Source organism: Streptomyces roseoverticillatus, from assembly GCF_000719265.1.
Lineage (GTDB): Bacteria > Actinomycetota > Actinomycetes > Streptomycetales > Streptomycetaceae > Streptomyces > Streptomyces roseoverticillatus.
Map to the genome: position 1 here is coordinate 1 of NZ_JOFL01000029.1, position 57,671 is coordinate 57,671.

39 protein-coding genes, 1 rRNA gene and 1 other RNA gene (1 of these 41 running past the window's edge) are annotated in these 57,671 nt (G+C 73.3%); 30 read left to right on the top strand and 11 right to left on the bottom strand.

Annotation, left to right across the window (positions count from 1 at the left end; translation table 11 throughout):
* The first annotated feature begins 60 nt into the window (after window positions 1–60).
* A 5S ribosomal RNA gene (gene rrf, locus IF61_RS0127550) occupies window positions 61–177 on the top strand.
* Window positions 178–327: 150 nt separating this feature from the next.
* On the opposite strand, the gene IF61_RS0127555 is transcribed toward rrf, so the two are convergent.
* Entirely contained in the window at window positions 328–1,581 is a 1,254-nt protein-coding gene (locus IF61_RS0127555) for a DUF7847 domain-containing protein (RefSeq protein WP_043191025.1), read from the bottom strand.
* A gap of 189 nt (window positions 1,582–1,770) precedes the next feature.
* Between IF61_RS0127555 and mtnA the strand changes: the two genes are divergently transcribed.
* The 7 genes from mtnA to IF61_RS0127590 all read left to right on the top strand — a co-directional run bounded on the left by mtnA (window position 1,771) and on the right by IF61_RS0127590 (window position 10,519).
* Window positions 1,771–2,925, top strand: coding sequence for an S-methyl-5-thioribose-1-phosphate isomerase (gene mtnA, locus IF61_RS0127560; protein WP_030369240.1), 1,155 nt, complete (start codon window positions 1,771–1,773; stop codon window positions 2,923–2,925).
* Between the two features lie 142 nt (window positions 2,926–3,067).
* Entirely contained in the window at window positions 3,068–3,745 is a 678-nt protein-coding gene (gene mtrA / locus IF61_RS0127565; protein WP_030369241.1) for a two-component system response regulator MtrA, read from the top strand.
* A 1-nt stretch (window position 3,746) separates the two neighbouring features.
* Window positions 3,747–5,801 (top strand): MtrAB system histidine kinase MtrB, encoded by a 2,055-nt coding sequence (gene mtrB / locus IF61_RS0127570; protein WP_078660549.1) that lies wholly within the window; start codon window positions 3,747–3,749, stop codon window positions 5,799–5,801.
* A complete protein-coding gene (locus tag IF61_RS0127575) occupies window positions 5,791–7,632 on the top strand; it encodes an LpqB family beta-propeller domain-containing protein (RefSeq protein WP_030369243.1) in 1,842 nt (613 codons plus the stop codon). Before mtrB ends, IF61_RS0127575 begins: the two co-directional genes overlap by 11 nt.
* A gap of 126 nt (window positions 7,633–7,758) precedes the next feature.
* Window positions 7,759–8,511, top strand: a complete 753-nt coding sequence (locus IF61_RS35540) for a ComF family protein (RefSeq protein ID WP_030369244.1) — start codon at window positions 7,759–7,761, stop codon at window positions 8,509–8,511.
* Between the two features lie 316 nt (window positions 8,512–8,827).
* On the top strand, window positions 8,828–9,517 hold the full coding sequence (gene hpf, locus IF61_RS0127585; RefSeq protein ID WP_030369245.1) for a ribosome hibernation-promoting factor, HPF/YfiA family: 690 nt from the start codon (window positions 8,828–8,830) through the stop codon (window positions 9,515–9,517).
* 258 nt (window positions 9,518–9,775) lie between these two features.
* Window positions 9,776–10,519, top strand: coding sequence for a response regulator (locus tag IF61_RS0127590; RefSeq protein WP_030369246.1), 744 nt, complete (start codon window positions 9,776–9,778; stop codon window positions 10,517–10,519).
* Window positions 10,520–10,622: 103 nt separating this feature from the next.
* Here IF61_RS0127590 and IF61_RS0127595 read toward each other — a convergent pair whose 3' ends face one another.
* A complete protein-coding gene (locus IF61_RS0127595; protein ID WP_052393114.1) occupies window positions 10,623–11,822 on the bottom strand; it encodes a winged helix-turn-helix domain-containing protein in 1,200 nt (399 codons plus the stop codon).
* A gap of 45 nt (window positions 11,823–11,867) precedes the next feature.
* A complete protein-coding gene (locus tag IF61_RS0127600; protein WP_030369248.1) occupies window positions 11,868–12,458 on the bottom strand; it encodes a GNAT family N-acetyltransferase in 591 nt (196 codons plus the stop codon).
* Between the two features lie 234 nt (window positions 12,459–12,692).
* Between IF61_RS0127600 and secA the strand changes: the two genes are divergently transcribed.
* Entirely contained in the window at window positions 12,693–15,509 is a 2,817-nt protein-coding gene (gene secA, locus IF61_RS0127605; RefSeq protein WP_030369249.1) for a preprotein translocase subunit SecA, read from the top strand.
* 90 nt (window positions 15,510–15,599) lie between these two features.
* Here secA and IF61_RS36395 read toward each other — a convergent pair whose 3' ends face one another.
* The gene (locus tag IF61_RS36395) at window positions 15,600–16,103 is read right to left on the bottom strand and encodes an Rv3235 family protein (RefSeq protein WP_043191028.1); all 504 of its coding nucleotides are present in this window, start codon (window positions 16,101–16,103) and stop codon (window positions 15,600–15,602) included.
* 299 nt (window positions 16,104–16,402) lie between these two features.
* On the opposite strand from IF61_RS36395, the gene IF61_RS0127615 reads away from it, so the two are divergent.
* The 4 genes from IF61_RS0127615 to IF61_RS36650 all read left to right on the top strand — a co-directional run bounded on the left by IF61_RS0127615 (window position 16,403) and on the right by IF61_RS36650 (window position 24,383).
* Window positions 16,403–16,909, top strand: a complete 507-nt coding sequence (locus IF61_RS0127615) for a DUF6912 family protein (protein ID WP_030369251.1) — start codon at window positions 16,403–16,405, stop codon at window positions 16,907–16,909.
* Between the two features lie 64 nt (window positions 16,910–16,973).
* Window positions 16,974–17,645, top strand: coding sequence for an HAD family hydrolase (locus IF61_RS0127620; RefSeq protein WP_030369252.1), 672 nt, complete (start codon window positions 16,974–16,976; stop codon window positions 17,643–17,645).
* Between the two features lie 347 nt (window positions 17,646–17,992).
* Window positions 17,993–22,981, top strand: coding sequence for an NAD-glutamate dehydrogenase (locus tag IF61_RS0127625; RefSeq protein ID WP_030369253.1), 4,989 nt, complete (start codon window positions 17,993–17,995; stop codon window positions 22,979–22,981).
* Window positions 22,982–23,111: 130 nt separating this feature from the next.
* Window positions 23,112–24,383, top strand: coding sequence for a DUF2079 domain-containing protein (locus IF61_RS36650; RefSeq protein WP_052393110.1), 1,272 nt, complete (start codon window positions 23,112–23,114; stop codon window positions 24,381–24,383).
* Here the strand turns inward: IF61_RS36650 and IF61_RS0127635 are convergent.
* Window positions 24,311–24,907: a GtrA family protein gene (locus IF61_RS0127635; protein ID WP_030369255.1), complete on the bottom strand. Its 597-nt coding sequence runs from the start codon at window positions 24,905–24,907 to the stop codon at window positions 24,311–24,313. The two genes, IF61_RS36650 and IF61_RS0127635, sit on opposite strands and share 73 nt — an antisense overlap.
* A 147-nt stretch (window positions 24,908–25,054) precedes the next feature.
* On the opposite strand from IF61_RS0127635, the gene manB reads away from it, so the two are divergent.
* The 6 genes from manB (at window position 25,055) to IF61_RS0127665 (ending at window position 33,810) form a co-directional block, all read left to right on the top strand.
* Window positions 25,055–26,134 carry a mannose-1-phosphate guanylyltransferase gene (manB, locus tag IF61_RS0127640; protein WP_030369256.1) on the top strand — a complete coding sequence of 360 codons (1,080 nt, stop codon included), beginning with the start codon at window positions 25,055–25,057 and terminating at the stop codon, window positions 26,132–26,134.
* A 91-nt stretch (window positions 26,135–26,225) separates the two neighbouring features.
* Entirely contained in the window at window positions 26,226–27,035 is an 810-nt protein-coding gene (locus tag IF61_RS0127645) for a polyprenol monophosphomannose synthase (protein ID WP_043191032.1), read from the top strand.
* Between the two features lie 100 nt (window positions 27,036–27,135).
* On the top strand, window positions 27,136–28,548 hold the full coding sequence (locus IF61_RS0127650; protein WP_107043150.1) for a hypothetical protein: 1,413 nt from the start codon (window positions 27,136–27,138) through the stop codon (window positions 28,546–28,548).
* Window positions 28,545–29,816, top strand: coding sequence for a glycosyltransferase family 87 protein (locus IF61_RS0127655; RefSeq protein ID WP_052393111.1), 1,272 nt, complete (start codon window positions 28,545–28,547; stop codon window positions 29,814–29,816). The genes IF61_RS0127650 and IF61_RS0127655 overlap by 4 nt, the downstream gene beginning before the upstream one ends.
* A 2-nt stretch (window positions 29,817–29,818) precedes the next feature.
* Window positions 29,819–32,668 carry a bifunctional glycosyltransferase/CDP-glycerol:glycerophosphate glycerophosphotransferase gene (locus IF61_RS0127660; protein ID WP_030369260.1) on the top strand — a complete coding sequence of 950 codons (2,850 nt, stop codon included), beginning with the start codon at window positions 29,819–29,821 and terminating at the stop codon, window positions 32,666–32,668.
* Window positions 32,665–33,810: a glycosyltransferase gene (locus tag IF61_RS0127665; protein ID WP_030369261.1), complete on the top strand. Its 1,146-nt coding sequence runs from the start codon at window positions 32,665–32,667 to the stop codon at window positions 33,808–33,810. Before IF61_RS0127660 ends, IF61_RS0127665 begins: the two co-directional genes overlap by 4 nt.
* Window positions 33,811–34,120: 310 nt before the next feature.
* On the opposite strand, the gene IF61_RS0127670 is transcribed toward IF61_RS0127665, so the two are convergent.
* Window positions 34,121–35,737, bottom strand: coding sequence for a glycosyltransferase family 2 protein (locus tag IF61_RS0127670; RefSeq protein ID WP_245684646.1), 1,617 nt, complete (start codon window positions 35,735–35,737; stop codon window positions 34,121–34,123).
* A 101-nt stretch (window positions 35,738–35,838) separates the two neighbouring features.
* Between IF61_RS0127670 and IF61_RS0127675 the strand changes: the two genes are divergently transcribed.
* On the top strand, window positions 35,839–37,416 hold the full coding sequence (locus IF61_RS0127675; protein WP_157848697.1) for a glycosyltransferase family 39 protein: 1,578 nt from the start codon (window positions 35,839–35,841) through the stop codon (window positions 37,414–37,416).
* A gap of 176 nt (window positions 37,417–37,592) precedes the next feature.
* Here the strand turns inward: IF61_RS0127675 and IF61_RS0127680 are convergent, their stop codons facing one another.
* The 4 genes from IF61_RS0127680 to IF61_RS0127695 all read right to left on the bottom strand — a co-directional run bounded on the left by IF61_RS0127680 (window position 37,593) and on the right by IF61_RS0127695 (window position 45,854).
* Window positions 37,593–38,474 (bottom strand): carbohydrate ABC transporter permease, encoded by an 882-nt coding sequence (locus IF61_RS0127680; protein WP_030369264.1) that lies wholly within the window; start codon window positions 38,472–38,474, stop codon window positions 37,593–37,595.
* A gap of 136 nt (window positions 38,475–38,610) precedes the next feature.
* Window positions 38,611–39,960, bottom strand: a complete 1,350-nt coding sequence (locus IF61_RS0127685) for a carbohydrate ABC transporter permease (RefSeq protein ID WP_030369265.1) — start codon at window positions 39,958–39,960, stop codon at window positions 38,611–38,613.
* A gap of 15 nt (window positions 39,961–39,975) precedes the next feature.
* On the bottom strand, window positions 39,976–41,355 hold the full coding sequence (locus tag IF61_RS0127690; RefSeq protein ID WP_030369266.1) for an ABC transporter substrate-binding protein: 1,380 nt from the start codon (window positions 41,353–41,355) through the stop codon (window positions 39,976–39,978).
* Window positions 41,356–41,555: 200 nt separating this feature from the next.
* Complete coding sequence (locus IF61_RS0127695) at window positions 41,556–45,854, bottom strand: FtsK/SpoIIIE domain-containing protein (protein ID WP_030369267.1); 4,299 nt, start codon at window positions 45,852–45,854, stop codon at window positions 41,556–41,558.
* A 607-nt stretch (window positions 45,855–46,461) separates the two neighbouring features.
* On the opposite strand from IF61_RS0127695, the gene IF61_RS0127700 reads away from it, so the two are divergent.
* The 4 genes from IF61_RS0127700 to IF61_RS34720 all read left to right on the top strand — a co-directional run bounded on the left by IF61_RS0127700 (window position 46,462) and on the right by IF61_RS34720 (window position 52,805).
* On the top strand, window positions 46,462–48,309 hold the full coding sequence (locus tag IF61_RS0127700) for a serine/threonine-protein kinase (protein ID WP_030369268.1): 1,848 nt from the start codon (window positions 46,462–46,464) through the stop codon (window positions 48,307–48,309).
* Between the two features lie 112 nt (window positions 48,310–48,421).
* On the top strand, window positions 48,422–49,690 hold the full coding sequence (locus IF61_RS0127705) for a serine/threonine-protein kinase (protein ID WP_030369269.1): 1,269 nt from the start codon (window positions 48,422–48,424) through the stop codon (window positions 49,688–49,690).
* 537 nt (window positions 49,691–50,227) lie between these two features.
* The gene (gene prfB, locus IF61_RS0127710) at window positions 50,228–51,334 is read left to right on the top strand and encodes a peptide chain release factor 2 (protein WP_030369270.1); all 1,107 of its coding nucleotides are present in this window, start codon (window positions 50,228–50,230) and stop codon (window positions 51,332–51,334) included.
* Between the two features lie 241 nt (window positions 51,335–51,575).
* Entirely contained in the window at window positions 51,576–52,805 is a 1,230-nt protein-coding gene (locus IF61_RS34720; RefSeq protein WP_078660554.1) for a hypothetical protein, read from the top strand.
* A 152-nt stretch (window positions 52,806–52,957) separates the two neighbouring features.
* Here IF61_RS34720 and IF61_RS0127720 read toward each other — a convergent pair whose 3' ends face one another.
* Window positions 52,958–53,152 (bottom strand): hypothetical protein, encoded by a 195-nt coding sequence (locus tag IF61_RS0127720; RefSeq protein ID WP_030369272.1) that lies wholly within the window; start codon window positions 53,150–53,152, stop codon window positions 52,958–52,960.
* Window positions 53,153–53,408: 256 nt separating this feature from the next.
* Here IF61_RS0127720 and ftsE point away from each other — a divergent pair, with 256 nt between their 5' ends.
* The 6 genes from ftsE to IF61_RS0127745 all read left to right on the top strand — a co-directional run.
* A complete protein-coding gene (gene ftsE, locus IF61_RS0127725) occupies window positions 53,409–54,098 on the top strand; it encodes a cell division ATP-binding protein FtsE (RefSeq protein WP_030369273.1) in 690 nt (229 codons plus the stop codon).
* Window positions 54,099–54,114: 16 nt separating this feature from the next.
* Window positions 54,115–55,029, top strand: a complete 915-nt coding sequence (gene ftsX / locus IF61_RS0127730) for a permease-like cell division protein FtsX (RefSeq protein WP_030369274.1) — start codon at window positions 54,115–54,117, stop codon at window positions 55,027–55,029.
* A 67-nt stretch (window positions 55,030–55,096) separates the two neighbouring features.
* The gene (locus IF61_RS0127735) at window positions 55,097–56,356 is read left to right on the top strand and encodes a S41 family peptidase (protein WP_052393112.1); all 1,260 of its coding nucleotides are present in this window, start codon (window positions 55,097–55,099) and stop codon (window positions 56,354–56,356) included.
* Window positions 56,357–56,374: 18 nt separating this feature from the next.
* Window positions 56,375–56,878, top strand: a complete 504-nt coding sequence (gene smpB / locus IF61_RS0127740) for an SsrA-binding protein SmpB (RefSeq protein WP_030369276.1) — start codon at window positions 56,375–56,377, stop codon at window positions 56,876–56,878.
* A gap of 97 nt (window positions 56,879–56,975) precedes the next feature.
* Window positions 56,976–57,345: a transfer-messenger RNA gene (gene ssrA / locus IF61_RS34725) on the top strand.
* Between the two features lie 134 nt (window positions 57,346–57,479).
* Window positions 57,480–57,671: the beginning of a hypothetical protein gene (locus IF61_RS0127745; RefSeq protein ID WP_157848698.1), read on the top strand. The gene runs 1,026 nt beyond the window's last position; 192 of the gene's 1,218 nt are visible here — the first part of the coding sequence; it begins with the start codon at window positions 57,480–57,482; its stop codon lies beyond the right edge, outside the window.

The window sequence follows — 57,671 nt, forward strand, 5'->3', positions numbered from 1 at the left end:
TAGTTCTGAAGTAACGAACACGCCCCCTGCGGGGTGCGGCGGTTCATATCTTCATAGTGTTTCGGTGGTCATAGCGTTAGGGAAACGCCCGGTTACATTTCGAACCCGGAAGCTAAGCCTTTCAGCGCCGATGGTACTGCATGGGGGACCGTGTGGGAGAGTAGGACGCCGCCGAACAATTATTCAGCCTCAGGCCTGGGATATTTATCCCGGGCCTGAGGCTTTTTTGCGTTCCTGCAACGACGATTAATTTCCGCGGCGCGTTCGGCTGCTTCCCTTCCCCGGGAAGCAGCCGAACGCCCGAACAGCCGTACAGAACAAACGCTCTTACTTGCCCTCGCTCGCCGACCGCGCGAGCTCGACATCAAGAGACTCACGCCGAATGCGCTGGTCCATGTACAGCAGGGCTGTCATGCCGGCAGACACCGGCAGCGTAAGAGCCGAGCTGACCACCGCCGCAATACCGACCTCGATCAGCGACGCCCAATCGGTCGCATCGGCCACTGACTGCCCGCCGCCGCCGTGGATGAAGACGTCGAAGACGAGAACAATGGCCTGCGCCATCAAACCGACCAGCGCCGTGATCAGGATCGAGATGAGCTGGATGCCGAAGACGCGCCACCACGACCCGCGCACCAGCTTCGCCGACCGCTGCATCGCTGCCGCGACACCCTGCTTCTCCAGCATCAGCGCCGGCGCGGCGAGGCTGTACCGGATCCACAGCCAGGTGGCCACGACCATCGCCGCCAGCCCGCCCAGGGCCGTCAGCGACATTCCCGCCTGCTCCGCCCCCGCTGCCGCCACGAGGAGCCCCCAGACGATACCGGCAGCGAACACACCGATCAGCAGCATCGGCACCAGGACCATCAGGCCTGCCATCCGGCCCAGCTGCGGCCTTGCGCTCCGCCACGCCTCCCGGGCGGTGACCGGGCGGCCCAGCACTGCGCGGCTGACGATCACCGTCAGGAGGGCCGCCGCCGTGATGGAACCGATCAGGCTGAGCAGCCAGGCCACGCCGATCCCGCCCAAGCCGTTGCCTATGGCCCCGACCAGCTCCTGAGGGGTCTCCGGAGTTGCTCCGCCGAGCGGGTCGAGCTCGGGCGTCCCCTGGTCCCACAGCCGGTCGACCATCGTCGCCACGACCTGCGTGCCGACCGCGACCGTCAGCGAAATACCGAGGACAGCGCGCCAGTGGATGCGCATCGTGCGGACCGCGCCCTCCACGATCTCGCCGGCCTGCAGCGGGCGCAGCGGGATCACACCGGGCTGCGGCGCCTGCGGCCGTCCCCACTGCGGGCGCCCCGGCTGCTGCCGGCCCGCCTGTGGCCCCGGCTGCCCCGGCACTCCGCCCGCGCCCCCGTGGCCCGGTCCCGGGCCCGTCTGCGCGCGGGCTCTCTCGCCCGTGCCCCGGCGCTGCCGCGGCGGGCCCTGGGCGGAGGTCGACCAGTCACCCGGCGGCGGCTGTTCCTGTGCCCACTGTGCGGGGCGCCCCTCCTGAGCGGCCTCGGCGGCCTCGGCGGCCTTGTCGGTCTCTTCGGACGGGGAGGATCCGGGCGAGGTCCGGCCCGGAGAGTCAGTCATGTGCGTCTCGCTCCTTCTCGGTGCCCGCCCGTCCGCCGGTGCGGCGGCGAGCGGCTGCCAGTAATCGTGTCACGGGGTCTTCAACGTCCCGCGGGGCGCGGAGGCGCCCGGTGGGGCCCGTCAGCTCGTACGGGGGAGGAATCCGCAGGCAACCTTTCCCTGCCCGGGCGTCCGGGCCAGACTGGACAGATGGCTGATCAGTTCGCGGCATCCATGGCGTCCGTCGAGCCCGGCTCCGTTCCCTCGCTGAGATGGGAGGAGCGGCCGGAGGGGCCCGTGCTCGTGGTCCTGGACCAGCGGAGGCTTCCCGCGGAGGAGGTCGAGCTGGTGTGCACGGACGTACCGGCGCTGGTCGACGCGATCCGTACGCTCGCCGTGCGCGGAGCGCCGCTGCTGGGGATCGCCGGAGCGTACGGGGTGGCGCTGGCGGCCGTACGCGGCTTCGACGTCGCGGAATCCGCCGACCTGCTCGCCCACGCGCGCCCCACGGCCGTGAACCTCGCCTACGGGGTGCAGCGCGCCCGGGCGGCGTACGAGAAGGCCCTCGGCGAGCGGCTGGGCTCCGGGCATGCCGCCGCGGCCGGCCTTGCCGAGGCCCGCGCTCTGCACCGTGAGGACGCCGAGGCCAGCGCGCGGATGGCGGAGCACGGACTGGCCCTGCTGGCGGAGCTCGTGCCCGGCGGCGGCTTCCGGGTGCTCACGCACTGCAACACCGGGGCGCTGGTCTCCGGCGGCGAGGGCACGGCCTTCGCTGTCGCGGGGGCGGCGCACCGCGCGGGGCGGCTGAGACGCCTGTGGGTGGACGAGACGCGTCCGCTGCTGCAGGGGGCGCGGCTCACCGCGTACGAGGCGGCTCGCGCCGGTATGGCGTACACGCTGCTCACCGACAACGCGGCGGGGTCGCTGTTCGCCTCGGGGGAGGTGGACGCGGTGCTGATCGGTGCGGACCGGATAGCCGCCGACGGCTCCGTGGCGAACAAGGTGGGCAGCTATCCGCTGGCGGTGCTGGCCCGCTACCACCACGTGCCGTTCGTGGTCGTGGCCCCCGTGAGCACTGTGGACCTTTCGACGCCCGCGGGCTCGGAGATCGAGGTGGAGCAGCGCGCGGGGCACGAGGTGACGGAGTTTACGGTCGTGCCTCCGGGGGCAGGCGCGGAGCCGGGCACGGGCGTGCCGGTGGCCCCGCTGGGTGCGCAAGCGTACAACCCCGCGTTCGATGTCACACCGCCGGAGCTGGTGACCGCGATCGTCACGGAGAACGGCGTGGTGTCGCCGGTGACCCGGTCCGGCCTGGCGGAGCTCTGTGCCGGGCCGCAGCAGGTATCCGGGAGTGAGCCGGGCTGATCCGCACGTGTACTGTCCACCCCTGGCGACGAATGCGATCGGGGTCTCAGGTCAACGGGACACACCGGAGTGTGTCAGTCGCGCCAGGTGAGCTCCGTCACCCGGCTCTATGGACCGGATGCGAAAATGGGATGATGTCGATATGAAGGGACGCGTCCTTGTCGTCGACGACGACACCGCACTGGCCGAGATGCTCGGCATTGTGCTGCGTGGTGAGGGTTTCGAGCCGTCGTTCGTTGCGGACGGCGACAAGGCACTTGCTGCTTTTCGTGAGGTAAAGCCCGATCTCGTGCTGCTCGACCTGATGCTGCCCGGCCGGGACGGCATTGAGGTGTGCCGGCTCATCCGCGCCGAGTCCGGTGTGCCGATCGTGATGCTGACCGCGAAGAGCGACACGGTCGACGTGGTCGTCGGCCTGGAGTCGGGGGCGGATGACTACATCGTCAAGCCGTTCAAGCCGAAGGAGCTGGTGGCGCGGATCCGCGCCCGCCTGCGCCGGTCGGAGGAGCCCGCACCGGAGCAGCTGGGGATAGGTGACCTGGTCATCGACGTGGCCGGGCACTCGGTCAAGCGCGACGGTCACTCGATCGCGCTGACGCCGCTCGAGTTCGACCTGCTGGTCGCGCTCGCCCGCAAGCCGTGGCAGGTCTTCACCCGCGAGGTGCTCCTGGAGCAGGTCTGGGGCTACCGTCACGCGGCCGACACCCGCCTCGTCAACGTGCACGTGCAGCGGCTGCGCTCCAAGGTCGAGAAGGACCCGGAGCGGCCGGAGATCGTGGTGACCGTCCGTGGTGTGGGTTACAAGGCCGGGCCGAGCTGACATGTCGGGCAACGGTGCCGCCCCGGAGCGGGGCGTGGGGCGGCCCGTCGAGACGGCGGGCGGCATATCCCTCTTCCGGCGGTTGTGGCGGGCCGGGCAGATGCTGTCCGACGGCGCGGCCGCGGGGCCGGTCCACCCGCTGCTGAGGCTGTACGTGCGCTGGGTGCGGCGGCCGCTGCTGCCCGCGATGCGGCTGTGGCGGCGCAACATCCAGCTGCGCGTGGTCGCCACGACGCTGCTGATGTCGGTGGGCGTGGTGCTGCTGCTCGGCGTGGTCGTCATCGGGCAGGTCCGCAACGGCCTGCTGGAGGCCAAGCGGCACGCGTCGCTGAGCCAGGCCGAGGGCGGTTTCAAGGCCGCGCGGGACGCCGCCGACGCCGCGGGCGACACCCGCGGGCAGGACGCCCAGTCGGGCAGCCGCAGCGGCACCGATCCCGGTGCCTGGCTGACGGCGCAGGTGCAGCAGCTGTCCAGCGGCGGGCAGGGCGTCTACCACGTGGTGGCGCTCAGCTCCGGGGGCGGCGACCTCGCGTACGGCGATCCGGGCTACGGCGACGTGTCGTCCGCCGGCGCGCGCGGCCCGCGTGCCTCCGGTGACATCGACCCCGAGGCCAGCATCCCCGCCGACCTGCGGAAACAGCTGGACACCAAGACCGGGGCGCTGTGGAAGTCCGCGTCGGTCAAGCACAACTCCTCCGACGAGGGCGAGCCCGCGCTGGTCGTCGGCAAGCGCATGTACGACCCCAACGGCAAGGCGTACCAGCTGTACTACCTCTTCCCGTACACCCAGGAGGAGAAGTCGCTGGGCCTGGTCAGGGGCACGCTCGCGACCGCCGGGGTGTTCGTGGTCGTGCTGCTCGGGGCCATCGCCTGGCTCGTGGTGCGGCAGATCGTCACTCCCGTGCGGATGGCCGCCAGCATCTCCGAGCGGCTCGCGGCGGGCGTGCTGCAGGAACGTATGAAGGTCACGGGCGAGGACGACATCGCCCGTCTCGGTGAAGCCTTCAACAAGATGGCGCAGAACCTCCAGGTCAAGATCCAGCAGCTGGAGCAGCTGTCGCGGATGCAGCGCCGGTTCGTCTCGGACGTCTCGCACGAGCTGCGGACGCCGCTGACGACCGTCCGCATGGCCGCCGAGGTCATCCACGAGGCCCGTGAGGACTTCGACCCGGTCACCGCGCGCTCGGCGGAGCTGTTGTACGGGCAGGTCGACCGTTTCGAGTCGCTGCTGGCCGACCTGCTGGAGATCAGCCGTTTCGACGCGGGCGCCGCGGCCCTGGAGGCCGAGCCGGTCGACCTGCGGGACGTCGTGAACCGGGTGATCGAGGGTGCTTTGCCGCTTGCCGACCGCAAGGGCAGCCGGCTGCTGGTCCGGGGCGCGGAGCAGCCCGTGACGGCGGAGGCCGACTCGCGGCGCGTGGAGCGCGTGCTGCGCAACCTCGTGGTCAACGCCGTGGAGCACGGCGAGGGCCGGGACGTGATCGTCCGGCTGGCGACGGCCGGCGGCGCGGTCGCGGTCGCCGTACGGGACTACGGCGTGGGGCTCAAGCCCGGCGAGGCGACGCGCGTGTTCAACCGCTTCTGGCGTGCCGACCCCGCGCGCGCCCGCACCACCGGCGGTACGGGCCTGGGCCTGTCGATCGCCGTCGAGGACGCGCGCCTGCACGGCGGCTGGCTGCAGGCGTGGGGCGAGCCGGGCGGCGGCTCGCAGTTCCGGCTGACCCTGCCCGCCGCCGCGGGCGACACGCTGCGCGGATCGCCGATCCCGCTGGAGCCGGAGGACTCGCGGCGCAACCGCGGGCTGAACGACGCCGGGGTGCCGCTGGCCGTCACCGGCCGGTCCGGAGGCGTGCCGCCGCAGGGCAGCGGCCTGACGCCCGTACCGCCGCAGGCGAAGAACGTGCCCGCCGTGGACCCGGCGGCGCTGCCGGGCAGCGGCGCCCGCGTGGTTGCCCGGGCGGGCGGGCAGGGCCATGCGCAGGACGGTGGCAAGCCCGCGGCCGGTGCCGCGGAGGAACGTGCGGGAGAACGCGAAGGGCGGGCGCGTGGGCGCTGAACGCAATCGGCGCCGGCGGGCGCTCGGCTCGCGCCGGCGGACCGCCGGGTTCGGCGCGCTCGTCGTCAGCGGCGCGCTGCTGGCCGGGTGCGCCTCGATGCCCGACAGCGGTGAGGTGCGGCCGGTCGACTCGTCGCAGCGCGCCGATGCGGACTCGCAGGTGCGGGTCTACGGCGTGGCGCCGCACAAGGGCGAGCGCCCGCAGGAGCTGGTGACGGGCTTCCTGGAGGCCATCACCAGCGACGACCCGGACTACGGCACGGCCCGCATGTACCTGGCCAAGAGCAAGCAGCGGGAGTGGGACCCGGCCGGTGGTGACACGGTGGTGCTCGCGGAACCCCCGCAGGTGCACGTGGAGCGCGCCGACGACCGGGATCAGGACTACGTCGTCACCCTGATCGGCAAGCAGGTCGCCAGGATCGACCCCAAGCACGCCTACAAGCCGGAAGAGGCCACGTACAAGGAGCGGATCCACGTCGCGCGCGAGCGCGGCGAGTGGCGCATCGACGCGCTGCCGTCCGGGCTGGTGCTCGGCGTCGCCGACTTCCAGCGCATCTACCGCTCCGTCAACAAGTACTACTTCGCGGAGCTGGGCACGTCCGCCCCGGGCAAGGGCCGGGAGATCCTCGTCGCCGACCCCGTCTACCTCCGCAAGCGCATAGACCCCGTGACCTCCACGGTCAACGCCGTGCTGGACGGGCCGACCAACTGGCTGGACCCGGTGGCCGCGACGGCCTTCCCGACCGGCACCAAGGTCGTGGACCAGCGGCTCTCCGTGGACGACTCCAACGCCCTGAAGATCCGCCTCAACGGGAAGGCCGCGGGCACCAACCAGGAGCAGTGCCGGCGCATGGCCGCGCAGCTCCTCTACACCGTGCAGGACCAGTCGGCGAAGGTCTCCCAGGTGGTGCTGCAGCGGGAGAACGGCTCGCAGCTGTGCTCGCTGGCCCGGGAGGACGCGCGCAAGTACGCCCCCGACCAGGTCGCCGGCCGCGGCGCCGACCAGCAGTACTTCGTGGACGCGCAGCACCGGATGGTGAGCCTGGCCGACGGCGACGAGGAACCGCGCCGGGTGCCGGGGCCCTTCGGGTCCGACAACGCCCTGCAACTGCGCTCGGTCGCCGTGGACCGGAAGGAGCAGCGCGCCGCGGGCGTGGCGAACAACGGCCAGGCGCTGTACGTCACGGGCATGGAGGCCGGCGCGTCGCTGGGCGATCCGCGGGTGACCGCGCGCGGCGGCGTGAAGTCGGGTCTGACGGCTCCCAGTTGGGACGGCCTCGGTGATCTGTGGGTCGCCGACCAGGACCCGGACCGGCCGCGGCTGCTGCGGCTGCCGGGCGGCACGGGCAGCCCGGAGGAGGTCCAGGTGCCGCGGCTCGACGGGCGCATCACCGGGCTGCGGGTCGCGGCCGACGGGGTGCGGGTCGCGCTGCTGGTGACCAAGGGCGACCGTACGAGCCTGAAGCTGGGCCGGGTCGAGCGGCGCGTGAGCGCCGGGCGGCTGAGCCTGTCGGTGCAGGAACTGCGCTCCGTGGCGCCGCGGTTGGAGCAGGTCGACGCGGTGTCGTGGGCGGGCGGGAGCCGGCTGCTGGTCGCGGGGAACGAGCAGGGCGGGCTGCAGCAGCTGCAGTACGTCGACACGGACGGCTCGCTGTCGAACGCCTCCGCGCTGCCCGGGATCACGGGAGTGCGCGGCGTCGCGGCGTCGGAGAGTGCGGCCAAGGCGCCGGCGCTGGTGGCGGAGCGGGACGGCGGGATCGTCCGGCTGCTGCCGGACAGCAACTGGAAGCTGGTGACCAAGGAAGGCTCCGCGCCGGTCTATCCGGGGTAGCGGGCGGCCCGCGCCGGGGCGGCGCGGGCGCGGGCCGCCGGGGTGCGCCAGGGGTGTTCCGCGGGGCCGCGCCGAGAGTTTTCCACAGGGGTGGCGGGGTGCCGTCGCCGGCGGGACAGTGGATCTGTGCGCGGGTGGTGGCAGGAGATCGCCGGGCTGGTGCTTCCGGGCGAGTGCGCGGGGTGCGGGCGGCCGCGGTCCGTGCTGTGCGAGGTGTGCCGGGCGGCGCTCGGCGGGGGCGGCGCGTGGCGCGTCAGGCCGGATCCTGAGCCGGCCGGGCTGCCACCGGTCCACGCCGCCGCGCGGTACGAGGGCCCGGTGCGGTCGGCGCTGCTCGCACACAAGGAACGTGGGGCGCTGGGGCTGGCGGGGCCGCTGGGGGCCGCCCTGGCGGATGCGGTGCGCTCCGCGGCCAGTGGCCCGGGCGGTGGCCGGCGGGGCGGGGGAGGGGCCCTGGAGACCGGTGAAAGGCCCTTGCTGCTCGTTCCCGTCCCCTCCGCCCGCCGTGCCGTCGCCGCCCGGGGTCACGACGCCGGCCGGCGGCTCGCTCTCGGCGCCGCGCGGGCGCTTCGTGCGGGCGGGCTTCCGGTCGCCGTGGCGGCCGTGCTGCGGCAGTGCAGGATCGTCGCCGATCAGGCCGGGCTCGGCGCCCGGCAGCGCAGAGCGAATGTCGCCGGTGCACTAGGGGTACGTATGGGAACAGAGAGGCTGTTGATGCGCGAAGGGTCGGTGGTGCTGGTAGACGACCTGATGACCACCGGGGCCTCGCTGACCGAGGCGGCCCGTGCCGTCTCGCTCGCGGGCGGGCGCGTGCTGGGCGCCGCCGTCGTGGCCGCGTCCGGAGTTCCCCCGCTCTCGGCCGAAAAGAACCGGAACTGAAGGGCAATGTCATTCGTTGCTGATGGTAACGGCAGGGAAACACCTGAATGGAGGTACGCCCCGGTAGGGGCTACCGACAGGCGTCCGAGCGAGATATGTTCGGTTGTGAGGAATGGCAGGGGCTATGCCTCGCATTTCCGAATGGCGCGCTTTGCGCGCTTTCGCGGAAGCTTGAAGTCGATGGGGTGCAGACCTTGCCGATGGGGGAGGAGGAGGTGAAAACCGCCAAGTCGGTGGCTCCGGGTATCCCCGGAGTCTGATGCAAGAGGGATGCGCTCCGCACCTTCGGCGGGGCGATCCGGGAACGGAGTTCTGCGTGGACATCGTCGTCAAAGGCCGCAAGACCGAGGTGCCCGAGCGCTTCCGCAAGCACGTGGCCGAGAAGCTGAAGCTGGACAAGATCCAGAAGCTCGACGGCAAGGTGATCAGCCTCGACGTCGAGGTGTCCAAGGAGCCCAACCCCAGGCAGGCCGACCGCTCCGACCGGGTGGAGATCACGGTGCGTTCCCGTGGCCCGGTGATCCGCGCGGAGGCCGCAGCAACCGATCCGTACGTCGCACTGGACCTGGCCACCAGCAAGCTCGAAGCACGACTTCGCAAGGAGAACGACAAGCGCCACACCCGGCGGGGCAACGGCCGCATTCCCGCGAGCGATGTCGCATCGACCGTCATCGGCGCCGCCGAGCTCACCGACAGCGGTGAACTCGCCGCCGAGCAGGCGTCGGACGGAGTGCCGGTCACCCGCATGGGATCCCTGGAGATCCGGGGAGAAGGCCCCGTGGTGGTCCGCGAGAAGACCCACTCCGCAGCGCCCATGAGCCTCGACCAGGCGCTCTACGAAATGGAGCTGGTCGGGCACGACTTCTACCTGTTCGTCGACTCCGACACCAAGCAACCGAGTGTCGTCTACCGGCGGCACGCCTACGACTACGGCGTCATCCACCTCAATTCCGACCCGCTCTTCGAAGGAGAGCCCGGTGGTGCGGGCGGGGAGCTGGGCGGCTGAATCGGGAGGCCCCGGCCTCCCGCGTCCCACGCCGTAGTCCACCCGAAGCCAGGTGCCCTCGGAGCGCGCCCCCGCGCTCCCGGGGCACCGGCGTGCGACGGCAGGTACCCGGGGAACGCGCTGCCCGGCGTCCCGGCATGAAATCATGACCCCGGCAGCCAACCACCGGCACCGGGGAACCGGTTGGGCGGCACAGCACGCAGCACAGTGCAACCGCGAGGGGCTCTGGGCCTTCAGGGGTCTTCAGGGGGAGGAACAATGGCGGACAGGTTCGGGCCCGTACTCGAGCCCGGCGAGGACGACGACGAAGGCTCCTGCACGGACAGGGGCGTGGCGCGCGAGGAGCCCATCCGGGTCCTGGTCGTGGACGACCACGCGCTCTTCCGCCGGGGTCTGGAGATCGTCCTGGCCCAGGAGGAGGACATCCAGGTCGTCGGTGAGGCCGGGGACGGCGCGGAGGCCGTGGACAAGGCCGCGGATCTGCTGCCCGACATCGTGCTGATGGACGTCCGCATGCCCAAGCGCGGTGGCATCGAGGCCTGCACCTCCATCAAGGAGGTGGCCCCCAGCGCGAAGATCATCATGCTGACGATCAGCGATGAGGAGGCCGATCTCTACGACGCCATCAAGGCCGGGGCCACCGGCTATCTCCTCAAGGAGATCTCCACCGACGAGGTCGCGACGGCGATCCGGGCGGTGGCGGACGGGCAGTCGCAGATCAGCCCCTCGATGGCCTCCAAGCTCCTCACCGAGTTCAAGTCGATGATCCAGCGCACGGACGAGCGGCGGCTGGTGCCGGCGCCCCGGCTGACCGACCGTGAGCTGGAGGTCCTCAAGCTGGTGGCCACGGGGATGAACAACCGCGACATCGCCAAGGAGTTGTTCATCTCCGAGAACACCGTCAAGAACCACGTGCGGAACATCCTGGAGAAGCTGCAGCTGCACTCCAGGATGGAGGCGGTGGTGTACGCGATGCGGGAGAAGATCCTGGAGATCCGCTAGCCGCGGCCGCGGTCAGAAGCAGCGGCCGCAGCCGTAGCGGCAGCCGGAAGCAGCGGGCGGCCGCAGCCGTAGCGGTAGCCGGAGGCCGGTGGGGCCGGTCGGGTCAGGCCAGGGCCTTCACCAGCTCCGCCGCCAGCTTCGCGTCGTCGCAGCGCTCGATGCGTACGGCGTGGCAGCCCACCCACTCCGCCGCCTCCTGCAGGGCCCGGGCCATGGGCTCCACGGCCTTGGGCCCGTCGAGGGAGACCTGCCGGGCCACCAGGGTGCTGCCGTCGCGCGCCGGGTCCACGCGGCCCAGCAGCCGGCCTCCGGCCAGCAGGGGCATCGCGAAGTAGCCATGTATGCGTTTGGTCTTCGGCACGTACGCCTCCAGGCGGTGGGTGAAGCCGAAGATCCGCTCGGTGCGGGGGCGGTCCCACACCAGCGAGTCGAAGGGCGACAGCAGCGTCGTGCGGTGCCGGCCGCGCGGCGGCGTCGCCAGGGCCGCCGGGTCGGCCCAGGCGGGCTTGGACCAGCCCTCCACCTCGACCGGCACCAGGCCGGTCTCCTCGATGACGGCGTCCACCTGCTCGCCCTTGAGGCGGTGGTAGTCGGCGAGGTCAGCCCTCGTCGCCACGCCCATCGCGGCACCGGCCTGCGCTACCAGGCGCCGGGTGCACGCGGCGTCGTCCAGGTCGTCGTGGAAGAGGCCGTCCGGGACGGCGCGCTCGGCCAGGTCGTACACGCGCTTCCAGCCGCGCCGGCGGGTGCAGACCACCTCGCCGGTGTCCAGCAGCCACTCCACCGCGATCTTCGTCTCGGACCAGTCGTACCACTCGCCGCCGTTCTTGGCGCCGCCCAGCTCCGTGGCCGTCAGCGGGCCCTCGGCCTTCAGCCGGTCGCGGACGGCGGCGCACGAGCGCTCGGCGTCCTCCATCACGTGCCAGCGGTGGCCGCGGGCCTGGAAGGCCCGGCGCCGGAAGGCGAACAGCGGCCACTCCTCGACGGGCAGGATGCACGCGGCGTGCGACCAGTACTCGAAGGCGTGGTCCCCCGACCAGTAGGCCGCCTCGACCGTGCCCCGCCCGACGGCGCCCAGCCGTGCGTACGGCACCAGCTCGTGCGAGCGGGCGAGCACCGAGATCGTGTCCAGCTGGACGGCCCCCAGCCGGCGCAGCACGCCGCGCGTCCCCGCCCGCCGGTCCGGGGCGCCGAGCAGGCCCTGGGCGCGCAGGGCCAGCCGGCGGGCGTCATCGGCCGACAGGTGGTGCTCCGGCGTGCGGGCGCCGGGCTTACGGGCCTTGGCGGAGGCGGCAGTTGTCATGCCGATCACCTTAGGCGGGGGCACTGACAACGCCTCCGGAGCCGGTCAGCCGCGCCCGGGAAAGGGCAGGTAGGGGGCGGCGGAGGGCAGTCCGAGGTCGGAGGGGAGCAGGGAGCCGACCCACGCGTCGCGGCGCGTGCCCGCGTGAGCGATCTTCGATCGCAGGGTGCCCTCCATCGTGAAGCCGGCCTTGAGGGCCACGGCGCGGGAGCCCTCGTTGCCGGCCTCCGCGTACCACTCCAGGCGTTCGACGCCGAGGCGCCCGAAGGCCCACCGGGCCGCCTCGCGGGCGGCTTCGGCGGTGTACCCGCGGCCGCGCTGCTCCTTGGCGGTCCAGTAGCCGAGCTCGGCCTGGTGTTCGCGGGAGGGCTGCGGGAGCCGCGCCAGGCTCATGGAGCCCGTCAGCCGGCCCTCCTCACGGGTGAATACGCCCCACGTGTAGACGGTGTCGTCGCGCCATCCGGCCGGGCAGGTCTCGCCGATGAAGGCCCGGGCGTCCTTAGGGGTGTAGGGAGAGGGCACGCTCGTGTACCGCGGGATGTCCGGGTCCTGGCAGGCGGCGTGCAGCGCGGCCGCGTCCGAGGTGGTGAAGGGGCGCAGCAGCAGGCGCTCGGTGGTGAGGCTCGTGGGCTCCATGGGCGGAGTGTAGGAACCCGGGCGGGGCACCTCCGGGACGGTTCGCTCGTTCCATGGACGGGTGACACCGCGGGTGACACCCGGCCCGGGTGATGACGGACCTCCCGGCGCGGCGGGGTCCTCGCTTACGATGGCCGTTGCGGCGGGGACTGTCCCGTCGTGCCCGCGTACCCGCCCCCTGCCCACGGCGGGGGAGAACCGGTGCCAGGCCCGACCGGCAAGGAGCTAGCCTACGTGTCCGTCTTCGGCAAGATCATGCGTGCAGGAGAAGGCAAGATCCTGCGCAAGCTGCACCGCATCGCGGACCAGGTCAATTCCATCGAAGAGGACTTCCTCAACCTCTCCGACGCCGAGCTGCGCGCCCTGACCGACGAGTACAAGCAGCGCTATGCCGACGGTGAGAGCCTGGACGACCTGCTCCCCGAGGCGTTCGCGACCGTCCGCGAGGCGGCCAAGCGCGTCCTCGGCCAGCGTCACTACGACGTCCAGCTCATGGGCGGTGCCGCCCTGCACCTGGGGTACGTGGCCGAGATGAAGACCGGTGAGGGCAAGACCCTCGTCGGCACCCTCCCGGCGTATCTGAACGCCCTCTCGGGCGAGGGCGTCCACCTGATCACCGTCAACGACTACCTGGCCGAGCGCGACTCCGAGCTGATGGGCCGGGTGCACAAGTTCCTGGGCCTGACCGTCGGCTGCATCCTGGCGAACATGACGCCGGCGCAGCGCCGCGAGCAGTACGGCTGCGACATCACGTACGGCACGAACAACGAGTTCGGCTTCGACTACCTGCGCGACAACATGGCGTGGTCGCAGGACGAGCTGGTCCAGCGCGGGCACAACTTCGCCGTGGTCGACGAGGTCGACTCGATCCTCGTCGACGAGGCTCGTACGCCGCTCATCATCTCGGGCCCGGCCGACCAGGCCACCAAGTGGTACGGCGACTTCGCCAAGCTGGTCACCCGCCTGACGAAGGGCGAGCCGGCCAACCCGCAGAAGGGCGTCGAGGAGACCGGCGACTACGAGGTCGACGAGAAGAAGCGCACGGTCGCCATCCACGAGGCCGGCGTGAGCAAGGTCGAGGACTGGCTGGGCATCGACAACCTCTACGAGTCGGTCAACACCCCCCTCGTCGGCTATCTGAACAACGCCATCAAGGCGAAGGAACTGTTCAAGAAGGACAAGGACTACGTCGTCATGGACGGCGAAGTCATGATCGTCGACGAGCACACGGGCCGTATCCTCGCCGGCCGCCGGTACAACGAGGGCATGCACCAGGCCATCGAGGCGAAGGAGGGGGTGGACATCAAGGACGAGAACCAGACGCTCGCCACGATCACCCTCCAGAACTTCTTCCGCCTCTACAACAAGCTGTCCGGCATGACCGGTACGGCCATGACCGAGGCCGCCGAGTTCCACCAGATCTACAAGCTCGGCGTGGTGCCGATCCCGACCAACCGGCCGATGGTCCGCAAGGACCAGTCCGACCTCATCTACCGCACCGAGGTCGCCAAGTTCGACGCCGTGGTCAAGGACATCGCCGAGAAGCACGAGAAGGGGCAGCCGATCCTGGTCGGCACCACTTCCGTGGAGAAGTCCGAGTACCTCTCGCAGCAGCTCGCCAAGCGCGGCATCCAGCACGAGGTCCTCAACGCCAAGCACCACGAGCGCGAGGCCTCGATCGTCGCGCAGGCCGGCCGCAAGGGCGCCGTCACCGTCGCCACGAACATGGCCGGCCGCGGTACGGACATCAAGCTGGGCGGAAACCCGGACGACCTCGCCGAGGCGGAGCTGCGCCAGAGGGGTCTCGACCCGGTGGAGCACGTCGAGGAGTGGGCGGCCGCGCTGCCCGGCGCCCTGGAGCGGGCCGAGGCCGCGGTCAAGGCCGAGTTCGAGGAGGTCAAGGACCTCGGCGGCCTGTACGTGCTCGGCACGGAGCGCCACGAGTCGCGCCGCATCGACAACCAGCTCCGCGGCCGTTCCGGCCGTCAGGGCGACCCGGGCGAGTCCCGCTTCTACCTGTCGCTGGGCGACGACCTGATGCGTCTGTTCAAGGCCCAGATGGTCGAGCGCGTGATGGCCATGGCCAACGTTCCCGACGACGTGCCGATCGAGAACAAGATGGTCACCCGGGCCATCGCCTCGGCGCAGTCGCAGGTCGAGCAGCAGAACTTCGAGACGCGTAAGAACGTCCTGAAGTACGACGAGGTGCTCAACCGCCAGCGCGAGGTCATCTACGGCGAGCGCCGCCGCGTCCTGGAGGGCGAGGATCTGCAGGAGCAGATCCAGCACTTCATGAACGACACCATCGACGACTACATCCGCCAGGAGACCGTCGAGGGCTTCGCCGAGGAGTGGGACCTGGAGCGGCTGTGGGGCGCCTTCAAGCAGCTCTACCCCGTGAAGGTCACCATCGACGAGCTGGAGGAGGCGGCGGGCGACCGCGCGGGCATCACGGCCGAGTTCATCGCCGAGTCCATCAAGGACGACATCAACGAGCAGTACGCGGCGCGCGAGGAACAGCTGGGCTCCGACATCATGCGCGAGCTGGAGCGGCGCGTGGTCCTGTCGGTGCTCGACCGCAAGTGGCGCGAGCACCTCTACGAGATGGACTACCTCCAGGAGGGCATCGGCCTGCGGGCCATGGCCCAGAAGGACCCGCTGGTGGAGTACCAGCGCGAGGGCTTCGACATGTTCCAGGCCATGATGGAGGGCATCAAGGAGGAGTCCGTCGGCTACCTGTTCAACCTGGAGGTCCAGGTCGACCAGCAGCTGGAGGAGGTGCCGGTCGAGGAGACCGCGCCGTCCCTGGACAAGGTGCAGGACACCATCCCCGCCGCCCGTCCCGAGATCCGCGCGAAGGGCCTCGCGCAGCCGCAGCGGCCGGACCGGCTGCACTTCTCCGCGCCGACGGTGGACGGTGCGGGCGGCACGATCGAGACGGACTACGCGAGCGACGACACGGGCGAGTTCCGCTCCGCCGCGGACGGCATGACCCGCGCCGAGCGCCGCAAGGCGCAGAAGAACAGCGGTGGGCGGCGCCGTAAGAAGTAAACCCGTTGTAGGGAGTAAACCCGTTCGCGGGTAGCGGGGCGGGGCGGGCCTCCCGGGTGATCCGGGGGTCCCGCCCCGCCTCGCCGCATGTCAGCGGTGGGTGCCGCCGAGTTCGACGGCCGAGCAGCGCCACCGCTGGTCGGTGCAGTGCTCCAGGCGGAAGGCGAGGGCGAGCAGCCGGTCCCCCGCCGCGATCCTGGCGAAGGCCTCGATGACGCCGGGGGAGGGCCGGAACTCGTCGCAGTGCCGGACGGCGGGGCTGCGGCCCGGCGGGGCGGGTCGCAGGGGCGCGTAGGGGGCCAGGACGGCCAGCTGGTCGTACGCGGCGCCCAGGGTGTGGCCGAGCATCCAGTGGACGGGTCGCTGGCCGCTGAGGGTGAGCAGGAGCCGTTCGGCGAACCAGTAGCGGGGGAGGCGCTCGCGCTCGCGGCGGCGCGCGGCGGCGGGGGCCGCGTGGGGCCGCCGGGCGTCGGTGCGCCGCGGGGGCGCGGTTCCCGCGCCGGGCCTGGTCGTGCGGGCGGCCGTCCTGCCGCCGGTGGGCCTGGTGCCTGCCGTCCTGCTGCCGGTGGTCCTGCTGCCGGTGGTCCTGTTCATGCTGATCGCCCCCTGTGCCGCCCGGCCCGGTGGATTACCGGGCAGTAGCTTTCGGTGGTGATCTTCTATCGAGGGACCGGAAGGCCATCAAGGACGGCGGACCGCGCCGTCCGGCCCATCGGCGTTTCACCTATTCGGGGGACCGGCGGGGAGTGCGGGGCGGCCGGGCGGCACGCGTCGTGACGCGAGGCGCCGCAGAGCCGCCCGCAGGCGCCTCACCTGCACTTCGAAGGGGGACCCTCGCCCGTATGCTGATCCCGCAGTCGAAAAGTCCCCGGAATCGAAGGAAAGCGGCGGTCATGCGCGTCTACGTCCCCTTGACCCTCCCCGGTCTCGCCGAGGCGCACAAGGCGGGAGCGCTGGGCCCGGCCCCGCTGGACGCCTATGCCGTCACCCCCGCCCTGCGCGAGTGGTACCGCTCCGACGACGCCGAGGAGCTGGAGTACGCGGCCCTGGGCCGCGCCGCCGAGGGGTCGCTGCGCATGCTCGCCGCCGACCCGGAGGCGCCGCGCCGCCGCGTGGTCGTCGCCGTCGACGTGCCCGAGGGCGCCGTGGCCACCGGCCCCGAGCGCGGGCCGGACCAGGCCGCGTACGGCGAGGTGCGGCTCTCCGCGGCCGTGCCGCTGTCGAAGGCCGCCGCCGTGCACGTCGACGCCGGCGACGCCGAGGAGGACGTCGCGGCGGCCGCCGCCGCGCTGGGCGCCGCGGACCGCGGCGACGACGACGCGCGGTTCACCGTCGACGGGGCCGAGGACCACGACCTGATGTGGTTCGGCGTGCAGGAGATCCCCAACCTGCTCCAGTAGCCGGCAAGCTGCAGGTCAGGGATTTGCCGGAGGCTTTGTCACAGGGGCCCCGTACAGTTTTCGCATGGGGAAGCACGAGGCGCGTGGGGCTCATATCGTCTGGGACTGGAACGGCACGCTGTTCCACGACATCGACGCGGTCATGGCGGCGACGAACGCCGCCTTCGCCGAGACAGGCCTGGAGCCGATCACCCTGGAGCAGTACCGCGAGCTGTACTGCGTGCCCATCCCGCGCTTCTACGAGCGGTTGATGGGCCGGCTGCCCACCGACGCCGAGTGGGAGCACATGGACCGGGTCTTCCAGCGGCACTACCACGATCACCACCTGCGCTGCGGCCTCGCGGAGGGCGCGGAGACGCTGCTGGAGCGCTGGCAGGACGGCGGCGGCACCCAGTCGATCATGTCGATGTACGGGCACGAGGACCTGCTGCCGCTCGTGCGCACCTTCGGCATCGAGCGCAGGTTCGTCCGGGTCGACGGCCGCACGGGCCCCTCGGGCGGCAGCAAGGCCGAGCACATGGCGCGCCACCTCGCCGGTCTGGAGGGCATACCCGCCGTGCGCACGGTCGTCATCGGCGACGCGCTCGACGACGCGGTGGCGGCGGCCCACGTGGGGGCGCACGCCGTGCTGTACACCGGAGGTTCACACGACCGGGCGGGTCTCGTCGGGGCCGGTGTGCCCGTCGTGGACACGCTGATGGAGGCCGTCGCCGAGGCGGAGCGCCTCGTCGGCTGACCGCGCTGTGCAGAGTGTCAAAGTTCGGGCCCGGGTTTTGTACACAAACGGCTCATGACGGCTCCCCCGGGAAGAGCGATAGCCTTACCAGGTGATCAGCGCGATATCCAGCAGGGGCGACGGCGCCCCTGTCCTGCGCCCGGAGTGCCACGGCACCCGGGGAGCCGCTGTTCGCTCGGGCGGGGCGCGTCCCGTGAAGATGGCCACTCCTTCCATGAAGTTGGCCACGAACGCCCCTGTCACCCCTCATTCCGGCATACCGTCGAAGACGACCGGAGACCCCGCGTCGCGACGTGATGCCTTCACCACCTATGTCACGCAACGGCGCGCGACAGGAGCCAGAGGACATGCAGACCAAGCTGGACGAAGCCAAGGCAGAGCTGCTGGAGAGGGCGGCCCGCGTCGCTGAGAACAGCCCGGCCGGGGGGCAGCAACCGAATGGGCCGAAGAGCGAGGCGGGGCTCGACCCGGAGACCCTGACCGCGTACCTCCAGCGCTACTACCTGCACACCGCGCCGGAGGACCTGGCCGGTCGCGACCCGGTCGACGTCTTCGGCGCGGCCGTCTCCCACTACCGCCTCGCCGAGAACCGCCCGCAGGGCACGGCCAACGTCCGGGTGCACACCCCGACGGTCGAGGAGAACGGCTGGACGTGCAGCCACTCCGTCGTCGAGGTCGTCACCGACGACATGCCCTTCCTGGTCGACTCGGTCACCAATGAGCTCTCCCGCCAGGGCCGCGGCATCCACGTCGTGATCCACCCGCAGATGGTCGTGCGGCGTGACGTCACCGGCCGCCTGCTCGAGGTCCTCGGCTCCAGCTGCGACGCCCACGGCGCCGGCAAGGACGCCGTCCTGCCGCACGACGCCGTCACCGAGTCCTGGATCCACGTCGAGATCGACCGCGAGACCGACCGCGGCGACCTCAAGCAGATCGCCGCCGACCTGGTGCGCGTCCTCTCCGACGTCCGCGAGGCCGTCGAGGACTGGTCCAAGATGCGCGACGCCGCCCTGCGCATCGCCGACGCCCTGCCCGAGGAGCCCGCCCCGGCGGACGTCCCCGGCTCGGAGACCACCGAGGCCCGCGAGCTGCTGCGCTGGCTGGCCGCCGACCACTTCACCTTCCTCGGCTACCGCGAGTACGAGCTGACGAAGATCTCCACCGACGGCGGCGAGGAGGACGTGCTCAGCGCCGTCCCCGGCACCGGCCTCGGCATCCTGCGCTCCGACCCCTCGCACCACGACGAGGACCACCACGGCCCGCACTCGCACCTCCCGCGCCCGGCGTCCCCGTCGTTCAACCGGCTGCCCGCCGACGCCCGCGCCAAGGCCCGCGAGCACAGGCGGCTGGTCCTCACCAAGGCCAACAGCCGCGCCACGGTCCACCGGCCCTCCTACCTCGACTACGTGGGCGTCAAGAAGTTCGACGCCGACGGCAACGTCACCGGCGAGCGCCGCTTCCTCGGCCTGTTCTCCTCGGCCGCGTACACCGAGTCCGTGCGCCGCGTGCCGGTGATCCGCCGCAAGGTCCAGCAGGTCCTCGCCGACGCCGGCTTCACGCCCGACAGCCACGACGGCCGCGACCTGCTCCAGATCCTGGAGACCTACCCGCGCGACGAGCTCTTCCAGATCTCCGCCGACCAGCTGCGCTCCATCGCCACCAGCGTGCTCTACCTGCAGGAGCGCCGCCGGCTGCGGCTGTACCTGCGCCAGGAGGAGTACGGGCGCTACTACTCGGCGCTGGTCTACCTCCCGCGCGACCGCTACACCACCGGCGTGCGGCTGCGCCTGATCGACATCCTCAAGGAGGAGCTCGGCGGCACCAGCGTCGACTTCACCGCCTGGAACACCGAGTCGGTCCTCTCCCGGCTGCACTTCGTCATCCGCGTCGCACCGGGCGCCACCCTGCCCGACCTCACCGACGCCGACGCCGACCGCATCGAGGCACGCCTCGTCGAGGCCGCCCGCTCCTGGGCGGACGGCTTCGCCGAGACGCTGACCGCCGAGGTCGGCGAGGAGCGCGCCGCCGAGCTGCTGCGCCGCTACGGCCAGGCCTTCCCCGAGGGCTACAAGGCCGACCACAACCCCCGCGCCGCCGTCGCCGACCTCGGTCACCTGGAGAAGCTGACCACCGCCGGCGGCGACCGCGACTTCGAGCTCAGCCTCTACGAGCCGGTCGGCGCGGCCCCCGGCGAGCGCCGCTTCAAGATCTACCGCACGGGCGAGCCGGTCTCCCTCTCCGCCGTCCTGCCGGTGCTCCAGCGCCTCGGCGTCGAGGTCGTCGACGAGCGCCCGTACGAGCTGCGCTGCTCGGACCGCACCACCGCCTGGATCTACGACTTCGGGCTGCGCATGCCCGAGCGGATCGAGGGCGACGACGCCCGCGCCCGCTTCCAGGAGGCCTTCGCGGCCGTGTGGACCGGCGCCGCGGAGAACGACAACTTCAACAACCTGGTGCTGCGGGCCGGTCTCGACTGGCGGCAGGCCATGGTGCTCCGCGCCTACGCCAAGTACTTGCGGCAGGCCGCCTGGCCGTTCAGCCAGGCGTACATGGAGGACACCCTCAGCAACAACGTCCACACCACCCGCCTGCTGGTCAACCTCTTCGAGGCCCGGATGTCGCCCGCGCTCCAGCGCGCCGGCAACGAGCTCATCGACGGCCTGATGGAGGAGCTGGACGGCGCCCTGGACCAGGTCGCGAGCCTGGACGAGGACCGCATCCTGCGGGCCTTCCTCACGGTCATCAAGGCCACGCTGCGCACCAACCACTTCCAGCGCGACGCGGACGGCCGGCCGCGCCCGTACCTGTCCGTCAAGCTCGACCCGCAGGCCATCCCCGAGCTGCCGGCGCCCCGCCCGGCCTTCGAGATCTGGGTGTACTCGCCGCGCGTCGAGGGCGTGCACCTGCGCTTCGGCAAGGTCGCCCGAGGCGGCCTGCGCTGGTCCGACCGCCGCGAGGACTTCCGCACGGAGATCCTCGGCCTGGTCAAGGCCCAGATGGTGAAGAACACCGTCATCGTGCCGGTGGGCGCCAAGGGCGGCTTCGTCGGCAAGCGCCTGCCCGACCCGTCCGTGGACCGTGACGCGTGGCTGGCCGAGGGCATCGCCTCGTACAAGACGTTCATCTCCGGTCTCCTCGACATCACCGACAACATGGTCGGCGGCGAGGTCGTGCCCCCGAAGGACGTCGTCCGCCACGACGAGGACGACACCTACCTCGTCGTCGCCGCCGACAAGGGCACCGCGACGTTCTCGGACATCGCCAACGAGGTCGCCCAGTCCTACGGCTTCTGGCTCGGCGACGCCTTCGCCTCCGGCGGCTCGGCCGGCTACGACCACAAGGGCATGGGCATCACCGCCCGCGGTGCCTGGGAGTCGGTCAAGCGCCACTTCGGCGAGCTGGGCCACAACACCCAGACCGAGGACTTCACGGTCGTCGGCGTCGGCGACATGTCCGGTGACGTCTTCGGCAACGGCATGCTGCTCTCCGAGCACATCCGCCTGGTCGCCGCCTTCGACCACCGGCACATCTTCCTCGACCCCACGCCGGACGCGGCCGTCTCGTACGCCGAGCGCCGCCGCCTGTTCGAGCTGCCCCGCTCGTCCTGGGCCGACTACAACAAGGAGCTGCTGTCCGCGGGCGGCGGCATCCACCCGCGCAGCGCCAAGTCGATCCCGGTCAACGCGCACGTGCGGGCGGCCCTCGGCATCGAGGCGGGCGTCACCAAGATGACCCCCGCCGAGCTGATGAAGGCCATCCTGCGCTCGCCGGTCGACCTGCTGTGGAACGGCGGCATCGGCACGTACGTGAAGGCCTCCACCGAGTCCCACGCGGACGTCGGCGACAAGGCCAACGACGCGATCCGCGTCGACGGCCAGGACCTGCGCGTCAAGGTCGTCGGCGAGGGCGGCAACCTGGGCCTGACCCAGCTCGGCCGGATCGAGTTCGCCTCGGCCGGCGGCCGGATCAACACCGACGCGATCGACAACAGCGCCGGTGTGGACACCTCCGACCACGAGGTGAACATCAAGATCCTGCTCAACGCGCTCGTCATCGACGGCGACATGACCGTCAAGCAGCGCAACAAGCTCCTCGCCGAGATGACCGACGAGGTCGGCGAGCTCGTCCTGCGCAACAACTACGCGCAGAACGTGGCCCTGGCCAACGCCGTGGCGCAGGCCCCCAGCCTGCTCCACGCCCACCAGCGGATCATGCGCCGGCTCGGCCGGGACGGTCACCTGGACCGGGCCCTGGAGTTCCTGCCCACCGACCGGCAGATCCGTGAGCGGCTCTCCGCGGGCCGCGGCCTGACCCAGCCGGAGCTGGCCGTCCTCCTCGCCTACATCAAGATCACCGCGGCCGAGGAGCTGCTCGCCACCGGGCTGCCCGACGACCCGTACCTGGAGCGGCTGCTGCACGCGTACTTCCCGCAGCCGCTGACCACCGGCTACCTCGAGCAGGTCGACGGGCACGCGCTGCGCCGGGAGATCATCACGACCGTCCTGGTCAACGACACGGTCAACAGCGGCGGCTCCACCTTCCTGCACCGTCTGCGGGAGGAGACCGGCGCCTCGCTGGAGGAGATCGTCCGGGCGCAGGCCGCCGCCCGCGCCATCTTCGAGCTGGGTTCCGTGTGGGACGCCGTCGAGGGCCTGGACAACGTGGTCGCGGCCGACGTGCAGACGCAGATCAGGCTGCACTCGCGGCGCCTGGTCGAGCGCGGCACCCGCTGGCTGCTCAACAACCGGCCGCAGCCGCTGGAGCTGGCCGGGACGATCGAGTTCTTCCACGACGGTGTGGCCAAGGTCTGGGACGAGCTGCCCAAGCTGCTCAAGGGCGCCGACGTGGAGTGGTGGCAGTCCATCCACGACGAGCTGGTGGCGGCCGGGGTGCCGGACGAGCTGGCCGTGCGCGTGGCGGGCTTCTCCTCCGTCTTCCCGGCGCTGGACGTCGTCGCGGTCGCCGACCGCGCCGGCAAGGATCCGCTGGACGTGGCCGAGGTCTACTACGACCTCGCCGACCGGCTGCACATCACCCAGCTGATGGACCGGATCATCGAGCTGCCGCGGGCCGACCGCTGGCAGTCCATGGCCCGCGCCTCCATCCGCGAGGACCTCTACGCGGCGCACGCCGCGCTCACCGCGGACATCCTCTCGGTGGGCAACGGCTCCTCGACGCCGGAGCAGCGCTTCGCCTCCTGGGAGGAGAAGAACGCGGCGATCCTCGGCCGGGCGCGCACCACGCTCGACGAGATCCGCGGGTCGGACGCCTTCGACCTGGCGAACCTGTCGGTCGCCATGCGGACGATGCGCACGCTGCTGCGGACGCACTCCTGACGGCGCGCGGGTACTGCGCCGGTGGGAAATCAGCGGGGGAAATGACGCACCGCTGACGCCGGAGTGAACAAGGGACGGCCCCGGGGACAAATCCCCCGGGGCCGTCCTTTTGGCGTGCTATGAGGGACGGATGAAGGCCGTTTCCCGGTTGACGTCCGGCCCCTCGGGCCCCGCGTCCCCCTCCTCAGCAGCCCTTTCCGCCTCCGCTCCGGCCGTCGCCGGGAGGCCCGCCGCCAAGGCCCCCGACCGGCCGGGCCCACCGGCGTACGCCCGGTACCAGGCCGCCCGGGCGGTGGCCCTCTACCTGGTGGTGGCGGCCGTCGGCTTCACGGTCATGCTGCTGGTCAGCCGGCACTTCGGGCGGGCGCCGGAGGCGGTGCTGCGCCGCTGGGACAGCGGCCACTACCTGCACATCGCGCAGCACGGCTATCCCGGGGAGATCCCGTACGGCCCGGACGGCGAGCCCAAGTTCAGCAGGCTGGCGTTCTTCCCGCTGGTGCCCGCGCTGATCCGGGCGGTGCGCCTGGTGACGGGGCTGCCCGTGGTCTGGGCCGGGGTGGTGGTGTCGTGGACGGCGGCGTCCGTGGCGGCGGCGGGGGTGTTCCGGCTGGTGCGGGCGGTCGGCGGGCGGCCGGGCGCCGGGTACGCGTGCGTGGCGCTGTGGGCGTGCTCGCCGTACGCGTTCGCGCTGTGGGTGCCCTACTCGGAGGCCGTCTTCAGCGCGGCGCTGATCTGGACGCTGTCGGCCGTGCTGGAGCGCCGCTGGCTGCCCGCGGCGGCGCTGTGCGCCCTGGCGGGGGCGGTGCGGCCGTCCGCGTCGGTGGTGGTGGGCACGGTGGGGCTGGCGGCCGGGTGGGAGCTGGTGCAGCAGCGGGGCTCCCGGCGCGCCTGGCGCGCCTGGGTGGCCCTGCTGACGGCCCCGCTGGGGATAGTCGCGAGCTGGCTGTTCCTGGGGAGCAAGGTGGGGCGCGTCGACGGCTGGTTCGAGGCCGAGCGCGCCTGGGGGCAGTCGTTCGACTTCGGTGCGGGGACGGCGCACGTGCTGAAGGACATGCTGCTGTACCGGCACGCCGGGCGGGTGGCCGACCTGCGGACCGCCGCGGTGATCGCGGTGCTGGTGCTGGGCGCGGTCGGGGTGTGGGCGCTGGCCAGGGACCGGCGGGTGCCGTGGCCGCTGGTGGCGACGGTCGCGCTGGCGTGGGTGCTGATAGTGGGAACGCCTGGTTCGCCGCTGTCCAAGCCACGCTTCATGCTGCCGTTCCTGCCGGTTCTGCTGCTGTTGGCGGCGAGGCCGCTCGCGCGTGCTCCGCTTGGGGTGCGGGTGTGTCTCTACGGTGGAGGTGCGGTGGTCTCGGGGTGGTACGCGGCGGGGTTGCTCGTGCTGTTCGAGGGCTCGCCGTGATCCGTGGGGCCGCCGGTGTCGTCCGTGGAGCCTGTGTCGCCCGTGTGGCCTGTGTCGCCCGTGGTGCCGGTGCCGCCTGCGTGGCCGGTGCCGGCCGGGAGCAGCGCCCTGAACACCCACGCCCGGTAGGACCAGAAGCGGAAGAGCGTGGCGGCGCCGATGCCCAGGAACTTGAAGAGGTTGTTCTGGAACGGGGTGTTCCAGCCGAAGGTGTACGTGGCCGCGTAGAGCACCCCGTTCTCGATGACCAGCCCGACGGCGCTGAACGCGGCGAAGAGGGCGACCTGGCGGCTGCGCCGGCTCCTGTCGCGGTCGCGGTAGGCGAAGTGGCGCAGCCCCAGGTAGTTGAAGGCGATGGCGACCACGGTGGCGATCACGCTGCAGCGCACGACGGGCAGCCCGGTGACCGTGCGGCAGAGGTTGAAGACCGCGAGGTTGACGACGATGCCGAGGCCGCCCACGGTGCCGAACTTGGCGAACTCCCGGCCGAGGGCCGCGAGCCCCGGTACCGCCGCTGGTCGCAAGGATCGCAGGGGTCGCAAGGGCCTCTCCCATTACGGTCGTCCCGGTATGGCCGCCACGCAAAGCAGACATTTGTCGCAGAGGACTGATTGTAGTGTAAATTGCCGCAAAAACTGACACAGTGCGATGACGACGGCGAGGACAGTGGCATGACAGAGGCGGTACTGCTCGTCGGCGGCAAGGGGACCCGGCTCCGGCCGCTCACCCTCAACACGCCGAAGCCGATGGTCCCGGCCGCCGGCGTGCCCTTCATCGCCCATCAGCTCGCCCGCGCCCGGGCCGCCGGCGTCCGCCACGTCGTCCTGGCCACCTCCTACCTCGCCGAGGTCTTCGAGCCCTACTTCGGCGACGGCTCCGCCCACGGCCTGCGCCTGACCTACGTCACCGAGAAGGAGCCGCTCGGCACCGGCGGCGCCATCCGCAGCGCGGCGGACGCCCTCACCACCGGCCCGGCCGGCCCCGTCCTCGTCTTCAACGGCGACATCCTCACCGGACTCGACATCAGAGGCCTGCTGCACCGCCACGAACGGGCGCGGGCCGACGTCACCCTGCACCTGACCAGGGTGGCCGACCCGAGGGCCTTCGGGCTCGTCCCCACGGACGCCGACGGGCGCGTCCTGGCCTTCACCGAGAAGCCCGGCCGCCCCGAGGAGATCGTCACCGACCAGATCAACGCGGGCGCCTACGTCTTCCGGCGCGACGTCATCGACACCATCCCCACCGGCCGCCAGGTCTCCGTCGAACGCGAGACCTTCCCCGGCCTGCTGGCCTCCGGCGCGCTGCTGCACGGCGTGGTCGACGCCTCGTACTGGCTCGATCTCGGCCGCCCCGCCTCCTTCGTGCAGGCGTCGGCCGACCTCGTCCGGGGCGTCGTCCGCTCGCCCGCCGTCCCCGGGGAGCCGGGTGAGCACCTGCTGCTGCCCGGCGCCCACGCCGCGCCCGGTGCCCGGCTGTCCGGCGGCACGGTCGTCGGCGCCGGCGCGTACGTCGCGGCGGGCGCCGAGGTCGACGGGTCCGTCGTCCTGGACGGCGCCCGCATCGAGGCCGGCGCCCGGATCCGCGCGAGCATGATCGGCCAGGGCGCCCGGGTCGGCCCGCGCACCGCCCTCGACGGCGTGGTGATCGGCGACCACGCGGAGGTCGGCGCCGACAACGAACTGCGCGACGGCGCCCGCATCTGGTGCGGCACGGTCATTCCCGACGCGGCCATCCGCTTCTCCGCCGCCTGACGCTCCCCTTTCCGCCTCTCCCGCTTGATGTTCCTCCCGCCTGATGTCCCTGGCGTCTTCCCCGCCACCCGACGAACCCGAGGACCAGCCCATGAGCGCACCCCGTACCCCCGCCCCGGCGCCCCCGCTGCCCGCGGAGTGGGGCCGCACCGCGACGACCGTCGTCATGCCCACGTACAACGAGGCGGCGAACCTCGCCACCATGGCCGAGGCGCTCATGGCCCTGCCCCTGGAGGGCCTGCGGCTGCTGGTCGTCGACGACAACAGCCCCGACGGCACCGGCGCGATCGCCGAACAACTGGCCGAGAAGTACAACGAGCCCGGACGCACCCGCATGGGCGTCCTGCACCGCACCACCAAGGACGGCCTCGGCCGTGCCTACGCCGCGGGCATGGCCCGGGCCGTCTCCGAGGGCGCCGCCTACGTCGTGCAGATGGACGCCGACGGCAGCCATCCCGCGGAGAAGGTCCCCGAACTGCTCGGGGTCGCCCTCGCGACCGGCGCGGACGTCGTCGTCGGCAGCCGGTACGTGCCCGGCGGCTCCCTCTCGGACGCCTGGAAAGTCCACCGCAAGCTGCTCTCCCGCTGGGCCAACGCCTACGCCAGCACCGTCCTGGGCACCCGCGTCCGGGACATCACCGGCGGCTTCAACCTGTGGTCCGCCGCCGCCATCAACGCCATCGATCTGGAGACCGTCGACAGCGCCGGCTACAGCTTCCAGGTGGAGATGAAGTACCGGGCGCTGAAGGCCGGGTACACCGTCATGGAGGTGCCGATCCACTTCGAGGACCGCACCGCCGGGGAGTCGAAGATGAACCTGGCCGTCCAGCTCGAATCGGTGGTCATGCCGTGGCGGCTGCGCACGAGGCCGGCCCGTGCTGCCGGTCGCCGCGCCCGCTGAACCGGCGGCCCCGCCCGGGGCCGCCCCGCAAGGCCGCCCGGCGGGCCTCCACCGGCCCGTCCCGGCCTGCGTCCTGCTGACGGCCGTCCTCCTGCTGCTCATGACCGTACGGCTGCCCTGGGCCGGGGACCTCGGGATGCACGCGGCCGTCCTCGAACGGCTGCGCGCCGATCTGCTCCACCCCGGCAACCCCCTGGTCGACGCCGCCACCCCGAGCCCGTACTACTCGCCCTGGGCGGTCCTGCTCGCGCTCACCGGATCGGCGACCGGCTGGGGGACCTTCACCGTGCTGCGCCTGGGCGCGCTCGCCGCCCTCGTGCTGCTCGGCACGGGCGTCCACGCCTTCGTCCGGACGTTCACCCGCAGCAGGGCGGCGGTGTCGCTGGCGGTGCTCTGCCTGCTCCTGCTGTACGGAGTGAGGCTTTTCGCGTGGAGCGGCGTCCTGGGCCTCACGTCGATGTCCCTCACTCTCGCCTACCCGAGCACGTTCGCCTTCGGACTGGCCTTCCATCTGTGGGCGCTGCTGCGGCGCGCCCTGGCCGCCGGCCGGGGGACCGCGGCCTTCCTGGGGCTCGGGCTGCTGCTCGCCGGGATCCTGCTCGTCCATCAGTTCACCGGCGCCGTCGCCGCGCTGGGCTGCGCCGCGATGCTCCTGGGCGCCCGGCCGTGGCCGGCGCGCGCGGTGCGGCTGCGGGTGGCCGCGGCGGGCGCCCTGGCCGCGGCCGTGCCCGCCTGCTGGCCGTACTACGCGTTCTACTCCCTGCTCGGCACGGGCAGCGGCCTGGACGACATCCACCGGCCGCTCTACGACCACCTCGCGACGAAGTTCTGCCTGACCGCGCTCGGCGCGGCCGCCCTGGTGCTGCGCGCGCGGCGCGACCGCCGCGACCCACTGGTGATCTTCTTCGTGCTGGGGCTCGCCGTCTTCGCCGCCGGAGGGCTGAGCGGGCATCAGGCGTGGGGCAGGATCCTGCCCGCCGTCCTCGTCCCGGCCCAGCTCGCGCTCGCCCTGGAGACGGCGGGCGGCGGGCGCCGGGCGCGGGCGGCCCTCGCCCCGCTGACCGCCGTCGCCCTCCTGGCCGGAGCCTGGACGCAGGCCGGGGTGCTCGGCTACGTCCTGCGGCCCCAGGCCGTCCCGCCCGTCCTGCGCCACATCCACACCGTCGCGCTCTGGCCACGGTTCACCTGGGCGGCGCGCGAAGTGCCCGCCGGGCAGACGGTGATGACCGACAACTACTACGCGCTGCGCATGCTCCCCGCGTACGGGCCGTACACCGTCGCCCCCGCCTATCCCGACGTCTTCCTCTCCGACGCGGCCCGCCGCCGCGCCGAGACCCGCCGCTTCTTCGCCCGGGACACCTCCCGGGCCGAGCGGCTCGGCATCCTCAAGGAGTACCGCGTGCGCTGGGTGCTGCAGCAGAACGGCGGCCCGGGCCTGGACCGGGACGATCCCGCCGTGCGCCGGACCGTCCGCGGCCCGGCCGGGTTCACCCTCTCGGAGGTTGCTCCGTGAGCGCCGGGCCGGGCGGGGGCGCCGACCTCTTCGGTCGCTGGCTGCGCGGGCGGGCGCCGTGGCCGGTGCTGCTCGCCGCGCTGCTGGTCCTCGCGCTGGACGTCGTGCGCGTGGTGCGGGGCCCCCGGACGCCGGGGATAGACAACGCCGTGGTGGTGCGGGCGGCGCATGCCCTGCTCGACGGGGGCTCGCCGTACGCGGACAAGCGCTTCCTCTACCTGCCGGGCGCCGTGTTCGCGGCGCTCCCGCAGACGCTGGTCGCCGGGGACGTACTGGCCACGGCGGTACCCGTGGCCGCCGCGCTGTTCGTCCTCGCCGGGGTGGTGCTCGCCCTGCGGGTCTTCGGGGTGCGGCCCGACAGCAGGCTCGCGGCGGGCGTCACCGCCGCGCTCGGCGTCTTCGAGCCCTTCCACGGCGTCGTCTACCTCGGCAACTGGACGGTCCTGTCGGCCGTCGCCTTCCCCGCCGCCCTCCTGCTCGCGCGCGACGGGCGCTGGTGCGCGGCCGGGGGAGTGGTGGGCGCGGCGCTGGCGCTGAAGCCGATGCTCGTGCCGCTGCTGCTGCTGTTCGTGCTGGCCCGGCGGTGGCGGGCGCTGGCCTGGGCCGTGGGCGTCCCCGCCGCGGTGTCCCTGGCGTCGGCGCTCGCGATGCCCCGCCCCGGGCTGTTCTTCACCCGGACGCTGCCGTTCCTGATGCGGGGCCAGGACGCGTACGCCCGTCCGTTCGACGCCGCCTGGCCGTCGGTGCTGCCACGCCTCGGGGTGCCGGAGCCGCTCGCGCTCGCCCTCGCGGCCGGCGCGGCGGTGGCGGTGCTGCTGTGCGCGCGGTGCCGGTGGCGGGCCGGCGGCGATCCGGCCCTGCGGCTGGTGGAGTGCGCGTCGCTGCTGATGCTCGCGGCGTTCCTGGTCTCGCGCCCCTCGTTCCAGCACTACATGCTCGTCGTCCTCCCCTCGCTCGCCGCGTCGCTGGTGGTGCGCGCCGCGGCGGCACGCTCGGTGTGGCTGTGGCTGCCCTTGCTCCCCGAGGCCGCCGGGGTGTCCTGGCCGTACCTGGACACGGCCCGGAGGCATGCCTTCCGCGATGTCGTCCTGATCGCCGGGGTGACCGCGGCCCTCGCCCTGCACGCCTGGCGCACCCGCTCGGCCCCCTCGCGGGAGGTGACTGTCAGTGCCCGCGCCTACGCTTTGGGTAATCGCGAATCCGTCCGTGCGGATGGCGGGCCGCCCGACCGTGCCCGCGATGCGCCGGACCGCACCGAGACGAGGTGACCGTGACCGCCGCACATCCCGCCCCCGGCCCTGATGTCAGTGTCGTCGTGATCGTCCACAACGACGCCGAACGCCTGCCGCGTGCCGTGCGGTCGGTCCTCGCCCAGTCCCTGCGCAACCTCGAAGTGATCATCGTCGACGACTGCTCGACGGACGGCACCTTCGCCGCCGCCGAGCGGCTGACCACCACCGACCCGCGGGTCCGGCTCATCCGGCTGCCCGTCAACAGCGGCGGCTGCGGCGCCCCGCGCAACGCCGGCATCGACGCTGCCCGCGCCCCCCGCCTCATGTTCCTCGACAGCGACGACGAACTGCCCTACCACGCCTGCAAGTCCCTGCTCCTCACCGCCGAGGAGACCGGCGCCGACCTCGTCACCGGCGAGGTCACCCGGCTCTTCGAGGAGTCCGGCACCACCGGCCTGTGGTACCCGGAGCTGTTCGAGGACGTCCGCGTCGTCCACGGCATCCGCTCCGCCCCCGAGTTCTTCCTCGACCACCTCTCCACCAACAAGCTCTACCGCGCGGACTTCCTCGCCCGCCACGCCCTCCGCTTCCCCGAGGACATGCACTACGAGGACCAGCTCTTCACCGCCCGCGCCCTCACCCTCGCCCGCACCTTCGCCGTCGTCCCCTGGCCCGTCTACACCTGGCGCCTCGCCGCCGACCCCGCCACCCTCTCCATCTCCTCCAGCCGCCACAAGCTGCGCAACGCCGTCGACCGCATCAAGGCCGCCCGGCTCATCGACGCCTTCCTGGAGGAGTCCGGCAACGCCGCCCTGCGGCCCGCCAAGGACGAGAAGTTCCTCCGCCACGACTTCCGCCTCTACCTCGGCGACCTGCCCTTCCGCGACCCCGAGTGGATCGCCGGCTTCGCCGCCGCCGTCACCCCCTACCTCGCGGAGATCGCCCCCGAGGCGCTCGCCGCCATGCCCCGCGAACAGCAGATCTGCCAGTTCCTGCTGTGCGCCGGGCGGCACGAGGAGGCCGCCGAGTGCGCCCGCACACTCGACCGACCCCGGCTCGCCCCCCGCCACGTCGTCCGCGAGGCCGGCCGCACGTACTGGGGCCCCGCCCTGCCGCGCGACGCCGAGGAGGCCGCCGGACTCGACATCACCTCCTGGCGCCTGGACGACCAGCCCTTCGCCGCCGGCCCCCTGCGCCACGAAGTGGCGGACATCGCCGCCGACGGCCCCCTGCTGCGGATCCGGCTGCACACCTACGACCCCGCCCTCCTGCTCACCGCACCGGGCCCGGTCACGGCCGAGCTGCGCATCGCCACCACCGGAGAGCCGCTCGCCGTGCCCTTCGCCTACGAGCCGGCCGCGCCCGGCGAGGACGGACGCCCCGCCCGCCGCACCGCCGAGGCCGTCCTCGACCCCCGCCGCATCCCCCTCGGCCCCAGGGGCTTCCGCGGGCGCCGCCACCCCGTCGTCGTCCTCGAACGCCTCGGCCTGACCCGCTCCGACCCGCTCCTGGCCCCCGCCGCCCTCACCTCGCTGCGGGCGAGGATCCCCCAGCGCGGACCCCTCGCCGCCCACACCGTGCGCCTGGCCTGCGAAGGACACGGCGCCGGCCGGCTGGAGCTGTCCTGGGAACGCGCCGGCGCCCTCGGCCGCGCCGAAGCCGCCGCCGGGCGGGCCGAGCCCGTCCGCCGCGGCCTCCAGCGGCTCACCCGCCGCGTCACCGGCCCCCGCCTCAAGGCCCTCACCTACCACGAACTGCAGAAGCTGCCCGTGGACGACGGCCTCGTCGTCTTCGAGGCCCTGGAAGGCCGCGGCTACGCCGACAGCCCCCGCGCCATCCACGAGGAGCTGCAGCGGCGCGGCCTGCCGCTGCGCGCCGTCTGGTCGTACGCCGGCAACCGCTCCTCCTACCCCGAAGGGGTGCCGCTCGTGCGCCGCGGCAGCTGGGAGTACGTCCACGCCCTCGCCCGCGCCCGCTACTGGGTCGACTCCCACGGCTTCCCCACGCTCTACGGGAAGCGGCCCGCCACCCGTTATCTGCAGACCTGGCACGGCCAGGCGTTCAAGCACATGGGCTTCGACGTGCCCGAGCTGCGGCTGGCGGGCGCCGAGCGGCAGCAGCGGCACCGCGAGACGATCGCCCGCTGGGACGCCCTCATCGCCCCCAGCGAGGAGTTCGAGCGCACCTTCGTCCGCGCCAACGCGTACGAGGGCGAGCTCCTGCGCACCGGCCTGCCCCGCAACGACGACCTCGTCCGCCGGGACGACCCCGCCCGCCGCGAGCGCGCAGCCGCCACCCGCGAGCGCCTGCAGATCCCCGACGGCCGCCGCGTCCTGCTGTACGCCCCCACGTTCCGCGACGGGGCGCGCGGCAGCGGCGACTCCGTCCGCGCCGACCTCGCCGAGCTCGTCCGCTTCCTCGGCGAGGACTGGACGATCGTCGTCCGCCCGCACTACTACGAGCGGTACACCGTCCCCCGCGAGCTCGGCCACGCGGTCCGCGACGGCCGGGAGTTCCCCGACCTCAACGACCTGCTGCTCGCCTCCGACGCCCTCCTCACGGACTACTCGTCCCTGATGTTCGACTACGCCAACCTCGGCCGGCCCATCCTGTTCTTCACCGACGACTACGAGCACTACCGCGCCACCGCCCGCGGCACGTACTACGACCTGACCGACATCGCCCCCGGCCCGATGCTCACCACGACCGGCGAGCTGATCGCCGCCCTGCGCGACCTGAAGGCCGTCCAGGAGGAGTGGGCCGGGGCCTACGCTCGCTTCCGGGAGCGCTTCAACCCCTACGAGACGGGGCGGTCGAGCGAGGCCGTGGTGGACCTCTTCTTCGGCGGCGCCGCCGGCCGGGCCGGTGCGGAAGGCGGTCCACGGTGAAGCGGCGCAACCTCTTCCTCGTCGGGATCGACGTCGACTCCATGGGCGGCTCGCAGCGCGTCCTGCACACCCTCGCCCAGGGCTTCGCGGAGCGCGGCCACCGCGTCGAGCTCATCGGCATCCGCCCCAGCCCCGAGCCCCACACCTACCTCGCCGCCCCCGTCTACCGGCACCTCACCCTCTACCGCACCCCCGCCCCGCCCGCCTGGCGGGCCGCCTCCTTCGCCGAGCGGCTGAGCCCCGCGCGGCTGAGGTCGGTGCGCGCCGAGCGGCAGGAGCGGGAGCGGGCCCGGCAGCGGCTGGCCCGCCGGTTCGGGGCCGTCCGCGACGGCCTGATCGTCATCGGCTCGCCCTGGGCGGCGGCTTGGCTGGAGCCCGTCGAGCGGTCCCACCTGCGGGGCATCGGGCAGTACCACGAGTCCTTCCACCAGGCGCGCACCTCCGAGAACCTCCAGCTGATCCTGCGTCACTACCCGGCTTTGGAGAAGGCGCTGTTCCTCAGCGAGCCGGACGCCGCCGAGTTCCGGCGGCGGCGCCTGCCCAACGCGGGCGTCCTGCCCAACCCGCTGCCCTTCGCTCCCGCGGAGCAGGCCGCCGCCCTGGACACCCGGCGCGTCGGTGCGGTCGGCCGGCTGGAAGCCGTCAAACGCCTCGACCGGCTGCTCGACGCCTTCGCCGAAGCGGGGGCCGGGCGGCCCGGGTGGGAGCTGCACCTCTTCGGCGACGGACCGCTGGAGCCGGAGCTGCGCGCCCGGGCCGAGCGGCTGGGCGTCGCCGGCCGCGTCCGCTTCCGCGGCAGCGTGCGGGACATGGCCGCGGCCTACGCCGAACTGTCCGTCGTCGCCCTCACCAGCGAGCGCGAGGGCCGCCCCATGGCTCTCGCCGAGGCGTCCGCGGCCGGGGTGCCTTGTGTGAGCTTCGACCTGTCGGGCGGCGTGCGCGAGCTTGTCCGCCACGGACGGACAGGCACGCTCGTGCCTCCCGGCGAGGTCGGGGCCTTTGCCGCGGCGCTCGGTGAGCTCATGGAGGACGGGGCGCTCCGTGAGCGGTACGGGGCCGCTGCGCGGGAGCATGTTGCGCCGTTGCGGTTGCCTGCGGTGCTGGATCGGTGGGAGGCGCTGTTCGAGGAGATCGATCGCTGACGGGGCGGCTGCGGCTGCGCCTGCGGCTCGGCGAAGCGAGATGAGGAGGGGGAGCGTGAGCATGGAGTGCGGCTGCGGGTTGTCCGTGGCTGAGCGCGCAGTTCCCCGCGCCCCTGTCGGGGCGCCGAGCGGTCTGCCGCGCATGCGGTCGGGCGGCTGCGGGCCGTGTGCGGCTGAGCGCGCAGTTCCTCGCGCCTTTGACGGGGCGTCCGGGGCTCTGCAGGGAGCGTGGTCCGGCGGCTGCGGGTCGTGTGTGGCCGAGCTCGCAGTTCCCCGCGCCCCTTTCGGTGTCGGGGCGCGGTGTCAGGGGTTATCCGCGTCTCGCCACCGCCCACGCCCCCCGTGCGCCCGACGCCAATCGGAGGGCCAGCGAGCCGTTCACCGTGGCGTAGGGGCGGGCCAGCAGCAGGCCGTGGCGCAGGCTCGGCAGGGCCGCGCGGTGCAGGCCGCGTCCCACGGCCCGCACGGTCGTGCGGAATGCCCCGCCCGCGCACTGCACTCGTACGCGCACGTCCCACGTCTGCGACGGAGCGGCGCCGTCGCGCCGGTCCCGTCCTGCGAGCACGGACAGCGGCAGGACGACGCGCGCGGTCCACGCCGCGCCCTCGTCCGTCAGCGGCACGGCCCGCCGCAGCACGGGCCCGCCGTCCCGGTGCCGGAGTTCGACCTCCGCGGCCTCCGGCCGGATCGTGGCGAGGCGCCCGTAGAGGTCGTGGACGCGCAGGCGCAGCCGGGCGCGGGCGCGGGCCGTGAGGCGCAGTTCGGCGTCCACGGTCACCGGAAGGTGGTGCGGTGGCACGGCCCCCGGCCCGAGGACGCCGTCCAGGGCCGCCCGGGGCAGGTCCGCGGACCAGACGGGCGCGGCGGCCGCGTCCTGCGCGTAGGGCGGCAGGAGCCGGGCGGGCCGGGCGGCGAGCTGGGCCAGCCGCTCCAGGTCGCGCGGGGCCTCCGCGGTCAGGACGACGCGGGCGATCCAGCGGGCCGGCGGCCGGGCCGCGCTCAGCTCGGCCTCGTCGAAGCCGGCGAGGTAGCCGCGGGTGACGCGCCACCAGGCGTGCCGGTAGCCCGCGCTGCGGGCGGGCAGTTCGCGGACGTACATCCGCAGGTCGTGGTCGAGGAACTTCACCCGTGCGGCGCGGGCCAGCGGCTTGCTGCCCGCGTCGAGGAAGACCTCGACGCTGCTCCGGTGCGCGGCCACGCGCGCCTGCCAGTTGGCGATGCGCTCGCGGTCCAGGGAGATCGAGGGCGCGGCGGCGTCGCGCCGCACGTGCCAGATGTAGACGGTGTCGGGCACCGTCGCCACGCGCGGCGCGGCCGCCATCACCCGGGCGGCGAAGACGAAGTCCTCGTAGATGAAGCGCCCTTCGGGGAAGGCGATGCCGTGCTCGGTGAGGAAGTCCCGCGCGTAGAGCTTGTTGACGCACAGGGTGTCGCGCAGGAGCGCCGGCCGGGCCTCGGGGCCGGAGTACACGGCGGGCCGCCGGTAGAGGGCGGGCTGCCAGCCGGTGTCGCGCCGCCGGGGGAGTTCGCGGCGCACGCACAGGCCGGCCGCCACGGGGGCGCGGTGGCGCAGGGCCGCGCCGAGGAGGGCGTCGACAGCACCCTCGGGCAGTGTGTCGTCGCTGTCGAGGAACATCACGTACGGCGCGGTGGCGGCCCGTACGCCGTCGTTGCGGGGGGTCCCGCAGCCGCCGCTGTTGGCCGCCCGGTGGACGACCCGCAGGCGCGGGTCGGTGTCGGCCAGCTCGTCGAGGATCGCTGCGGTGCCGTCCGTGGAGGCGTCGTCGACGGCGATGACCTCGGCGACGGCGGGTCCCTGGGCGAGCGCGGAGCGGACGGCGTCGCGGATGTGGGCGGCGTCGTTGAATCCGATGACGATGACGCCGACCTGCGCGGCGGGCAGGGTTCCGCTCCCGTTCACTGTCACGAAAGACAGTTTTACCGATGAATGCGTATAAAGCGGTGCATTGGGAAGTCCGGGTGTGGCCGGGTGTCCGGGTCCGTCAGGGCCGGGGAGGGGACGGAGCGATGGGGCTGACAGAGCTGGAGCCGCCCGGGGCCGCCGTGCCGGAGACCGCGGCGCAGCCCCCTCCGGTCCGCGCCCGCCCCACGCGCGGCGCCGTCCTCGCCGTGGCCGTCCCCGCCGCCGTCATGCTCGTCCTCGGGCTGTGGGGGCTGGACCGGGGGACGATGTGGCGGGACGAGAGCGCCACGTTCCAGGTGGCGCGCCGGTCCCTGCCGGAGATGTGGCACGTGCTGGGCACGATCGACGCCGTGCACGGCCTGTACTACCTGCTGATGCACGCCGTCCTCGCCGTGCGCCCCGACGAAATAGCGCTGCGGCTGCCGTCCGTCGCCGCGTCCGCCGCCACCGCCGCGCTCGTCGGCGCCCTGGGCTGCCGGCTCGCCCGGCCCCGCGTCGGCCTGTGGGCCGGGCTCCTCTACGCCGCCACCCCGTTCGCCGGCCACTACGCGCAGGAGGGCCGCTCGTACGCCCTCGTCGCGGCGGGCGCCGCGCTCGGCACCTGGCTGCTGGTCCGCGCCGCCGAGCACGGCTCGTACGGGCGGTGGGCCGGCTACGGCGCGGTGATGGCCGGCACGGCGCTCCTGCACGAGTTCGCGGTCCTGCTCCTCGCGGCGCACGCCGTGACCCTGCTGCTCTCCCGGGCGCCGTGGCGGACCTGGCGGCGCTGGGGGTGCGCCGCGGGGGCCGCCTGCCTGCTGCTGATACCGCTGGTCGTCGTCTCCCGCGGGCAGAGCGCGCAGGTCTCCTGGATCCGCACCCCGGGGCTCCCCGAGGCCGAGGCGCTGGTGAAGGCGTTCGCCGGTCCGGAGCAACCCGTGCTGGGCGTGGTGCTCGTCCTGGCGGTGGTCGCCGTCCTCGCCCCGGCGCTCGGCCGACGGTGGGCGGCGCAATCGCCCCCGCCTCGCCGCGGCGCCCTCGGCCTCACCGCGGTCGCCCTGCCGTGGGCGCTCGTCCCGCCCGTCCTGCTCTACACCGCTGCCCGGTACCAGCCGCTGTTCCTCGACCGCTATCTGCTGTTCTGCCTGGCCGGGGTGCCCCTGCTCGCCGCGGCCGGCGCGGAGCGGATCCTGGGCCTCGTGCCGTGGCGGCGGACGGTGACGGCGCTCGGTGCCGCGGCCGTGCTGGCCGCCTTCGCCGTGCAGCTGCCGCTGCACGAGCGCGAGCGCCTGCCCACCAGCCGCGGTGACGAGCTGGCCCCGGTCGCCTCGGCGGCCGGCCGGCTGGCGAGACCGGGGGACGCGGTGCTGTTCCTGCCGCAGTACGAGCGGCGCGTGGCCCTCGCCTATCCCCGCGACTTCACCGGCCTGCACGACCTCACCCTCAAGAGGTCACCGGCCGCGTCCGGCACGCTCTTCGGCGAGGAGGTCACCACCGCCGCGCTGCGCGACCGGCTGGCCCGGCTGCCGTCGGGGAGCCGGGTGTGGGTCGTGGGGGACACCAACACCGTCGGCACCCGGTGGTTCCGGGCCCAGCGGGCCGAGTCCGCGAAGGCCGGCGCCTTGGAGGCGTTCTGCCGGGAGGAGAGGGAGGCGGCGGTGTTCGTCCGCGGCGGATCGGTCTCGCTGTACGTCCGGCGTTAGACATGGCCGGCGGACCGGCGGTCCGCCGGCCGCGGAGGCCCGGCATTCCGCCGGACCCCTTGCCGGGGGTCACCGCAGCGCGGCCGCCCGGCGGTGCCGGGCCGCCCGCGCCGTCACCCCGCTGAAGAACCGCGGGGCGCAAGCGCGGGACTTCCCCCGCCCCGCGCAGCGGACCGTCACTTCACCGCCCCCGCCATCACCCCGCTCACGAACTGCCGCTGGAAGGCGAAGAACACCGCGAGCGGCACGGCCATCGACAGGAACGCGCCCGAGGCGAGGATGTCGATGTTGTCGCCGAACTGCCGCACCTGCTGCTGCAGGGCGACCGTGACCGGCGGGTGCCCGCTGTCCGCGAAGATCAGCGCGATCAGCATGTCGTTCCACACCCACAGAAACTGGAAGATCCCCAGCGAGGCGATGGCCGGCCCGCCCAGCGGCAGCACCACCCGCAGGAACAGCCGCAGTTCGCCCGCGCCGTCCAGCCGGGCGGCCTCCAGCAGCTCGCGGGGGATCTCCGCGAAGAAGTTCCGCAGCAGGAAGACCGCGAAGGGCAGGCCGAAGGCCGTGTGGAAGAGCACCACGCCGGGCGTGCTCTCGAAGATGCCGAGGGTGTTGAAGAGCTTCGCCACCGGGATCAGCGCCACCTGCACCGGCACCACCAGCAGCCCCACCACGGCCATGAACCACCAGTCGCGGCCCGGGAAGTCGAGCCAGGCGAACGCGTAGCCGGCGAGGGCGCCGACGAGGATCACCAGCACCGTCGCCGGCACGGTGATGAGGGCCGTGGTGCCGAGGGACTCCATCACCGTGTCGTTGTGGAAGAGCTTGCTGTAGCTGTCGGTGGTCAGCTGCGCCGGGTGGGCGAAGACCTGCCACCAGCCCGACGCCGCGATGTCCCGCTTGTCCCGCAGCGACGACAGCAGCAGCCCCACCGTCGGCGTCAGCCAGAACAGCCCGACGGCGACGAGGAAGAGCCGCACCGCCCCGCCGCCCAGCCGCGCGGCGATCCGCGCGGGAAGCGACTGCCTGGCCCGTACGGCCGTGTCCAGCGTGGTCATCCCTGCCGCCCCCTCGTGGTCATCGGCGCCGCCCCCTCGGGATCACTGCTGCGGCCCCTGTCGTCGCGGCCCTCGGGATCACCGCTCGCAGCCGCCCCCGCCGCAGCCGCAGCCGTCCCCGCCGCGGCCGCCCCCGTCATCGCCGCCGCTCCCTTCGGATCCGCCGGAGGTTGACGTACATCACCGGCAGGACGAGCACCAGCAGGAAGACCGCGATCGCGCTGCCCACACCCTGGTTGACGTCCGTGCCGAAGGATGACTGGTACAGCTGCAGGGCCAGCACGTTCGCCTTGTCCAGACTCGCCCCCGGCGCGATGATGTAGACGAGGTCGAAGATCTTCAGCACGTTGATCATCAGCGTGATCAGCACGACGGCGAGCACCGGCGCCAGCAGCGGCACCGTCACCCTGCGGAAGACCTGCCACTCGTTCGCACCGTCGACCCGCGCCGCCTCCAGCAGCTCCCGCGGCACGCTCGCGAGCCCCGCCGCGATCAGCACCATCGCGAAGCCCGCCCACATCCAGATGTACGCGGCGATGATGGCCGGGGTGACGAGCGAGGGGCCCAGCCAGTCGATGCCGTTGTAGGGCGCGGCGAAGTTCGAGGCGGGCAGGCGCAGCTGGGCGCCGTCCGCCGCGCCGGGCAGGGTGAAGGTGCCGTCGGCGGCCGAGGTGGCCGAGGCGACGGTCCGGCCGTCCTTGACCGCCTCCACCGTCACGCCCTCCAGGGCCTGCTCGCCCTGGTCGATCTTCCCCGGAGTGCCGGCGCCGCCGCGCGTGAAGTCCCGCCACACCGTGCCGGTGACCTTCCCGGCGACGTCCCGCGCGGGAATGGCGTCCTTGGCGCCCTTCATGTCCGCGGGCTTGGCGCCCACCAGCGGCAGGGCGGTCGCGCTGCCGGCCCTCACCACCGCCCTGGTCGTGAAAGCGCCGTGGCTCTCCGTCAGCGGCTCGCCGCCCCTGGGGTGCGCGCCGGGGAAGGGTGCGGGTGGCGAGAACGTGTCGTGGACGCCCACCCACACCGCGTTCGCCACGCCGCGGTCGGGGTTCTGCTCGTACACCAGCCGGAAGATGATGCCCGAGGCCAGCATCGAGATCGCCATCGGCATGAAGACGACGAGCTTGAACGCCGTGCCCCAGCGCACCCGTTCGGTGAGCACCGCGAAGACCAGGCCGAGGGCGGTGGCCACCGACGGCGCCACGACCACCCAGATGACGTTGTTCTTCAGCGCCGTACGGATCCGGGCGTCCGTGAACACCTCGTGGTAGTTGTCCACGCCCACGAACCCGTTGCCGCTCGCGTCGAAGAGGCTGCGCCACACGGAGTAGCCGATGGGGTAGAGGACGAGCGCGCCGAGCAGCGCCAGCGCGGGCAGCAGGAAGAGGGCGGCCACCCACAGGCGGGTGCCCTGCATGCTCTTGGACTTCTTCGCGGTGGGGCGGGGCGGCCCGGAGGCCGCAGCGCCGCCCGCGGTCGCGGTCGACATCGTGCGGTCCTCCCGTCAGCTCTTGAACGCCTTGGCCGCGTCGGACTCCAGCTTCTGCTGGGTGCCCGCCACGTCACCGGGGTTCTTCAGGAAATCCTGGAGGTGCTTCCACTCGCCCTGGCCCGGCTTGCCGCCGAAGGAGGCGGGCGCCAGGTCCGACATGTCGAAGCGGAAGCCGTCGCCCGCCGCCACCACGGCCCCGGCGATGGACCGGAGCACCTCGTCGGGGTAGGCGGCGAGGTCCAGGTTCTTGTTCGCGGACAGGAATCCGCCCTGCCCGGCCCACACCCGGGCCGCGTCGGGCGAGGCGAGGAAGGCCAGCAGGGCCTGCGCCGCCGGGCCGTCCTTCAGCGCCACCCCCACGTCGCCGCCGGTCACCACCGGCGCCTTCGCCCCCACCGCGGGGAAGGGGAAGACCTTGGCCTCCTTGCCGATCCGCGCCCCCGCCCCGATGACGTTGGCCGCCGCGAAGTCGCCCTCGAAGACCATGGCGGCCTTCGGCTCCTCCCCTCCGGTGAACGTCTGAGTGACCGAGGTGGGGAACTGCGTCTGCAGCGCGCCCCCGTTGCCGTCCGCCAGCAGGCCCTTCCCGCCGAAGAGCCGCCCGAGCGCCGTCAGGGCGTCCTTCACGGACGGGTCCGTCCACGGGATCCGGTGCTGCGCCAGCTGGTCGTACTTCTCGGGGCCCGCCTGGGAGAGGTAGACGTTCTCGAACCAGTCCGTGAGCGTCCAGCCGTCCGCCCCGCCCACCGAGACCGCCGGGATGCCGTAGTCGGTGATCAGCTGCGCGGTGCTCAGGAACTCCGGCCAGGTCTTCGGCTCCTTCGCCCCGGCCCCCTCGAAGACCCCGGTGTTGTACCAGACCAGGGACTTGTTGCTGACCTTGAAGTAGACGCCGTAGCGCTTGCCCTCGTACGAGCCGAGGTCCTGCCAGCCCTTGGTGAAGTTCTTGTCCAGCTCGGCCGCCGCCTCGGTGCCCAGCGGCTTGAGCCAGCCCTTCTGCGCGAACTCCCGCAATGCTCCCGGCTGCTGCAGCATCGCCACGTCCGGGGGGTCGCCGCCCGCGATCTTCGAGCCGACGAACGCGGACATGTCGTCCCCGCTGGGCACGTAGGCCACCTCGGCGCCCGTCCGCCGCGAGAACTCCTCCAGGACCTTCGTGAAGCCCTTCTGCTCGGCGCCCGTCCAGACCGCCGTCACCTTCAGCTTCTGCCCGTCGAGCTTCGGGAGCCGCACCGTCTGCCGGATCGTGTCCGACCCGCCCTTGCCGCCGCCCGGCGGGCCGCCGTCGTCCCCGCCGTCACCGCATCCCGCGGCCGATAAGGCCAGGGCCCCGGCCGCGAGGAGCGCCAGAGCGCTGCGCGCCCCGCGCACCGAACGAAGCGAAGTCCGCATTGCCGCCCCTCCCGTACGAGCTCCCCGCCGGCGGCCGCCGCACGTCGGCCCCCGCATCCGCGCCCGCCTCCCGTGCGACAGTCCTACGCCCGCCCGGGAGCCGCCGCAATACCGCCATCGGGCACAATTCACCGATCGTGACCGGGCTGTGATGCGCCGTCACCTGCGCGGGACGCGGAGCCTGCGGGCCGCGGACCGCGTCAGAGCAGCGGTGGCGCGGCCTCCGCCCCCGCCGACTGCGCGGCGCGCTGCAGGGCGCTCGCGAGCAGCGCCAGGTCCGTCGGACCGTTGCCCAGCTCGCGCACCGGGCGCCGGGTCGGCGGATCGCCCATGCGCTGCCAGTCAATGGCCACGACCGTCGGGCGCAGCGTCGCCGTCCGCGGGATGCGGCCCGTCACCCGGCCCGCCTGGAACGGCGTCGTCGCGTCGTCGTCCGGCCGCATCAGCCGGCCGCGGCCCGGAGCCGGCTCGCCCGCGCCGCTCCCGTCGCCCGGCGTGCCGTCCGCCGACGGCGGGGCGATCTCCAGCGTCGCGCGCAGCCCGGCCCGCTCGACCGCCGCCGTGTCGGCCGTACGGTCCGGACGGCCGGACGCCGCCACCAGGTGCACGCCGAGCCGCTCGCCGTCGCGGGCCACGGCCTCCAGCGCCCGGACCACCGAACCCGCCGACGGCCGGCCCGTACTGCCCAGCGCCGGGGCCACCAGCGCGTCGAAGTCGTCCACCAGGACCACCAGGCGCGGCAGCGCCGTCCGGGCCGTGAGCGACGGACCGTCCTTCTGCGTCCGCAGCTTGAGCGTCCCCGTCGGTACGGACTCCAGGTCGCCCGAGCCGTCCGCCGCCCGCCGCGGCGCGACCACCTGCGCGGCGGACGCGGCCGCACGCTGGGTGTGCCACGCCGTGAAGTCCAGCCTGCCCAGCAGCTCCGCGCGCCGCTTCAGCTCCGAGGTGAGCGCCTGGGCGAACTCCCGCATCCGCACCGGGTCCGCGGCCGCCAGATACGTCGACACGTGCGGCAGGTCCGTGCACAGCCGCAGCCCCTCGCCGCGCTCCGCGCCCGCCCCGTCCACCAGCACCAGCGAGAGCCGGTCGGGCCGGTCCGCCGCCGCCAGCGACGCGGCGAGCGAGCGCAGCAGCTCCGTCTTGCCGCTGCCCGCGCAGCCCTCCACCAGCAGGTGCGGGCCGTCCGCCGCCAGGTCCACGGCCAGCGGCCCGTGCGGGCCCGCGCCCAGCACCGCCACCGCCCGGCCGCCCGGGCGCGAACCGCGGTCCGTGGCCGCCGCCCAGCGGGCCGTCAGCGACGCCGGAGTGGCCCTGGCCAGACCCAGCTCGTCCAGCAGGCGCGCACTGCGCGGCAGCGCCGCCGCCACGCGCGCGGCCGCCCCGCCCGCCACACCGTCGGCCATCCGCAGCGGCGCCAGCGCCCGCGCGAACCGCTCGGCCCACGCGCGCGACACCGCGTCCACGGCCGCGATCACAGCAGGCCCGGACGGCGCCTCGGCCTCGGCCCGGGCGTCGTGCTGCGCCGCGGCGTGCTGCACCGGTGCGCGGTGGATCACCTGCACCACCGTGGCCACATCACCGCTCAGCAGCGCCACCGCGCCGCAGTACGGGAACGCCGGAGCCGCCGCACGGGCCGTCGCCAGCGTCGACACCACCGGCGACGCCGGCGTGGTCGCCGGCGCGTCCGCCAGGCACACGAGGTGGATGCCCGCCGCGGGGCCGCCCACCGTCAGCCGGGACACCGTCTCCCGCAACTCCGCCGAACCGGGATCGCCGTCCACGATCACCACCGTGTACGGACCGGAGTGGCGCTCCGCCGCTGCCGCCACCGCCGCCGGGGCCGCCGCCGCCCAGTGCGGGCCCAGCGGGCCCTCGTCCAGCCGCCGCACCAGCTCCGCCGTGCGCGCCGCGGCCTGCTCGCGGTCGTACGCGACCAGCAGCCGGCAGTCCTGCCCGCGCACCGGACGCAGCTGCGGCAGCCAGCCCAGCCACGACCACTCCGCCAGGCGCTCCTCGATCGGGCGCGCCCGGTCCGCACTGATCAGCACGAACTCCAGGGACGCCGGGGCGTGCAGCGCCGCCAGCTGCGCCAGCACGGAGCGCGCCAGGGCCGACAGCCGCCCCCGCGGGCCCGCGAGCCCCAGCGAACCGGCCTCGCGCAGCGCGACCGTCACCGGCACCGACGGCAGCAGCGCGCCGCTCCCGGGCGCATGCCGGTCCGCCGTGCCCAGCCGTACGGTCAGCAGGTCCGGGTGGCCCGGGCCGCGCTCCCACAGCCGGGGGCCGGGGCCGAGCGCGGTGAGCAGCGTCTCCGCGGGGTCGGGCCAGCGCTCGCGCAGCGCGGCGGCCTCGGCGCGGGCCTGCTCCTCGGCGCCCGCGTCGTCCTGCGGGCCGCCCCACGCGTCACCGTCGGCGCCCCGGCCGCCCCGCCCCCCGGTGAGCCGCCGGGCCCACGCGCCTATGCCCCGGCCCCGGGTCCGCTTGCCGTTTTCGCCGGTGGGAGGCTCGGGAGTGCCGGACTGTCCGGTTCCGGCGGTGCCGAGGGGGCTGTTGCCGTAGCCGTCCTGGCCGGCGACGCCCGGCTGCCCGCTTCGGCCGGGCCGGCCGGCGTCGCCGGACAGTCTGGAGTGAGAGGTATCGCCGGGTCTGCCGGTGGGACCGCTTCCGTTTCCGTACGGGGTGCCGGTACGGTCTCCGCCCTGCGGCGGCAGGTGCCCGCCCTGGGCGTGGTGGCTCGCCTCGGCGGCGTCGCCCGGCTGGGCGGGCGGGCCGGCGTGGCCGGTGCCGCCGGGACGCCCGGGGTGTCCGTACTGGCTGTCCGGGCCGGCGTCGCCCGGTACGCCCGGGTACGCGCGCTGCCCGAAGCCGCCGGCGTACGGATCGGCGCTGCTGTCCTGTGCGGGCCCGTGGCCGTGTCCGGCCCGGCCGCTGCCGAAGCCGCTGGGCTGCGTCGCCGTGCCGGCCCCGTTCTCGGGCCCGTACGGATCGGCGCTGCTGTCCTGTGCGGGTCCGTGGTTCTGTCCGGCCCGGCCGCCGCGGAAGCCGCCGGGCCGCCCCGCCGCGTCGGCCCCGTTCCCCGGCCCGTACGGGTCCGCGCCGCTGTTCCGTGCGGGCCCGTTGTTCTGTCCGGGCAGGCTCCCGCCGAAGCCGGGCGCGCCGGGCTGACCCGTACGCCCTGCCGCACCGGCTCCGCCGCCCGCACCGTGCGCGTCCTGGCCGTCGCCCTGGGCCGGTCCGTGGCCGTGTCCGGGCAGGGTCCTGCTGAAGCCGCCGGGCTGCCCCGCCGCGGCGGCCCCGTTCCCCGGCCCGTACGGACCGGCGCCGTAGTCCTGTCCGGACCGGTCGCCGCCGAACCCGCCTGCCTGACCCGTACGGCCCGCTGCGCCCGCCCCGTACGGGTCCGCGCCGGTGTCCGGGGCCTGTCCGTGGTTCACGGGTCCGCCGAAGCCGGCGGCCTGGTCCGCACGGCCCGCCGGTCCCATTCCGTTTGCTGTCCCGCGCGGGGGCGTGGCCCCGTCCTGGGGCGGCGTTCCGGCCGGGCCCGGCTGGGCCGGTACGCGGACCGACAGGGCGCCGGGGCCCGCGTCCCGCAGGGGGAAGCCGCGGCCGCCGTGCGTCACCGTGTCCCCGGAGCCGGAGCCGGAGCCGGAGCCGGAGCCGGAGCGGGCTGTTCCGCCGCCCGTTCCGCCGAAGCCCGTGCCGGCCGTCGGGCCCGCCGAGCCCGTCACACCCGCCGGCGCGCCCAGCCACGCGCCGCGCACCGGCGGGGCGACCGCGCCCGCCGGGGACGCCCCGGGGACGCTGCCGCCCACGCGCAGGTGGCCCTCGCCGTCGGGCGCGGCCGGCAGGACGCGCGGGGAGGAGTCGTCCGCGGCGTGCAGGCTCAGCACCGACTCGCCCACGCGCAGCAGCTCCCCGGCGGGAAGCCGCACCGGCTCCGCGCCGACCGGCTCGCCCGCGAGCACGGTCCCGTTCGTGGAGCCCAGGTCCCGCAGGGTGATCGTGCCGTCGTCGTGGAGGACGACCGCGCAGTGCAGCCGGGAGACGTCGGGGTCGTCCAGCGGGATGTCCGCCGTCGCGGAGCGCCCCACGTGCACCTCGCCGCCGTGCAGCAGGTGCACGCCGCCCGCGTCCGGACCGGAGACGACGTGGAGCCGCGCGGCGGCCTCCGGCACGCCGGACATGAGCACGCCGGCGTGCCGCTCGGGGTCGGCCGGGGCGGACAGGGACAGGACGGCGCCGTCGATCAGCGGGGGCTCGCCCAGCGCGCTGCGCTGCGGGTCGAGCCGCTCGGCCCCGGCGTAGACGACGACGGCCCCGGTGCCGAGGTCGCAGCCGGCCGCCGCCGCGGCGGCGGCGAGGCCGCTGGTCACCCCGGCCAGGGCCGTCCCCGCGGGGGCGGTCACCAGCACGTCGCAGGCGCAGGTCGCCGCGGGCACGGCGGGCGCAGTGGAGTGGTGGCCGCTGAGCGGCCCGAGGACGGTCAGCCTGATCTGCATCGCCGTCAACGGTCCCTTCTGCCCCGGTGCACGTACAGGTCACCACGGCGCGCGGAACGTACCGGAAGCACCGGCCCCGCCCCTCCGCATCGTGCTGCGAGCATCCTCGCACCTGCCGGGGACGACGCGCCCGGCGACGGCCAATTCGTGATCTTGAACGACCGCGGGAGGGTGGGAAGAAAGCGGAAGGTGATCGAATCGTGCCGAGGTCACCTCATGATCCGTTCGACATCGATCCGTAACGGGTCCGCTTTCGAACAGGTCGTACAGATTTTCTTTCGCCTCGGGACTCGCTCGGAACGCGCCCGGGACACGCTCGGGACACGCTCGGGAATGGTCCGCGGACCGGCCGCGGACCGGTCCCGTACCGGCTCCGCATCAGCCGCGGAGCCCCCGCCGCGGGCTTCCGCGGACGCCGCGTGCGCATCCCTCGCGCGCCTTCCGCGCGCCGCGCGGCAACCAACGGCCCGCGACCCGCGTCTTCCTTCCAGCCCCGCGGATTCGGCAAACCGGAGGTCCGTAGGACGGCACTACAGTGGGCGGAAGGCCGGGCACGAAAGAGGCCATCGCAAAGAATGACGACGATGACGACCAGGGAGCGCATGACGTGCGGCCGGTAGGCAGCAAGTACCTGCTTGAAGAGGTGCTCGGGCGCGGCGCGACCGGCACCGTCTGGCGAGCGCGCCAGCGGGAGGCCGCGGGCGCCGAGGCGGCCGTGTCCGGCCGGCCCGGCGAGACCGTCGCGATCAAGGTGCTCAAGGAGGAGCTGGCCAGCGACGCGGACGTCGTGATGCGCTTCCTGCGCGAGCGCTCCGTCCTCCTCCGGCTCACGCACCCCAACATCGTGCGCACCCGCGACCTCGTCGTCGAAGGCGACCTGCTCGCCCTGGTCATGGACCTCGTCGACGGCCCGGACCTGCACCACTACCTGCGCGACAACGGCCCCTTCACGCCGGTCGCCGCCGCCCTCCTCACCGCCCAGATCGCCGACGCGCTCGCCGTCAGCCACGCCGACGGCATCGTCCACCGGGACCTCAAGCCCGCCAACGTGCTCCTGCGGAGCGACGGCGGCCAGATGCACCCGATGCTCACCGACTTCGGCATCGCGCGCCTCGCGGACTCCCCGGGCCTGACCCGTACCCACGAGTTCGTCGGCACGCCCGCCTACGTCGCGCCCGAGTCCGCCGAGGGCCGCCCGCAGACCTCCGCCGTCGACATCTACGGCGCCGGCATCCTGCTCTACGAGCTGGTCACCGGCCGCCCGCCGTTCGCCGGTGCGACCGCCCTCGAAGTGCTCCACCAGCACCTCAGCTCCGAGCCGCGCCGCCCCACCACCGTCCCGGAGCCCCTGTGGACGGTCATCGAGCGCTGCCTGCGCAAGCGGCCCGAGGAGCGTCCCAGCGCGGAGAACCTCGCCCGGGCGCTGCGCGTCGTCGCCGCGGGCGTCGGCGTGCACGCCTCCCCGGCGCAGGCCGAGGCCGCCCTCGGGGTCGCCGGGCTGCTCGCGCCCGACCCGGAGCCGGCCGTCGTGCCCGGCACGGGCCAGGGCGTCGGCCCCGGCCACGGCTCCGGGGGTGGCGACGCCGACCCCACCCAGGTGCTGCCGTCGACGGCCGGCTCGCCGGGCTCCTACGACCCGAACGGCGCCACCAGCCTCCTGCCGAACGCCTCTGCCGGAGGCCATGGCCCCGGCGCGGGCCCCGATGCCGACGCCACGCGCGTCATGCCGGCCGGCCCCGGCGGCTCCGCCGACCCGACCCGCGCCATGCCGCCCGTACCGCCGCTGCCTCCGGAGGGCGACGGCGCGCACCCCTGGCAGACCCAGCTCCGCGCGGCGCGCGACCGCAACGACCAGACTCAGGTCCAGTACCTCGACCCGAGCGAGGACCCGCTGCGCCGCCGCCCCCAGCGGCGGCCCGGGCAGCCGCAGCCTCAGCCGCAGCAGCCGCCGCAGGGCTATGGCGGTCAGCAGGGCTACGGCGGTCAGCAGGGGTACCAGCAGCAGGGCTACGGGCAGCAGTACGCGCCTCAGCAGCACCAGGGGCACCAGCCGCCGCCCCCGCAGCACTACACGGCACCGCCCCAGTCGTACGCCCCGCAGCAGCCGCAGCCCGCGCCGCCGTCCCGCAGACAGCAGCGCCGCCAGGAGCCGCGCTACCAGCAGCCTCCGGCGCCGCAGCCGTACGCTCCGGAGCCGCCGGCTCCGCGCCGTGAGCCGCGGCCGCCGCGGCAGCGCAGCGCGAACCCGATGCGGATCCCCGGGCTCGGCTGCCTCAAGGGCTGCCTCTTCATGATCGTTATTCTGATCATCGGCGCCTGGCTCGTCTGGGAGTTCACTCCCTTGAAGGACTGGGTCGCCGACGGCAAGAGCTTCTGGGACGCGGCCTGGGACTGGATCACGGACGTCAAGGACTGGATCTCCGGCCTCGCCTCGAACTCCTCCTCGGGCAAATGACCAGGTAATCGATTTGTCGACACCCGGGGGGCGTTTTACGCCTCCGGGGTGAGCGTTGGCAGTAGCTTGGTCGCCAGCGCGCCTGTCGGAGACGAGGAGTCGGGGAACAGTCTTGGCACGGAAGATCGGTAGCCGGTACACCGCCCACCAGGTCCTCGGCCGTGGCAGCGCCGGCACGGTGTGGCTCGGCGAGGGGCCCGAGGGCCCGGTCGCCATCAAGCTCCTGCGCGAGGATCTCGCCTCCGACCAGGAGCTCGTCGGCCGGTTCGTCCAGGAGCGCGCCGCGCTCCTCGGTCTCGACCACCCGAACGTCGTCGGGGTCCGCGACCTCGTCGTCGACGGCGCCGACCTCGCCCTGGTCATGGACCTGATCCGGGGCACGGACCTGCGCACCCGCCTCGACCGCGAGCGGCGGCTCGCGCCCGAGGCCGCGGTCGCCATCGTCGCCGATGTCGCCGACGGGCTCGCCGCCGCGCACGCGGCCGGGATCGTCCACCGCGACGTGAAGCCCGAGAACGTCCTCCTCGACATGCAGGGCCCGCTCGGCCCCGGCGGCGCGCACCCCGCGCTGCTCTCCGACTTCGGCATCGCCCGCCTCGTGGACGCCCCCCGGCCCGCCCGGGAAGGCGGCCGCGGGACCGGCCCCCGCAGCGTCATCGGCACGCCCGACTACCTCGCCCCCGAGATCATCGAGGGGCTGCCGCCGCGGGCCTCCGTCGACGTCTACGCCCTCGCCACCGTCCTCTACGAGCTGCTGGCCGGCTTCACGCCCTTCGGCGGCGGGCACCCCGGCGCCGTGCTGCGGCGGCACGTCACCGAGACCGTCGCGCCGCTGCCCGGCATCCCCGACGAGCTGTGGCAGCTCGTCGTCCAGTGCCTGGCCAAGGGGCCCGCCTCCCGGCTGCGCGCCTCCGAGCTCGCCGCGCGCCTGCGGGAGCTGCTGCCCGGGCTCGCCGGGATACCGCCCCTCGACATCGACGAGCCCGACGACGGCGCGGACGCCGACGACGACGGCCCCGCCGCCCCCGCGGACGGGGCCGGCGTGCCCGCCGCCGCGCGCCGGCGGGGCGTCGTCCCGCTCGTGCCGGGCGCCGTCCCGGACTCCAGCCGGGACACCCACACCAGCATGCGCGTGCCCACGCCCGCCGAGCTCGCCGGCGGCGCCCACGGCACGGCCCGCGCGCCCCGCGCCGCCGGCCAGCGCCGCGCCGGCTCCGCCCGCCACCGCTCCCCGGCCGAACAGCGCCGCCGCCGCATCCGCCTCGGCGCGGCCGCGGTCGCCCTGGCGGCCGCCGCGGGCGTGGGCGGCTGGTTCGCCACGACGGACCACGACCCCGCCGACGCCAAACCGGGCATCCACCACCCGGACCCCCAACGCTGACAGCCCGCGCACTGCGGGGGCACCTCTGCCGGCCAGGGCCTTTGGACCGCCGCGGCGGGAGCGAGGCGGCGCTCGGCGCCGAAGGAACGGGGGAGGCCCCCGGCGGGGCGCCCTCGTCGGACAAGGTGGACGGGCCCACCTTGGATCCGCCGCCGTGGCGCTCGGCTTCCGTGGTGGTGTTCGGCGGTGCCGGATCGTCCCCGGCCTGGTGCCGGCTGGGCGCCGCCGGTCTGCGACGCGGTGGCTGATCGCCGCCGCGGCGGGAGTGGAGGTGCGAGGAGGCCTCCGTCTGCGAGGTGCGGGGCCGTCCCTGTCGGTCAAGGTGGACGGGCCCACCTTGGATCCGCCGCCGTGGCGCTCGGCTCCCGTGGTGGTGTTCGGCGGTGCCGGACTGTCCCCGGCCTGGTGCCGGCTGGGCATCGCCGGTCTGCGACGCGGTGGCTGATCGCCGCCGCGGCGGGAGTAGAGGCGCGGGGCCGGAGGCCCCTCCGGGGCCTTGGGGGTCGGGAAGCGCGGCGCAGCCGTTAGGCTGGGTGCGTGGCAGTCGTTGATGTATCCGAAGAGCTGAAGTCCCTCTCCTCGACCATGGGGTCGATCGAGGCCGTCCTGGACCTCGACAGGATGAGGGCCGACATCGCCGTGCTCGAGGAGCAGGCGGCCGCCCCGTCCCTGTGGGACGACCCGGAGGCGGCGCAGAAGATCACGAGTCAGCTGTCGCACCTCCAGGCGGAGCTGCGCAAGACCGAAGCCCTCCGCGGCCGCATCGACGACCTCGGGGTGCTCTTCGAGCTCGCCGAGGCCGAGGACGACGCCGACGCCCTCGCCGAGGCCGAGGCCGAGCTCATCTCCGTCCGCAAGGCGCTGGACGAGATGGAGGTCCGCACCCTCCTCTCCGGCGAGTACGACTCCCGCGAGGCCCTCGTCAACATCCGCGCCGAGGCCGGCGGCGTCGACGCCTCCGACTTCGCCGAGCGCCTGCAGCGCATGTACCTGCGCTGGGCCGAGCGCCACGGCTACAAGACCGAGATCTACGAGACGTCCTACGCCGAAGAGGCCGGCATCAAGTCGACCACCTTCGCCGTGCAGGTCCCGTACGCCTACGGCACCCTCTCCGTCGAGCAGGGCACGCACCGCCTCGTGCGCATCTCGCCCTTCGACAACCAGGGCCGCCGCCAGACGTCCTTCGCCGGCGTCGAGGTGCTCCCGGTCGTCGAGCAGACCGACCACGTCGAGATCGACGAGTCCGACCTCCGCGTCGACGTCTACCGCTCCTCCGGCCCCGGCGGCCAGGGCGTCAACACCACGGACTCCGCGGTGCGCCTGACCCACCTCCCGACCGGCATCGTCGTCTCCTGCCAGAACGAGCGCTCGCAGATCCAGAACAAGGCGACCGCCATGAACGTCCTCCAGGCCAAGCTCCTTGAGCGTCAGCGCCAGGAGGAGCGCGCCAAGATGGACGCCCTCAAGGGCGACGGCGGCAGCTCCTGGGGCAACCAGATGCGTTCGTACGTCCTGCACCCGTACCAGATGGTCAAGGATCTCCGTACGGAGTTCGAGGTCGGCAACCCCCAGTCCGTGCTCGACGGTGAGATCGACGGCTTCCTGGAGGCCGGCATCCGCTGGCGCAAGCAGCAGGAGAAGTAGCCCCAAGGGCCTCCATAGCAGGACAACCCCCTCGTATCCGGCTTGACGCTACGTCAAAAACTGGCAAGGCTGACGGCGGCACGCGTAGCACTGGGGCGCGTGTGGCGGGGGCGCGCGGCCCGGACGACAGTGCCGCCGCATCACACGGCCGGCCCGTCCGGCCGTGCCAGGCCTCCAGTAGCGCCACCGCCCCGTGCGGAGCTGCTCCATTGACGAGTGAGCTACTGGGGGTAGCAGGCATATGACGAAGAAGACGCGACTGCGTGTCGCGCGGATAGCCGCCGGCGCAGTGGTCGCCGCAGGCGCTTCGCTGACCGCCGCCGGCGCGGCATCGGCCGCCGGCGTCAACGTCCAGGTCGCGGGTGTCGGTGTGAAGGCGGGCGTCCACGCCGTCGGCTCGCCCGACGACCCGGACCAGATCCCGCAGCCGCCCACCTCGGGCGGCACCACGGGCAGCACCGGCTCGACCGGCGAGACCGGCAGCACGGGCTCCACCGGCTCCACCGGCAGCACCGGTTCCACGGGTTCGACGGGCTCCACCGGCTCGACCGGTTCCTCGGGCGAGACCGGGTCCACCGGGTCCACCGGGTCCACCGGTTCCACTGGTTCCACCGGCTCGACGGGTTCCACCGGCAGCATCGGCGGCTCGGGCGAGACCACCGGCAGCTCGGGCAGCAGCACCGGTTCCACCGGCAGCACGGGTTCGACGGGCTCGACCGGCGAGACCGGCAGCACGGGCTCCACCGGCTCCACGGGTTCCACCGGCGAGACGGGTAGCACCGGCTCCACGGGCTCCACCGGCGCCAACGGCGAGACGGGTAGCACCGGTTCCACCGGCTCGACCGGCAGCACGGGCTCCACGGGCTCCACGGGCTCCACGGGTTCGACTGGTTCCACGGGCAGCACCGGTTCCACCGGCAGCACGGGTTCCACGGGTTCGACGGGCAGCACTGGTTCCACGGGCAGCACCGGTTCGACCGGTTCGACCGGTTCGACCGGTTCCACCGGCAGCACCGGCTCCACCGGTTCGACGGGCTCCACCGGCAGCACGGGCTCCACCGGTTCCACCGGCAGCACGGGCTCCACCGGCTCGACCGGTTCCACCGGCAGCACCGGTTCGACCGGCTCCACCGGTGATGACCACGGCTCCACCAGCGGCGACCAGAGCGGCACCGGTTCCACCGGCAGCACGGGTGCCACCGGCGGCTCCGGCTCCACCGGCGGCAGCGGCTCCGGTGACCAGGGCAAGGTCTGCCCCGTCGACACCAGCAGCAACTGCGGCAACAACGCGGACACCGACAGTGCGGGCGCCAAGCCCGTGCAGCAGGACAAGCCCAAGGAGCAGCTGGCCGAGACCGGTGCTTCGCAGACCGGCTTCCTGGTGATCGGCGCCGCGACGATGATCGCGGGCGGTGTCGGCTTCCGGCTCCTGCCCCGCCTCATGACCCGCGGCGCGGGCGCGGCGGCCTGACTCCGCCCGCAGGCGTGAACGCCGGTTAGGACACGTGCGCAACCGCGCACGTACACACCGCGCACGTACGCAAGGGGCCCGGAGCGCTCAGCGCTCCGGGCCCTCGTGCGTCGTTACGGCGGGCACGCGCATGACCACGCGTGACGGCGCGCCTACCCGGCGAATCCGTGTGCGAGCACGGCCACCGCCACCAGGGCCACCAGCAGCGCGATCAGCGTCGCCGGCGTCAGGCCGGCGAAGAGGCCTTCCTGCTGCTGCAGCCGCTCCCTGCTGGCCCGGCACACCGGGCAGCGGCCCTCGCTGACAGGGCCGGCGCAGTTGGCGCACACCAGTCGGTCGCATGTCATGCGATCTCCTCCTCCGGTACGTCCAACGCGCGGGAGACCCGAGCGGTTCCCCCTACCACTCTGCCAGCTTCCCCGGCGAACGGCGCGTGCGGGCCGATTGTCCTCGTTTTGTCCCCGAACATGACGGTAATAAACGCGCCGACCCCGGTCGCTGCCTGCGCGTGCACGGCTCGTTCGCGTATGGTCACGCACACCGAACGGGAGCCGCCTGCGCGGCGGTCCGTCCCCCCTATCCAGGTCGACGCGTGGTGCACTCGTGATCCGATTCGACAACGTCTCCAAGTCCTACCCGAAGCAGAACCGTCCGGCGCTCCGCGACGTCTCGCTGGAGATCGAGAAAGGCGAGTTCGTCTTCCTCGTCGGTTCCTCGGGTTCGGGCAAGTCCACCTTCCTGAGGCTGCTGCTCCGCGAGGAGCGCGCGAGCACCGGCCAGGTGCACGTCCTGGGCAAGGACCTGGCCCGGCTGTCCAACTGGAAGGTGCCCCACATGCGCCGCCAGCTGGGCACGGTCTTCCAGGACTTCCGGCTGCTGCCCAACAAGAGCGTCAGCGAGAACGTCGCCTTCGCGCTGGAGGTGATCGGCAAGCCGCGCGGGGAGATCCGGAAGGCCGTCCCGCAGGTGCTGGAGCTGGTGGGGCTGGGCGGCAAGGAGGACCGCCGGCCGGGCGAGCTCTCGGGCGGTGAGCAGCAGCGCGTGGCGATCGCCCGGGCGTTCGTCAACCGCCCGATGCTGCTGATCGCGGACGAGCCGACGGGCAACCTCGACCCGCAGACCTCGGTGGGCATCATGAAGCTGCTCGACCGGATCAACCGGACCGGGACCACGGTCATCATGGCCACCCACGACCAGCAGATCGTGGACCAGATGCGCAAGCGCGTCATCGAATTGGAAAAGGGACGCCTCGTACGCGACCAGTCGCGCGGCGTGTACGGCTACCAGCACTGAAGCCTGAAAGGACGCCATGCGCGCCCAGTTCGTCCTCTCGGAGATCGGCGTCGGTCTCCGCCGCAATCTCACGATGACCTTCGCGGTGATCGTCTCCGTGGCGCTCTCGCTCGCCCTCTTCGGCGGGTCCCTGCTCATGCGCGAGCAGGCCAGCACGATGAAGGGCTACTGGTACGACAAGGTCAACGTCTCGATCTACCTCTGCAACAAGACCGACGCGGAGTCCTTCCCCTCCTGTGCCAAGGGAGCGGCGACGGAGGACCAGAAGAAGGAGATCCGCGCCGATCTGGAGAAGATGAGCGTCGTCCAGAAGGTCCAGTTCGAGACGGCCGACGAGGCGTACAAGCACTACAAGGAGCAGTTCGACAAGAAGTCGCCGATCGCCGGCTTCGTCACGCCGGACCAGATGCAGGAATCCTTCCGCGTCAAGCTCAAGGACCCCACCAAGTTCGAGGTCATCTCGACCGCGTTCTCGCAGCGCCCCGGCGTGCAGATGGTCCAGGACCAGAAGGACGTCCTGTCCAACCTCTTCAACCTGGTCAACGGCATGAACTACGCGGCGCTCGGCGTGATGGCGCTGATGCTCGTCGTCGCGCTGATGCTGATCGTCAACACCGTCCGCGTCTCGGCGTTCAGCCGCCGCCGGGAGACCGGGATCATGCGGCTGGTCGGTGCGTCCAGCTTCTACATCCAGATCCCGTTCATCATGGAGGCCGCCTTCGCGGGCCTGCTCGGCGCGGGTCTGGCGTGCGTGCTGCTGGTCAGCGGCCACTACTTCCTCGTGAACAACTGGCTGGTCGACCAGATCGACCTCATCCAGTTCATCGGCTGGGACGCGGTCCTGGCCAAGCTGCCGCTGGTGCTCGCCATCGGGTTGCTGATGCCCGCGTTGGCGGCGTTCGCGGCGCTCCGCAAGTACCTCAAGGTGTGACATGAGCCAAGGGCGCCGTACGGTCAACTCCCCGTACGGCGCGCCCTGGTGTCCTAGACTCACGCGCATGCCCGGCCCGTCGATGTTCCACCCGCAGCGCCGCGCCCGCCGCGGCGCCGCGCTGACACTGGTCTTCGCGGGCGTGCTGGCCACCGGCGCCGCGGCCGGCTCCTGGAGCCCGGACGGCAGGGACGGCCGGAAAGCACCGGAGACCCGTGCCGTCCCGCGCACGGCGGCGAGACCCGCGGACCGCGCCGTCGCGAGAGACGAGCGCCCCGGCGACGGCACCGGCACTCCCGTCGACCGAACCGAGGTCGAGGCCGCCGCGGCGCGCGCCGTCGAGGACGGCAAGTCCGGCACGGAGGCCGCCGCCGAGGTCGTCGGCCGCAGCGGCGACCGCTGGAGCGCCGTCTACAGCGCCCGCGAGTACGAGGGCCTGGAGCGCGCCCTGAACGGCACCTACATCGGCGTCGGCCTCTCCGCGCGGCGCGCCGCCGGCGGCAGTACCGAGGTCGACAGCGTGCGCCCCGGCAGCCCCGCCGACCGGGCCGGCCTCCGCTCCGGCGACCGGCTGCGCAGCATCGACGGCACGCCCGTCGACGGCCGGCCCGTCACCGAGGTTGTCGCCCGCCTCCGCGGCGACACCACCGCCTGGCCGGGCCCGGGCACGCCCGTACGCATCGGGGTCGAGCGCGCAGGCCGCGGCTGGGAGCGCACCCTGTACCGGGAGCGGCTGGCCACCGAGAGCGTGACGGCCGAGCGCCTGGCCGGGGACGGCGCCGCGGGGGCCGCGGCCGTACGGATCAAGGTCGGCTCGTTCACGCGGGGCACCGGCGAGCAGGTGCGCGCGGCCGCCGCGGAGGCCCTGCCGGGCGAGGGCATCCTCCTCGACCTGCGGGGGAACTCGGGCGGTCTGGTCGACGAGGCGGTCACGGCCGCCTCCGCCTTCCTCGACGGCGGGCTCGTCGCCACCTACGACGTGCACGGCAGCCAGCGCGCCCTGGAGGCCCGCACCGGCGCGGCCACCGCCCTGCCGCTCGTGGTCCTGGTCGACGGCGGCACGATGAGCGCCGCCGAGCTCCTGGCCGGCGCCCTGCAGGACCGCGGCCGGGCGGTCGTCGTCGGCTCGCGGACCTTCGGCAAGGGCTCCGTGCAGATGCCGAGCCGCCTCGCGGACGGCTCCGTCGCCGAGCTCACCGTCGGCCACTACCGCACCCCCGCCGGGCGCGTCGTCGACGGCCGGGGCATCGCCCCCGACCTGCTGGTCCGCGGCGATGCCGAGGAGCGGGCCCGCACGGTATTGAGTGGCCTCGGGGGCGGGTCCTAGTGCGAGAATGGCGGTGCTATGGCTAAAGAGAAGAAAGAGACGGGGCGCAAGCTCGTCGCGCAGAACAAGAAGGCGCGGTACGACTACCACATTCTGGACACCTACGAGTGCGGCATGGTGCTGACCGGCACCGAGGTGAAGTCGCTGCGCCAGGGGCGCTCCTCGCTGGCGGACGGCTTCGTGCAGATCGACGGCGGTGAGGCGTGGCTGCACAACGCCCACATCCCCGAGTACACCCAGGGCACGTGGACCAACCACAGCGCGCGCCGCAAGCGCAAGCTCCTGATGCACCGGGCCGAGATCGACAAGCTCGACTCCAAGTCGCAGGAGACGGGACACACCATCGTGCCCCTCGCCATCTACTTCAAGGAGGGCCGCGCCAAGGTCGAGATCGCCCTGGCCAAGGGCAAGAAGGAGTACGACAAGCGGCAGACCCTGCGCGAGAAGCAGGACACGCGCGAGTCGAACCGCGCGATCGCCGCGGCGCGCCGCCGGCAGCGGGCGTCCGCTGCGCGGGGCTAGCAGCGGTAATACGCTGGCACGGGCGCCCGTCAGTCACGTACGATGGGCGTAGCGGCACACGGGGTGGTACCCGGTGCGCACATTGAAAAATCAACATGGGGATGATCGGTTTCGACAGCGGATGTCGAAGCAGGGGAAGCGTGTCGAGGAAGCGGCAATGATCTCGTAAACCATATGTCGCAACCAATAATCGCCAACACCAAGCGCGATTCCTTCGCCCTCGCTGCCTAAGTAGCGACTTGCGAAGTGTCAGCCCGGGGCTGTTCCCGACCCGGATCCTGGCATCAGCTAGGGAACTAAACCACTAGGCCCGGTCACGGGGCCTGGTGGGAAATCAAACAGTGACTGAGCCCGTCGGAGACTTGTTCGCGTGATCTCCGGGGCTGAGAAAATCGCAGCGAACTGCACACGGAGAAGCCCTGATTCTGCACCGTTGGACGCGGGTTCGATTCCCGCCATCTCCACTCATCCCATGTGGGCAAAAGCCCCTGATCTGCGGAAACGCAGGCCAGGGGCTTTTGTCATGCCGAGCCCGCGCAACCGATCGGCTCCCCCGGCCCTCTTTCTTGGTGACGCTCCATGGCGAGGGGGTGGTGGCCCGGTGAACCGGACGCGTACGGCGGTGGCCGCAGTGCTGGCCACGGGAATCCTGTGGTTCGCCGGAGGCGCCGCCCCGGCGTTCGCCGGCGACAGCAGCCACGCAGGTGACGGCGGCCCCGTACACGTGCTGCTCAACAGCGCCTTCGACAACCGCCCCGGCGAGCTCGTCGACATAGAGGTGCAGGGCGTCCGC

Coding starts and splice junctions, on each gene's coding strand:
- mtnA (WP_030369240.1), top strand. CDS start 1,771: ATGGCTGATCAGTTCGCGGCATCCATGGCGTCCGTCGAGCCCGGCTCC.
- IF61_RS0127720 (WP_030369272.1), bottom strand. CDS start 53,152: ATGACATGCGACCGACTGGTGTGCGCCAACTGCGCCGGCCCTGTCAGC.
- IF61_RS36395 (WP_043191028.1), bottom strand. CDS start 16,103: ATGAACAGGACCACCGGCAGCAGGACCACCGGCAGCAGGACGGCAGGC.
- smpB (WP_030369276.1), top strand. CDS start 56,375: ATGGCTAAAGAGAAGAAAGAGACGGGGCGCAAGCTCGTCGCGCAGAAC.
- manB (WP_030369256.1), top strand. CDS start 25,055: ATGACAGAGGCGGTACTGCTCGTCGGCGGCAAGGGGACCCGGCTCCGG.
- IF61_RS0127600 (WP_030369248.1), bottom strand. CDS start 12,458: ATGGAGCCCACGAGCCTCACCACCGAGCGCCTGCTGCTGCGCCCCTTC.
- IF61_RS0127615 (WP_030369251.1), top strand. CDS start 16,403: ATGCGCGTCTACGTCCCCTTGACCCTCCCCGGTCTCGCCGAGGCGCAC.
- IF61_RS0127625 (WP_030369253.1), top strand. CDS start 17,993: ATGCAGACCAAGCTGGACGAAGCCAAGGCAGAGCTGCTGGAGAGGGCG.
- IF61_RS0127650 (WP_107043150.1), top strand. CDS start 27,136: ATGACCGTACGGCTGCCCTGGGCCGGGGACCTCGGGATGCACGCGGCC.
- mtrA (WP_030369241.1), top strand. CDS start 3,068: ATGAAGGGACGCGTCCTTGTCGTCGACGACGACACCGCACTGGCCGAG.
- IF61_RS0127690 (WP_030369266.1), bottom strand. CDS start 41,355: ATGCGGACTTCGCTTCGTTCGGTGCGCGGGGCGCGCAGCGCTCTGGCG.
- IF61_RS0127685 (WP_030369265.1), bottom strand. CDS start 39,960: ATGTCGACCGCGACCGCGGGCGGCGCTGCGGCCTCCGGGCCGCCCCGC.
- IF61_RS0127695 (WP_030369267.1), bottom strand. CDS start 45,854: ATGCAGATCAGGCTGACCGTCCTCGGGCCGCTCAGCGGCCACCACTCC.
- IF61_RS0127555 (WP_043191025.1), bottom strand. CDS start 1,581: ATGACTGACTCTCCGGGCCGGACCTCGCCCGGATCCTCCCCGTCCGAA.
- IF61_RS0127620 (WP_030369252.1), top strand. CDS start 16,974: ATGGGGAAGCACGAGGCGCGTGGGGCTCATATCGTCTGGGACTGGAAC.
- IF61_RS36650 (WP_052393110.1), top strand. CDS start 23,112: ATGAAGGCCGTTTCCCGGTTGACGTCCGGCCCCTCGGGCCCCGCGTCC.
- IF61_RS0127675 (WP_157848697.1), top strand. CDS start 35,839: ATGGGGCTGACAGAGCTGGAGCCGCCCGGGGCCGCCGTGCCGGAGACC.
- IF61_RS0127595 (WP_052393114.1), bottom strand. CDS start 11,822: ATGACAACTGCCGCCTCCGCCAAGGCCCGTAAGCCCGGCGCCCGCACG.
- IF61_RS0127680 (WP_030369264.1), bottom strand. CDS start 38,474: ATGACCACGCTGGACACGGCCGTACGGGCCAGGCAGTCGCTTCCCGCG.
- IF61_RS0127735 (WP_052393112.1), top strand. CDS start 55,097: ATGCCCGGCCCGTCGATGTTCCACCCGCAGCGCCGCGCCCGCCGCGGC.
- IF61_RS0127645 (WP_043191032.1), top strand. CDS start 26,226: ATGAGCGCACCCCGTACCCCCGCCCCGGCGCCCCCGCTGCCCGCGGAG.
- ftsX (WP_030369274.1), top strand. CDS start 54,115: ATGCGCGCCCAGTTCGTCCTCTCGGAGATCGGCGTCGGTCTCCGCCGC.
- mtrB (WP_078660549.1), top strand. CDS start 3,747: ATGTCGGGCAACGGTGCCGCCCCGGAGCGGGGCGTGGGGCGGCCCGTC.
- IF61_RS34720 (WP_078660554.1), top strand. CDS start 51,576: ATGACGAAGAAGACGCGACTGCGTGTCGCGCGGATAGCCGCCGGCGCA.
- IF61_RS0127590 (WP_030369246.1), top strand. CDS start 9,776: ATGGCGGACAGGTTCGGGCCCGTACTCGAGCCCGGCGAGGACGACGAC.